The following is a 57,671-nucleotide window of genomic DNA, read 5'->3' on the forward strand; positions in this document are numbered from 1 at the left end:
CGCCCGCGCGCACGACCGCCGCGAGCGCCTCGGCGTAGCCGACGGCGTGCGGCCCGCCCGCCAGCGTGCGGAGCAGGTCGGTGGGCCCGGTGCGCCAGCGCCGCCCGGCGGAGGCGGCGGTGAAGAAGTCGGCGAGGTCGGCGCCGTCGACCTCGGCGAGCCACGCCTGCGGCGCCCCGGGCGAGGACTCGGCGACCGCGGCGGCCAGGCGCGCCCCCTCCTCGCGCGCCCGTTCGGCGGGCACGCCGGCCGCGGCGGCGGTCTCGACGAGGTCGGCCAGCGCCTCGCGCAGCGCGAGCGGAGGAGTCATGACGCCTCCGGCGGGTTGTCGAGCGTCGAGGCGCGGAACTTCTCCTCGAGGAACGCGCCGTGGGCGATGAGGGCGTTCGCGTCCTGGCGGGACACGGCGTCGGAGATCTTCGCGATCGTCGCGCCGAGCAGGTCGAGCTGGTCGACCAGCAGCATCAGCGACGTCTTGCCGTCGGCCACCACCCGCCGGTCGGCGAAGTCGCGCGGCAGCCGCAGGTAGGCGTCGACCGCCTCCGGGAGGTAGCTGGTCGCGGTCGCGACCACCGTGTGCGCCTGCCGGCTGCCGAGGCCGGGCCGGTCGAGACGCGGCACCATCTCGGCCACGGTGCGGGCGATCCGCTCGACGCGCGCCTGCACCGCGGGCGGCACACGGCCGGCGACGCGCCGGCGCACGTCCTCGACCGACGCGAGGATCTCCTCGCTCGTCGGCGAAGGCGGCAGCTCAGGCACGGGCACCGGCTCGGGCTCGCCCCGCAGCCTGCGCCCCAGCTCCGACCACCATGACACGCCGATCAGCCCGTCCGGTCGGTCAGCCCTGCGCGCCGCCGGGGCGGCCGAGGCCGAGCCCGTCGACGTCCAGCTCGCCGCCCTCGAGCTCGGCCGCCGCCGAGCGGCGCGAGCGCTCGAGGTAGTCGGCCGCCTTGGCGGTCTCGGTCTCGAGCACACCGACCGTCTGCGCCATCGAGTCCAGCGCGGCGATCTTGAAGGCCGAGATCGAGTCGAGCGTCGCGTAGATGTTGGCGAACGCGCTCTGCAGCTGCTCGATGCCGATCGTCGCGCTGGCCGCCTGCTCCTGGATCGTCGCCGAGTTGTCCGCGAGCATCTTCGACGTCGCGACGATGAGGTTCGACGTCGTGGTGTTGAGCGCGGTGATCTGGTCGAGCACGAGCTTCTGGTTGGCCAACGCCTGCGCGACGATGACGGCGGTGCGCAGCGCCGACAGCGTCGTCGTCGTCGCGCGGTCGACGCCCTTGATCAGCTCGAGGTTGTTCTTGATGATCACGTCCATCGCCAGGTAGCCCTGGATCGAGACCGCGAGCTGGGTGAGCAGGTCCTGGTGCTTCTGCCGGACGTAGAACAGCACGTCCTCGCGCAGCGCACGCGCCCGCTCGGGGTCGGTCGCGTCGAGCTCGGCGATCCTCGCCGAGAGCTGGGCGTCGATGCGCTCGGCCATGAAGATGTACTGGTTGAGGCGGCCCATGGTGTCCCACAGGTTCCGCTTCTCGAGGTTGAGCGCGGCGTTGTCCTTGCGCAGCTCGTCCTGGCCGTTGTACAGCGCCCGGATGATCGCGTCGAGCTGCTTCTGCGCGGACTCGTAGCGGCGGAAGTAGTCGGTGACCTTCTCGCCGAACGGCAGGAAGCCGAGCAGCTTCTTGCCGACGCTGGCCTCCGAGGGGTCGAGCTCCTCGACCGTGCGACGCAGCGCGAGCAGCGACTGCCCGACCGTCGAGGACTCCGACAGGCCGCCCTCCTTGATCTCCTTGACCGGTGTCGCGAGGAGCCGGTTGGAGACCTCCGCGGCGCGCCGGATGTCGGCGTCGCCCATCGTGCGGACCGAGTCGGCCTTGGCGGCGTACTCGGGCGACCTGGTGTCGGCCTCCAGCAGCGACGCGAGGTAGGAGTCGGCCTTGGCCGTCAGCGTCGGGACCATCTCCGGGTCGACCTTGGGCGCCATCGCCGGCGCTTGCGTCGTCGGGACCGCAGCCACCGGGTCCGGCGGGGTCAGCGACAGCGCGTCCTCGGCGTCCGGCGGGTCGAGGGGGGCGGCGGCCTGGTCGGTCATGGTCGTCCTCGCGGGGTCGTGCCAGCAGGTCTAGGGAAGGTCAAGCAGATGTCTACGGCCAATCTACGGCAGCCCGGCCGAGGACGGCCGGTCCGCGCCGGGCAGGTCTGCCCGTCCCGCGGTCGCGCGCGCGACGAAGTCGACGACCGCGGGGCCGTGAGGGTCGGAGTCGAGCGCCGGCCGGTGCGCGCGCGGCAGGGTGGGCGCGTCGTGCAGCGCCTGCGCCGCGGGTCCGAGCGCGCCGGCGCGCACGAGCGCGAGCAGCGCGGCGCCATCGGCCACCGGCTCGGCCGCCGTCACGGTCGCCAGCGGCCACGGCAGCGTCGCGCTCTTGAGGTCGGTCCACAGCAGCGGCAGCCGGTCGCCCGCGACGACCGTGACCTCGCCGGGCCGCGCGGTCTGCGTCGTGATCATCCAGCGCGCCTGGTAGCAGACGCCCTCGACGACGGCGCGGGCCTGCCGGTGCGGCGGCCAGCCCGCTGGCGGTGCGCCGGCGACGGCGTCCGGGTCGGGGGCCGGCGTCTGGCGGCCGCGCAGGTACGGCAGCACGGCCGCGCCCGTCGGCGCCGCGTCCTCGCCCGCCGCGCGCGCGAGGACGTCCGCCTGCTGCTCGGGGTCCAGCGTGTCGAGCCACGCGCGCAGCATGGCGCCCGCGCTCGAGGAGCCGGCGACCACGGCGTCGTGGTCGCCCGCGACCGTGCGGACGAGGCTCATGCCGTCGGCGCGGACGCGCGCCGGCTCGGCGGGCCGCTGCGGCAGCACGGTCAGGACCGCCTCGGCCGTGCCGAGGGAGTCGGCGACCTGGTGCGGTCGGCGCACGCCCGCCGCCCACGCCGCCACCTGGTGGTCGTGGCCCGCCACGACGACGGGCACGCCGGCGGGCAGACCCAGGTCCCGCGCGACGTCCGGTCCGAGGCTCCCGGCGACCTCGCGCGGGTCGGCGACCGGCGGCAGCCGGTCGGGGCGCATCCCCACGACGCCGAGGATCTCGTGGTCGAACCGCACCGGCTCCCCCGGTCCCGGCAGCCGCGCACCGCCCGTGCGCCCCGCGAGCGTGTGGTCGGTCGCCCGGCTGCCGGTCAGCGCGTGCACGAGCAGATCGGCCGCGCCGAGCCAGCACGCCGTCCGTGACCACACCTCGGGCCGGGTGCGGCGCAGCCACGCCCACGTGGCGAGCGGGGTCTTGGCCGACAGCCGCACCCCGGTCGCGACGAACAGGTCGGGCGCGAGGTCGCGCATCCTGCTCGCGTCCTCCGCGCCCAGGCCCTCGTCCCAGCGCAGCAGCGGCGTCAGCGGCCGGTTGCCGGCGTCGAGCGGCAGCCCCGTCTCGGCCATCGACGCGACCCCGACCGCCACGACGTCGCGCCCGCGGTCGCCGACGGCGTCGCGCGCCGTCCGGAGCGCGGTCGCCACGAGCTCGGGGCCGGTTCCGGGGGTCGGAGCGCTCGCGACCGCGAGCTCGCGCACCCGGTCGCCGTCGAGCAGCACCAGGGCGGCCTTGGTCGTCGAGGTCCCGACGTCGACACCGAGCGCGAGCACGCCCCTCATCCTCCCCGACGCACGCCGGCTCAGAGCGCGGGCACCGGCATCGCGTCGCGCCCGCGCCGACGCAGGTACCCGTGCCACAGCAGCCGCGCCGCGGTCGACCGGTACGGCCGCCAGCGCTCCCCGTGCACCTCCAGCTCGGCGGCGCTCGGCACCTGGGCGAGCCCCAGCGTCTCGGCGGTCGCGACCTGCAGGGCGCGGTCGCCCACCGGCCACAGGTCGGGCCGGTGCAGGCAGGCGAGGAGGTACACGTCCGCCGTCCAGCGGCCGATGCCCGGCAGCGCGGTCAGCGCCGCCCGGGCGGCGTCGTCGTCGAGAGCGGCGAGCCCGTCGAGGTCGAGCGCACCGGTCTCGACCGCGGTCGCCAGCGCCAGCAGGTAGCGCTGCTTCTGACGTGACACGCCGTCGCCGCGCATGTCGTCGTTGGCGAGCACGTGCCGCGGCGTCATGCCGCCCTGGTGGCGCAGCATGCTGCGGTAGGTGGCCGCGGCGGACGCGAGCGAGACCTGCTGCTCGAGCACGAGCAGCACCAGCGTCGCGAAGCCCGGCGGGCGGCTCCAGTAGTCGGGCCGTCCGTGCTCGGCGACGAGGCCGGCGAGCTGCGGGTCGGCACCGACGAGCGCGGCGACGGCCTCGGCGAAGGCGCGCTCCGCCGTCGAGCCCGCTGTCATCGCGGGCGGCGGCGCTTCTCCCGCACCCGCACGCTGATCTCGATCGGCGTGCCCGTGAAGGAGAACGTCTCGCGCAGCCGCCGCTCGATGAAGCGCCGGTAGCCGGGGTCGAGGAACCCGGTGGCGAACACGACGAACCGGGGCGGGCGGGTGTCGGCCTGGGTCGCGAACAGGATCCGGGGCTGCTTGCCGCCGCGCACCGGGTGCGGCTGCGCGGCGGTCAGCTCGCCGAGGAACGCGTTGAGACGTCCGGTCGGGATGCGGGTGTCCCACGACTCCAGCGACACGTCGAGCGCGCGCACGAGCCGGTCGACGTGCCAGCGGGTGCGGGCCGACAGGTTGACGCGCGGCGCCCATCGCACCTGCACGAGGTCCTGCTCGATCTCCCGCTCGAGCAGCGCGCGCCGCTCGTCGTCCATGAGGTCCCACTTGTTGTAGGCGATCACGAGCGCCCGGCCCGCGTCGATGACCTGCTGGATCACGCGCACGTCCTGCTCGGACATCGGGACGCTGGCGTCGACAAGCACGACGCCGACCTCCGCCTTCTCGATCGCGGTCTGGGTGCGCAGCGAGGCGTAGAAGTCGGCACCGCGGGTCTGGTGCACCCGGCGGCGGATGCCCGCGGTGTCGACGAACACCCATTGCCGGTCGCCGAGCGTGACCAGCTCGTCCACCGGGTCGCGCGTGGTGCCCGCGACGTCGTCGACGACGACGCGCTCGCTGCGGGTGAGCGCGTTGAGGAGCGAGGACTTGCCGACGTTGGGGCGGCCCACGAGCGCCACCCGGCGGGGCCCGCCCTCCGGCACCGCGCTGCCGACGGCCGAGGTCTCCGGCAGCAGCGCCAGCACCTCGTCGAGGAGGTCGCCCGACCCGCGGCCGTGCAGCGCCGACAGCGGGAACGGCTCGCCGAGGCCCAGGTTCCACAGCGCAGCGGCGTCGGCCTCGCCGCGCTGGTCGTCGACCTTGTTGGCGACCAGCAGCACCGGCTTCTTCGACCGCCGCAGCAGCCGCACGACCTGCTCGTCGGTGTCGGTCGCCCCCACGGTGGCGTCGACGACGAAGAGCACCGCGTCGGCCAGCTCGACCGCGGCCTCGGCCTGCTCGGCCACCCGCGCCTGCAGCCCGCGGGCGTCGTGCTCCCAGCCCCCGGTGTCGACGACGACGAAGCGCCGGCCCGCCCACTCGGCCTCGTAGGTGACGCGGTCGCGCGTCACGCCGGGGGTGTCCTGCACCACTGCCTCGCGCCTGCCCAGGATGCGGTTGACCAGCGTCGACTTGCCGACGTTCGGCCGGCCGACGACAGCCAGCACCGGCAGCGGCCCGGCGTCCGCGCCGCTCCCGTCGCCGCCGTCGCGGCCCTCGAGGACCGCGAGGTCGTCGGGGTCGAGCTCGTAGTCCTCGAGCCCGGCCCGCAGCGCCTGCGCGCGCTGGGCGTCGTCCTCGGAGTCGACGACGTGCGGGGTTCGGACGAGGTCCTGCTCGGGGGTGTCGCTCACCCTGGCATTCTTCCGTACCCGCCGCGGCCAGGCGGTCAGGTGCGGGGCGCGCTGCGCGGACGCCGTGCCCACGGCCCGCACGGCCCGCCGGCTAGTCGTCCGGGAGGTCGACGCCGGTGCGCGCGATCGCGGCCTCGACGTGGCGGCTCATCTCCGCCTGCACCCGCTCGGCGGCCGCGGCGACCGCGGCGCGGCCGGTGGCGGCGTCGTCGGGAGCGGCCTGGAACGGCTCGCCGAAGACGACGAACAGGCGGGCCCGGAACCCGGGGACGTGCCCCCGCCGCTGGCCGCGCTTGCGGGTGCCGAGGATCGCGACCGGCACGACCGGGGACCCGGAGCGGACCGCGAGCCACGCGATGCCGGCCTTCGCCGAGCTGACGTCGCCGCGGCCTCGCGTGCCCTCGGGGAACACCGCGACCAGCCGGTCCTCGTTGAGCAGGGCCAGCGCCGTCGTCAGCGCGGCGCGGCCGGTGCCGCGGTCGACCGGGATCTGCCCGGCGTTGCGCATGAGGAAGCCGATGACGCCGTAGAACGCCTCCTCCTTGATGATGAAGTGCGACCGCCGCGGGATGCAGCCGTGCAGCAGCGGGCCGTCGATGATCCCGGTGTGGTTGGCGGCGAGCAGCACGCGGCCGGTGCGCGGCACGTTCTCGGCGCCGATCACCGTCGTGCGCCACACGACCTTCGCGAGGAACCACCCGACGCGCCGCGACCACGCGGGGCCCCACCGCTTGATGTGCTCGGGCCGGATCTCCTGGCCGGGCGTGCGCGCGGGCTTCTGCGGCGTGCCGGCCTTGTCCGAGCCGCTCACGACCCGGCCGCCCGCGCGGTCTCGACGAGGCGACGTACCGCGGCGACGGTCTCCTCGAGCGTCAGGTCGGAGGAGTCGACGGTGACGACGCCCTCGGCGGCCTCGTGGAAGCTCGAGACGGTCGCGTCGTCGGCGTCGCGGCGCAGCACCTGGTCCTTCGTCGCCTCGAGCGCGGCCTCGTCGTCGGCGCCGTGCACCTCGCGCGCGCGCCGCCGCAGCCGCGCCTGCTCGTCGGCGACGAGCAGGATGCGCAGGTCGGCGTCCGGTGCGACGACGGTCGTGATGTCACGGCCCTCGGCGACCACGCCGCGGCGGGCGCGTTCCTCGTCGATGATCGCGCGCTGCCGGCGGCGCATCTCCGCGCGCACGTCGAGGTTGGTCGCGACCTTGCTCACCAGCGTCGAGATCTCGGTCGAGCGGATGACCACCGACACGTCCTCGCCGCCGACGGCGACACCCGGCACGGCCGGGTCGGTCCCCATCGTCAGCGGCAGCTCGCGCGTGGCCCGTGCCACGGCGTCGGCGTCGTCGAGGTCGATGCCCTCGCGCACGCACCACCACGTGGCGGCGCGGTACATCGCCCCGGTGTCGAGGTAGGCGAGCCCGAGCTGCTCGGCGACCAGGCGGCTGATCGTCGACTTGCCGGACCCCGAGGGCCCGTCGACCGCGACGACGACCCCGCGCTCGTTCCCGCTCACTCCACGACCACCCGCCACCCTCGTTCCTCCAGCTCGGTCACCAGCGTGCCCGCGACCCCCGGGAGCACCGACAGCGTCGCCATGCCGACCTTCTGGCGCGGCGAGTGCTCCATCTGGAAGTCCTCGATGTTGATCCCGATCTCGCCGACCTCGCTGAACAGCCGGCCGAGCTCGCCCGGCCGGTCGGGCACGAGCACCGTGACCTCGCTGTACCGGCGTCGGGTGCCGCCGTGCTTGCCGGGGATCCGGGAGGCGCCGTCGTTGCCGGCCGAGATGAGGCCCGCGATGCCCGCCAGCGCGCCGAGCGCGAGCGGGCCGTCCTCGGCGGCACGGTCGAGCGAGGACAGCAGCGCGTCGAGGTCGTCCCGGACGCCGCGCAGCGTCCGCCGGACGTGGTCGGCGTTGCCGACGAGGATCGACGCCCACAGGGTGGGGTCGCTCGCGGCGATGCGTGTGACGTCGCGCAGCCCCTGGCCCGCGAGCCCCAGCGCCCGCTCGGGTGCGGTGACCAGGCGCGCGGCGGCCAGCGACGACAGCAGCTGCGGCAGGTGCGAGACCAGCGCGACCGCCTCGTCGTGCTCGGTGGCGGTCATCTCGACGGGGCTCGCCCCGAGGTCGACCGCCAGGTCGCGCACCACCCTGATGCTCTCGGTCCGCGACACCGCGCTCGGCGTGATCACCCACGGCCGGCCGACGAACAGGTCGGAGTCGGCGGCCGCAGCACCGTGTCGCTCGCGGCCCGCCATCGGGTGCGACCCGACGTAGCGGGTGAGGTCGACGCCGAAGCCCTCGAGCTCGTGCTGGATGCGCGCCTTGACGCTCGCGACGTCGGTGACGGTCGCGTGCGGGTAGGCGTGCAGCGCCGCGCCCACGAGGCCCGCCGTCACGTCGGGCGGGGCGGCGACGACCACGAGGTGCGGCGGCTCGTCGTCGGGGCCCTCCGGCTCGCCGGCGCCGACGTCACGCGCGAGCGCCTGGGCCGACGGCGAGGCGTCGCGCAGCCGCACCGGCACCCCGTGCGCGGTCAGGGCGAGCCCGATGCTCGCCCCGATCAGGCCGGTGCCGATGAGGAGCACGGGGCCTCGGGTCGCCAGCTGGGCGGCGGGCGCGGCGGGTCCTGCCTCGGTCACGATCGGCCACTGTAGCCGGGCCCGCCGTTCGGCTGCGGCACCGGGCACACCTCGAGATCCAGCGGCAGCGGGTCGGGCGAGGGGCTGACGGCGCGGGCCGCGCTCGCGGTCATCCGGCGCATGTGGTGGCGGCGGCACAGCACCTCGTACCCGACGACGCCGCGCTCCTGGGCGTCGGTGTCCCCGACGACGACCTGCGCGCCCTCGGTGACCATGACGCCGTCGACCGTGCGCGCGTTGTGGGTGGCGCGGCGCCCGCACCAGCACAGCGCCTGCACCTGCAGCACCTCCACGCGGTCGGCCAGCTCGATGAGCCGCGCCGAGCCGGGGAACAGCCGGGTGCGGAAGTCGGTGCTGATCCCGAAGGCGAACACGTCGACGTCGAGCTCGTCGACGACGCGCGCCAGCGCCTCCACCTGCTCGGCGCTGTAGAACTGGGCCTCGTCGCAGATGAGGTAGTCGACGACGCCGCCGCGGGTGCGTCGCTGGATGACCTCCTGCCAGAAGTCGGTGGCGTCGGTGACCTCGACGGCGTCGATCCGCAGCCCGAGCCGCGACGACAGCATGCCCTCGCCCGCGCGGTCGTTGCGGGAGAAGATGACGCCCCGGCGGCCGCTCTGGGCGTGGTTGTGGTTGAGCTGCAGCGCCAGGGTGCTCTTGCCGGAGTCCATGGTGCCGGCGAAGTACGTGAGCGTCGCCATGTCAGGGGGCCAGCCGGATCAGCGGGACGGTGGTCTCGGCGTCGGTGCGCGAGCCGTGCATGCCGACCAGCACCAGCGACGCCGCGGTCTGGGTGCGGGAGTCGACGACCGCGACGTCGCCGCGCATCGCGGCGACGACGTCGCCGACGACCGGGCGGAAGCGGTCCTCGACCTCGCCGAACCAGCCGGCCGCGATCGCCTCGTCGCGGGTGCGGACGTCGGCCCGCTCCCCCAGCTCGGCTCGCCACGACGCGAGGACGGCGGCCGCGGCGCCGGGCTCGGCGTGCACGTGGCAGATGCGCGGCTCGCCGGCGACGAGCGCGACGCCGTCGGCCAGCCCTGGGCGGGCCGCCACGTCCAGGCGCGCGGGGCCGCCGAACACCTCCGAGTCGCCGCGCGGGACGTCGATCATGCCGTGGTCGGCGGTGACGAGCAGCAGCGTGCCCGGCGGCACCGACGCGGCGAGCCGCGCGAGCTGGGTGTCGAGGTGGGCGAGCTCGGTGCGCCACTCCTCGCTCCGCCAGCCGTGGTGGTGACCGGTCTTGTCGACGTCGCCCCAGTACATCGTCGTCAGCCGGACGTCGGGCTCGGCGAGCACCTCGAGCGTGCGGTCGACCCGGTCGGCGAGGCTCTCGGCGGACTCGTACTCAGCGCCGCGGAGCGCGGCGCGGGTCAGCGGCGAGCCGTCGAACTCCCACGGCCCCACGCTGACCGCGAGCTCGTCGCGCTCGGCCATGAGCTCGAAGACGGTCGGGTGCCGCTGCCAGGTCGTCGGCTCCGGCCCGCCGTGCCACGAGATGAGGTTGAGCAGCCGGCCGGTGGCGGGGTCGCGCACGGTGTAGCCGAGCAGCCCGGTGCGGCCGCCGGGGAGCCCGGTGCCGAGCGCGGCCATGTTGGTCGCGGTCGTCGAGGGGAACGCCGAGCGCAGCGCGCTGCGCGACGCCCCGGCGAGGGCTGGCGCGACCGCCGTCCCGGCGGCGAGCAGGTTGTGCAGCCCGAGCCCGTCCACCACGACGAGGCACGCGCGCCGCGCCGGCGCCAGCCCGAGCCGCTCGGCGACGACGCCCGCGCGCAGAGCCGCGCCGTCCGGGTCGACGACGACGTCGCTGCCGACCGCACCGGCCGTCCCGAGCAGGACCTCGCCCAGCCAGGCCGACGTCGCGCTCACGCGCGTGCGGTGGCGGCCGACAGGGCCGCCGCGAACGCGATGGCGGCGCGTACGGCCTCACGCCCCTCGGCGTCGGCGCTCACGCGCACGACGAGGTCGTCGGGCAGCGACGACCCGGTGAAGCCGTGGTCCGCCTCGCACGCGGGGTCGCCGCAGGTCGCCGGCTCCAGCTCGATCCGCTGCACCGCGCCCCACGAGAGCGCGAGCGTGACCTCGCTGACGTCGTCGCCGCGGCGGTACGTCAGCGGCTCGGTGACGCCGTGGGTGAGGCTGACCGTGCGCAGGTGCCGGATCGGCACCGACTCGGTGGTCGCGGCGGCCGCGGGCGGCGCGTCGGCGTCGTCGCCGTTGAGGTCGTCGACGTGGGCGACGACCAGCCGGGTGGGCGTCAGCACGAGCACGGTGACGTGCCGGCGCACCTCGGTGCGGTCGAACATCGTCTCGACGTGCACCAGGTGGGAGACGACGTCCTCCTCGGCGAGTGCGAGGTCGAGGACGTCGGCCACGATGTCCGGGTAGTAGCCCGCGCGCTGGAGGTCCGCGCGCAGGCGTCGCAGCGGGGTCGCCGACGAGGAAGGCACCCCGAGAGTATGCCGCACCTGCCGCGCCGCGGGCGCGCGGGTCACGGCAGCGTGCGGCGAGCCGCGTCGCCCCGCTCGGCCGGTGCGAGGTCGACGGTGGCGCTGAGGATCGCGAGGCCGTCCTCGCTCACGAGCACCGGGTTGAGCGCGACCGAGCGCACCTCGGGCAGCTCCTCCTTGAGCACGCTCAGGCGAGCGACGACGTCCTCGAGCGCCGCGACGTCGAGCGACGGCAGCCCGCGGTACCCGAGCAGCCGCGGCGCGGCCCGGACGGCGCGGATCATCCCGCGCACCTCGGCGTCCGACAGCGGCGGGATCCGGTAGGCGACGTCGTCGAGCAGCTCGGTGGCGTCGCCCGCGAGACCGAAGCCGACGATCGGGCCGTACAGCGGGTCCTCGAGCCCGGTGACGACGCACGCGGCGCCCTGCGGCGCCATCCGCTGGACCTCGAGCGCGACGTTGCGGCGGCCGAGCGCGCTGAGGCGCTGGCTGACGCTCGCGAACGCCTCGGTCAGCTCCTCGACGCTCGACAGGTCGAGCCGCACGCCACCGAGGTCGGCCCGGTGCCGCAGCACCTCGTCGGCCGCCTTGAGCGCGACCGGCCAGCCGATCTCGGCCGCCGCGGCGAGCGCCTCGTCCAGGGTGCCGACCCGCGTGGACGGCCAGACGGTCAGCCCGAAGAGGCCGAGCAGCTCGCGAGTCGCGTCGGCCGGCAGCCGCACCGACGAGCCCTCGGGGACGCCCAGCAGGTGCGACCGGGCCAGCGCTCGTGCCTCGCGGCGGCGCACGCCCTCGGGGTCGACGCGCGGACCGCCGCGCTCGTGGCCGCGCGCGTGCCGGCGCGCGGCCGCCAGCGCCCCGACCGCGTCGACGCCCTCGTGGTAGCCCGGCACCCGGACGGATGCGCCGTCCGCACGGGTGGTGGTCAGGTCCGGGTGCAGCCCGGTCCGCCCGAGCACGACGGCCGCGACCGGCCGCCCGGTGCGCGCCGCGAGGTCGGCCACGGCTGCGGCGACCTCGGTGGTCCGGTCGACGCCGAACGGTCCGTAGGCCACGACGGCCATGTCCCAGTCGTCGCGCTCGGCAGCCTCCGCCAGCGTGTCGGCGACCTCCTGGCCGGAGACCGTGGGGAGCCACACGAGCGGCGGCGCGGCCACCTGCAGCCCGTGCGCGCTCACGAGGTCGGACAGCACGGCGACCTGGCTGCCGGAGTTGCTCACGACGAGGACGCGGTCGCCCACGGGCAGCGGCTGCGAGGCCAGCAGCATCGCCCAGTCGAGCTGCTGGCGCACCGAGCCCGCCAGCAGCACGCCCGCCTGGCTCATCAGTTGCTCGAGCACGCGCCGCGGCGCGGTCGAGGTGCGCACGGTGTGACCGGGCAGTCGCTGCTGCCCGGTCGTGCCGGCGATCGCCACCACGACCGGCTTGGTCGCGCTCAGGTGCCGCGCGACGCGGGAGAACTTGCGCGGGTTGCCGATCGACTCCAGGTACAGGCACGCGACCGCGGTGCGGTCGTCGCCCGACCAGAACTGCATGACGTCGTTGCCGCTGATGTCCAGCCGCCGGCCCGCCGCGAGGAACGACGACAGCCCGAGGTCGCGCTCGTGCACCTGCTGCAGCAGCAGCCGCGCCGCGGCGCTCGACTGGCAGAACACCCCGACGCCTCCGGAGGCGAGGACGTGGTGCGCGAGCGTCGCGGGGTACCGGCCGCCGGCGCCGTGCCCGAGCACGCCGTAGGAGCGTGGCCCGACGAGGCGCAGCCCGTGCTCGCGCATCGCCCGCACGAGCGTGCGCTGCGACGGGCCCACGCCGTCGGGGCCGATCGAGAAGCCGTCGGACATCAGCACGACCGCGCGCACGCCGCGCGCGGCGAGGACCGGCAGCGCGGCGAGCACGTCCTCGGCGCCGGCGGCGACGACGGCGAGCGTCGGCAGCGACTCGTGGCTCTCGAGGTCGGCGACCGAGCCGGTCTCGACGAGGGTCCCCGGGTAGCCGGCCCCGCGGAGCGAGGCGAGGACGGCCTCGCCGAGCAGGCCGCCCTCCTCCCCCGCCCGGTGCACGAGCACGCCGTCGGCAGCCATGAGCGCCGTCATGCTCAGCGCCTCGGCGCGGCGCTCGCGCTCGGCGAGCACCTCCAGGGACCGGTCGGTCGGACGGATCGGCATCGACACCTCGACGACGCCGTCGGCGAACGTCTGCGACATCTCGTAGCCGGCGTCGCGGAAGACCCGGATCATGCGTGCGTTGCTGGGGAGCACCTCGGCGACGAAGCGGCGCACCCCCAGCTCGCGGCCGGCGGCCGCCAGGTGCTCGAGCAGGATCGAGCCCAGGCCCTTGCCCTGCGCGGCGTCGGAGACGTTGAACGCGACCTCGGCGACGTCGCCGTCCTCGGTCAGCCGGTCGAAGCGCCCGACGGCGACGATCCGTTCGCGGCCCTCGACGCGCTGCACGAGCACGAGCGCGACCCGCTGCTGGTGGTCGACCGTGGTGAAGCGGCGCAGGTCGGAGTCCGACAGCCGCTCCATCGGCGCGAAGAACCGGAAGTAGATCGACTGCGGCGACTGGGAGCGGTGGAACTCCTGCAGCGCGTCGGCGTCGCTCGGGCGGATCGGCCGGATGTGCATCGTCGAGCCGTCGCGGAGGACGACGTCGGCCTCCCAGTGCGCCGGGTACGGGTACCCATCCGGCGACGTCATGCCCGCGATCCTAGGTCGGGGCGTCGTCGCGTGCACGGGACCTTCGGCTCCGGCGCGTGGGTCCGGCCACGTTCCTGCACCGCTCGGTGTGGGATCGCGGCGCGAGCTGTCGCGTCGGTGACAATGGCCCGCATGGCCCGCCGCTCCACCTCCGAACCACCACCGCAGGACTCGCGGATCGTCGACATCGACGTCTCCAGCGAGATGCAGACCTCCTTCCTGGAGTACGCCTACTCGGTCATCTACACGCGTGCGCTGCCGGACGCGCGGGACGGCCTCAAGCCGGTGCAGCGGCGCATCCTCTTCCAGATGGCGGAGATGGGGCTGCGCCCCGACCGCGGGCACGTGAAGTCGGCACGCGTCGTCGGCGAGGTGATGGGCAAGCTGCACCCGCACGGCGACGCCGCGATCTACGACGCGCTGGTCCGGATGGCGCAGCCGTTCACGCTGCGGCTGCCGATGGTCGACGGGCACGGCAACTTCGGGTCGCTCGACGACGGCCCGGCCGCGCCGCGCTACACCGAGGCCCGGCTGGCGCCCGCGGCGATGGTGATGACCGCGGACCTGGACTCCGACACGGTCGACCTGGTCCCCAACTACGACAACTCGATGCGCCAGCCCGAGGTGCTGCCGGCGGCGCTGCCGAACCTGCTGGTCAACGGCGCCTCCGGGATCGCGGTCGGCATGGCGACGAACATGCCGCCCCACAACCTCGTCGAGGTCGTCGCCGCCGCGCGGCACCTCATCGAGCACCCCGACGCCGACCTCGACGCGCTCATGCGGTTCGTGCCCGGGCCGGACCTGCCCGGCGGCGGCAAGATCATCGGCCTCGAGGGGATCCGCGAGGCGTACGCGACCGGGCGCGGCTCGTTCCGCACCCGCGCGACCGCCCGCATCGAGAACATCACGCCGCGCCGCAAGGGCATCGTCGTCACCGAGCTGCCCTATCTCGTGGGTCCCGAGCGGGTGATCGACAAGATCAAGGACGCGGTGGTCGCCAAGAAGATCCAGGGCATCGCGAACGTCACCGACCTCACCGACCACCAGAACGGGCTGCGCCTGGTCATCGAGGTCAAGAACGCGTTCAACCCCGAGGCCGTGCTCTCCGAGCTCTACCGGCTCACCCCGATGGAGGAGTCGTTCGGCATCAACAACGTCGCGCTGGTCGACGGCCAGCCGCGCACCCTGGGCCTCAAGGAGCTGCTCGAGGTCTACGTCGCGCACCGGCTCGACGTCGTGAGGCGCCGCACGACGTTCCGGCTCGGCAAGCGCCGCGAGCGGCTGCACCTCGTCGAGGGCCTGCTGATCGCGATCGCCGACATCGACGAGGTCATCGCGGTCATCCGCAGCAGCGACGACGCCGAGACCGCCCGCACGCGCCTGATGACGATCTTCGACCTCAGCCACGCGCAGGCGGAGTACATCCTCGAGCTGCGGCTGCGCCGCCTCACGAAGTTCTCGCGCATCGAGCTCGAGGCCGAGCGCGACGAGCTCGCGCGCGAGATCGAGCAGCTCGAGGCGATCCTGGGCGACGAGCGGCTGCTGCGCACCGTCGTCTCCGACGAGCTCGCCGAGGTCGCCGCGACGCACGGCACCCCGCGCCGCACGGTGCTGCTGGAGTCCAGCGGCGCGGCCGCGACGGCGACCGCCGCCGACCGGCGCCGCGGGCCGATCGACCTCGAGGTCCCGGACGGCCCGTGCTGGGTGCTGCTGTCGGCCACCGGGCTGCTCGCGCGCAGCGTCGACGAGGGGCCGCCCGCGCGCGAGGGCCGCCGGTCGGCGCACGACGCGATCGTCGGCGCCGTGCCCGCGACGACCCGCGGCGAGGTCGGTGCGGTGACCTCGCGCGGCCGGGTCGTCAGGATGTCGGTCGTCGAGATCCCCGGGCTGCCGCCCACCGACGGTCCGCCCAGCCTGTCCGGCGGCGTGCCGGTGCAGGAGATGGTCATGCTCGCCCAGGGCGAGCGGGTCGTCGGTCTGGTGTCGCTGCTCGAGGAGGAGGGCACCGGCGCGCTCACGCTCGGCACCGCGCGCGGTGTGGTCAAGCGTGTCACCGCCGACCGGCCCGGCCGCGCCGAGGAGTGGGAGGTGATCTCGCTCAAGGACGGCGACGAGGTCGTCGGGGTCGCCGCCTCGCGCGACGAGGACGAGATCGTCCTCATCACGTCCGACGCCCAGCTGCTGCACTTCCCTGCCTCCGCGGTGCGCCCCCAGGGACGCAGCGCGGGCGGCATGACCGGCATCAAGCTGGCCGACGGCGCCCGGGTCGTGCACGCGGGCGTCGTGCGCGCCGAGGACGTGGACAGCGCGGTCGTCACGAGCGTCGCGGCCTCGAGCGACGCGCTGCCGGGCACCGTGCCCGGCTCGGCGAAGACGACGCCGCTGGCCGCCTACCCGCGCAAGGGCCGGGCGACGTCGGGCGTGCGGGTGCAGCGCTTCCTGCGCGGCGAGGACGCCCTCTACGCCGCCGCGGTCGCGCCCGCGCCGATGCGCGCGGTCGGCAGCGGGGGGCAGCCGATCGAGCTCCCCGCCGTCGACGAGCGCCGCGACGGCTCCGGTGTCGCACTGCCGGCCCCGGTCGCCGGGCTCGGCTGACCGGCCCGCCGCTCGGTCGAGCGGCACGCCCGCCGCTCGGTGGTCAGCCGCTCGTGCGCGCCTGCACGAGCCCGCTCTCGTAGGCGAACACGACCAGCTGGGCCCGGTCGCGCGCGTGCACCTTCGCCATCGCGCGCGAGACGTGCGTCTTGGCCGTCGTCGGGCTGACGACCAGCCGCTCGGCGATCTCGGCGTTGCTGAGCCCGTGCCCGACCAGCGCCACGACCTCGCGCTCGCGCGGCGTCAGGTGCCGCACCGCGTCGCCGTCGACCTGGTGGGCGGGCCGCGACACGAACTCGCCGATGAGCGTCCGCGTGATCGTCGGCGACAGCAGCGCCGCACCCTCGGCGACCACCCGCAGCCCCTGCACGAGCTCCGCGGGGTCGGTGTCCTTGACCAGGAACCCGGCGGCGCCCGCCCGAAGCGCGTCGAAGACGTACTCGTCGAGGCCGTAGTTGGTGAGCACGACGACGCGGGTGTCGCGCAGGTCCTCCCGCTCCGCGATCCGACGGGTGGCCTCGATGCCGTCGGTGCCTGGCATCTGCACGTCCATGAGGACGACGTCGGGGCGGTGCTGCGCGGCCAGCTCGACGCCCTCGGCGCCGTCCCCCGCCTCTCCCACCACCTCGAGGTCGTCCTCGGCGTCGAGCAGCGCCCGCAGCCCGGTGCGGATCAGCGGCTGGTCGTCGACGAGGAGGACCCTGATCACGGCCGCTCCGCCGGGACGGGCTGCAGCGGCAGGTCGGCGCGGACCGCGAAGCCGCGTCCCGGTGTGCCGTGCGCCACCAGCCGACCGCCGAGCGCGGTCGCGCGCTCGCGCATGCCGATCAGCCCGAGACCGGAACCGGACGACGGACCCTGCGGGCCCGCGCCGTCGTCGACGACCTCGATGCCGAGCCGGTCCGGCCCGTAGCGGATCCGGACCCTCGCGGTCGCTGGCCCGGCGTGGCGGGCGACGTTGGTGAGCGCCTCCTGCACGATCCGGTAGGCGGCGCGGTCGACCTCGCGCGGGAGGTCGCGCGCCTCGCCCTCGACGGCGGCGGTCACCGCCACGCCGGCCGCGCGCGTCTGCTCGAGCAGCCGGGGCAGGTCGTCGAGGCCCCGGCTGGCCCGGTCGTGGTCGCCGTCGCGGCGCAGCACGTCGAGCGTCTCGCGCAGCTCCCGCGCGGCGTCGCCGGCCGCCTCCTCGATCGCGAGCAGCGCCTCGGGCACCTGCTCGCCGCGCTTGCGCGCCAGGTGCGCGGCGACGCCGGACTGCACCTTGATGACCGAGATGCTGTGGGTGAGCGAGTCGTGGAGCTCGCGCGCGATGCGCAGCCGCTCCTCGGCCGCGACCCGCTGCACGACGGCGGCACGCCCGCGCTCCGCCTCGGCGAGGCGCTCCTCGACCGCCCGGATCCGCTGCTGCCACTGGTGCACCGCGGCCGCGCCGACCAGCGCCGACACCACCCAGCCGGTCGCGTACAGACGTCGCCAGGCACGTTCGGTCCGCATGCCCCCGAGGGTAGCCAGCGGTCGCGACCGTGTCGTCGTCCCGCGGGAGCAGGCCGGACCTGCGCCGACCGACGTAGCCCGGGCGCGCGACGTCGTCCCGGGCACGGCCCCCAGGTGTCGCCGCCGGACGGACGACGTGCGCGGTCCGCCGCGGTTGGCTCGAGGGACCACGAGACACCGGAGATCGCTGAGAGACGGAGGACCCACGATGCCGACGACCACGCTGCTCGACGACCACGCGACCGACCCCGTCGGGACGCTGCTGCGCCCCGACGACCCCGGGTACGCCGACGCCGTCACCACGATGACCGGTACCGGCACCCCCGACCTGGTGGCACGCCCGCGCACGACCGCCGAGGTCGTCGAGGCGGTGAGGACCGCCGCCCGCGCCGGGCTGCCGCTCACGGTCCGCTCCGGCGGGCACAGCATCGCCGGGCTCTCGACGCCGGCCACGGGCATGCTGCTCGACCTCCGCGGCCTCGACGGGATCGCCGTCGACCCCGCGACCCGGGTGGTGCGGGTCGGGGCCGGGGCCACGTGGGGCGCGGTCGCCCGCGCGCTCGCCCCGCACGGGCTCGGCCTCACCGCGGGCGACACCGCGAGCGTCGGCGTCGGCGGGCTGCTGCTCGGCGGCGGCATCGGCTGGATGGTGCGGCTGCACGGGCTGGCGATCGACCACCTCGTCGGCGCCGAGGTCGTCACGGCCGACGGCCGGGTGCTCGAGGTCTCCGCCGACCGCGAGCCCGACCTGTTCTGGGCGCTGCGCGGCGGGGGCGGCGGGCTCGGCGTCGTCGTCACACGCGCCGACCTGCACGCCCAGCGCGTCGGCGACGTCGTGTTCGGGGAGCTGGTGCTCGCGCTGGAGGACCCCGCGGCCGTGCTGGCGGGCTGGCGCGACGTGCAGCTGCCGGCCGACGAGCGCCTGACGACCACCCTGTCGCTCGTGCCCGCCGCACCCGACCGGCCCGCGGTCGCGATGATCGGTGCCTGCTTCGCCGGACCGGAGCCCGACGCCGTCGAGCCCCTCGCGACCCTGCGCGGCCTGGGACCCGTGCTGCAGGACACGGTCACGGTGCGCCCGTACGCCGACGTCCTGGCCGAGGCCCACCACGGTGCCGGCATGCGGCTGACGATGCGCAACGCGCTGCTGCCGCGACTGGACGACGACGTGCTCGCCGACGTCGCGGCGCTCGCCGCGCCGCCGACCGTGCTGAACGTGCGGGCGCTGGGCGGTGCGTTCTCGCGCGTCGCGGCCGACGCGACCGCGTTCGCGCACCGCGACGCCGTGGCGATGGTCTCCGCGCTACGGATGCCGACGGCGCCCGGTCAGCCGGCGCCGGCGCAGCTGCCGGGGTGGGACGCCGTCGCCCGGCACGGGACCGGGTCCTACCTCAACTTCGACTCCGGCTACGCCGACCGCCACCACCCCGACGCCACCCGTGAGCGGCTCGCGCGGGTCCGCGACGCCGTCGACCCCGACGGCCGGCTGCGGCACGGCCCGGTCGACCGGTGAGCGCCGCGGAACCTCGCCGGTCGCGCCGCGCCTGAGCCCGCCGGCGCCCCGCCGCCCCCTCAGGAGGACGGGGCGGCGGCGTCGGCGTCCGGCGCCAGCAGCGCCACGTCCTCGTCGTCCTCCTCGGCGAACTGCGTGCGGTACAGCTGCGCGTAGCGCCCACCGAGCGCGAGCAGCTCGGCGTGCCGGCCCCGCTCGACGACCCGGCCCTCCTCCAGCACGAGGATGAGGTCGGCCCGGCGCACCGTCGAGAGCCGGTGCGCGATGACGATCGCGGTGCGGTCGGTGAGCGCCTCCGCCAGCGCCGCCGTCACCGCGGCCTCGTTGGCGGAGTCCAGGTGCGCGGTCGCCTCGTCGAGGATGACCGCGCGCGGCGCCCGCAGCAGCAGCCGCGCGATCGTCAGCCGCTGCCGCTCGCCGCCCGAGAGCCGGTAGCCGCGCTCCCCCACGACGGTGTCGAGCCCGTCCGGCAGGCTCGCCACCAGCTCCGCGAGCCGGGCACGCTCGAGCGCCTGCCAGATCTCGGCGTCGGTCGCGTGCGGCGCGCCGAGCACGAGGTTGTCGCGGATCGTCGTGTGGAACAGGTGACCGTCCTGCGTCACCAGCCCGACGGCGGTGTGCAGGTCGTGCGCGGAGACGTCGCGGACGTCGACGCCACCGACGCGGATGCTGCCGGCGTCGACGTCGTAGAGCCGCACCAGCAGCTGTGCCATCGTCGACTTCCCGGCACCGCTGGAGCCGACGAGCGCCACGAGGCCGCCGGGCTCGGCGCGGAAGCTCACGTCGTCGATGACCGTCTCGCCGCCCCGCGGGTCGAGCACGGCGACGTCCTCGAGCGAGGCGAGCGAGACCTGGTCCGCCGACGGGTAGGCGAACGTCACGCCGTCGACCTCGATGCTCAGCGGGCCCTCGGGCAGCGGCACCGGGTGCTCCGGCTCCTTGACCAGCGGGTCGAGACCGAGGATCTCGAAGACGCGGTCGAACGCGACGACCGCGCTCATGACGTCGACACGCGCGCTCGCCAGCGCGGTCAGCGGGGCGTAGAGCCGGGTGATGAGCAGCGCGAGGGACACGACCGCGCCGGTGTCGAGCGAGCCGGCGACCGCGAGCGTCCCGCCCAGCCCGTACACCAGCGCCAGCGCGAGCGCGGAGACCAGCGTCAGCGCGGTGACGAACACCGTCTGCAGCATCGCGCTGCGCACGCCGATGTCGCGCACCCGCAGCACCCGGTCGGCGAACGCGCGCGACTCCTCCTCGGGGCGGCCGTAGAGCTTGACCAGCGTGGCGCCCGGGGCCGAGAAGCGCTCGGTCGCCTGGTCGTTCATCGCGGCGTTGTGGTCGGCCGCCTCGCGCCGCATCGAGGCGAGCCGGCGACCCACCCGGCGGGCGGGCAGCACGAACACCGGCAGCAGCACGAGCGCGGCGACGGTCACCTGCCACGACAGGGTGAGCATCGCGGCCAGCGTCAGCGTCAGCGTGACGACGTTGCCCACGACGCCCGACAGCGTGCTCGAGAACGCGCTCTGCGCGGCGATGACGTCGCTGTTGATGCGGCTGACGAGGGCACCGGTGCGGGTGCGGGTGAAGAACGCGATCGGCATCCGCTGCACGTGGTCGAACACCGCGGTGCGCAGGTCGGCGATGAGGTCCTCGCCGAGCCGCGCCGAGAACCAGCGCGTGAGCAGGCCGAGCCCGGCCTCCGCCACCGCGATCGCGGCGATGAGCACCGCCAGCCGGACGATGACGCCGGTCGCCTCGTTCGCGGTGATCGCGTTGATCGCGTCACCGGCCAGCAGCGGTGTCGCGACCGCCAGCGCGGCCACGACGACGCTCAGCGCGACGAACACGCCGATGCGGCCGCGGTAGGGCCGCGCGAACCGCCAGATGCGGGACAGCGACTCCTTGCTGAACGGGTGGTCGTCGATCGGGCGGTGCTGGGCGCGCCACATCGCGCTCCAGGCTGCGCTCTCCATGCTCATGGCCGCCACAACAGCGCGCGACGCCGGCTCCCTACCGCGCAGAGACGGTGTTCGCTCACAGCGAACACTCGTCGACGCCGCGGCGCGGATGCGGCCGGTCGGTACCGCGCCCCAGGGTCCGAGGTGACGCGGCTAGAGCTCGATCGTGTACATCGTCGAGCCGCGCGTGGGCTCGAAGCGGAGCTTGCTGTACAGACCGAACACCGCACCCGGCGCCTCGGTGTCGACGCCCAGCGAGGCGTACTCCATCCCCGCCTCGGCATAGGCGTGCATCGCGCGCACCACCAGCGCCGTCGCGATGCCGCGGCCGCGCCATCCGGGCCGGACGCCCAGCAGGTCGATGTAGCCCTCGCTCCAGCCCAGCGACGCCCAGTCCTGCTCGTAGCGGCTCGACAGCAGGTAGCCGACGACCTGGGCGCGGTCGGAGGTGCGGTCGAGGACGATGAAGCTCCACTCCGGCACGAAGTAGCTGCGGCCCTGCGACCAGCTCTCCGCGGTCTGCGGCTCCGAGACCCAGTGCTCGTCGAAGGCGACGTTGTGCGCGAGCCGCACCTGCTCGTCGAGCTCGGCCGACCACGGCACGAGGTCGAGCGGGCGGGCCAGCGAGACCTCGGGCAGCGGCTCGCGCAGCGAGCGACGCAGCTCGGTGTAGTACCGCCGGGGCTGGAAGCCGCGCTCGGTGAGCATGTGGACCGAGTCCGGCATGTCGTCCTCGACGTGGACGACCAGCCGTGCGGGCGCGTCCTTGTCGGACGCCGCCAGCAGCTGCCGCGCCCGGCCGAGCTCCCAGTCGAGCAGCGCCGAGCCGATGCCGCGCCGCCGGTACGCCGGGTCGACGCCGCCCTCGAGGTAGACCCGCAGCGTCTGCGAGTCCCCCGCCGGCAGCGACACCGCGCCGTACGCGACGAGCGCGCCCCCGGCGTCGTAGCCGCCCAGCACGGTGCTCGGGTCGCTGTGCCAGTCGGTGACGTAGCGCTCGTCGGTCTCCTCGAGCGTCGTCCGGTACGGGGTCCGGTCGTGCTCCTCCATCCGGTGCAGCAGCGCGTGCAGCGCGGGCACGTCGGCGTGCAGGAGCGGACGCCAGTGCAGCCCCAGGCCGGCGTCGGGCACGGCGAGGTGGGCGGGCGGCTGGACGCGCACGCGCAGAGGAGGCAGGGAGCTGGTCATCGGGTCCGGGTGTCGGGGGCGCCGCCGTCGGCGGCCGGTCTCGGATCGAGGTGCGACCCGCGAACAGTGTGCCCCATGCCGGCCGCGGATCGCGTCCCGGGCGTGACGGCGACCACCGCTCAGGCGTCGATGCGGTCCCGGTCCAGCAGGTCGGCGCCGGCGACGAGGAAATCCTTGCGCGGCGCGACGTCGTTGCCCATGAGCAGCTCGAAGGTGCGCTCGGCCTGCTCGACCGCGGCCTCGTCGGCCATCGTGATCTTGCGCAGCGTGCGCCCGGCCGGGTCCATCGTCGTCTCGGCCAGCTGGCGGGCGTCCATCTCGCCCAGACCCTTGTAGCGCTGGATCGGCTCCTTGTAGCGGCGGTTGGAGCGCTCGAGCCGCGCCAGCACCTTCTCCAGCTCGGCGTCGGAGTAGGTGTAGATGACCTCGCCCTTGCCCCGGCCCTGGGCGGGCACCTCGACACGGTGCAGCGGCGGCACGGCCGCGAACACCCGCCCCGCCTCCACGAGCGGTCGCATGTAGCGGAAGAACAGCGTGAGCAGCAGGGTGCGGATGTGGGCGCCGTCGACGTCGGCGTCGGTCATCAGCACGATCTTGCCGTAGCGGACCGCGTCGAGGTCGAAGGTGCGGCCCGATCCGGCACCGATCACCTGGATGATCGCGGCGCACTCGGCGTTCTTGAGCATGTCGGCCAGCGAGGCCTTCTGGACGTTGAGGATCTTGCCCCGGATCGGCAGCAGCGCCTGGAACTCGCTGGAACGCGCGAGCTTGGCGGTGCCGAGGGCCGAGTCGCCCTCGACGATGAACAGCTCCGAGCGCTCGACGTCGTCGGTGCGGCAGTCGGCGAGCTTGGCCGGCAGCGTCGAGGTCTCGAGCGCGTTCTTGCGGCGCGAGATCTCCTTCTGGGTGCGCGCCTGGATGCGCGCGCGCATCTCCCCGACGACCTTCTCCAGCAGCAGCGACGACTGTGTCTTGAGGTCCCGCTTGGAGGAGGTGAGGTGCGCGGTGAGCTCCTTCTCCACGACGCGGGAGACGATCTGCCGCACCGCGGCGGTGCCGAGCACCTCCTTGGTCTGACCCTCGAACTGCGGCTCCGGCACCCGCACGGTCACGACCGCGGTGAGACCGGCGAGCACGTCGTCCTTCTCGATGCGCTCCTTGTTGTCCTTGGTCGAGACCTTGAGCCGACGGGCGTTCTCCTCGACCTGCTTGCGGATCACCTTGAGCAGCGCCTGCTCGAACCCGGTGAGGTGGGTGCCGCCCTTGGGCGTGGCGATGATGTTGACGAAGCTGCGGACCTCGGTGTCGTAGCCGGTCCCCCACCGCAGCGCCACCTCCACCTCGCACGTGCGGGTGACGTCCTTCGGCCGCAGGTGACCGTTGTCGTCGAGCGTCTGCACCGTCTCGTCGAAGGTGCCGCTGCCGACGAGCCGCCAGGTGTCGGTCGCGGGCGGGTCGGAGGCGAGGTGGTCGACGAAGTCGACGATGCCGCCGTCGTGCCGGAACACCTCCTCGACCGGGCCGTCCGCGCCGGGCGTGCCGGGCAGCCGGCGCTCGTCGCGCACGACCAGCGTCAGCCCCGGCACGAGGAACGACGTCTGCCGCGCCCGCGTGATCAGCTCGTCGTAGGAGAAGGTGGCCGAGGAGGGGAAGATCTGCGGGTCGGCCCAGTAACGGATCCGGGTACCGGTCTTCTTCTTGGCGACCTTGCCGACGACGCGCAGCTCGGAGTGGTCGGTGAACGCCGTGAACGGCGCGTCCGGGGAGGGCTGGGAGCCGTCGTCGAACACACCCGGCTCGCCACGGTGGAACGACATCGCGTACGTCTTGCCGTCGCGGTCGACCTCGACGTCCAGCCGCTCCGAGAGCGCGTTGACGACCGAGGCGCCGACGCCGTGCAGACCACCGGAGGCCGCGTAGGAGCCGCCGCCGAACTTGCCGCCGGCGTGCAGCTTGGTGAAGACGACCTCGACGCCGGACAGCCCTGCGGCGGTGTTGTCGACCGGGATGCCGCGCGCGACGTCGCGGACCTCGACCGAGGAGTCGGGGTGCAGGATCACCTCGATGCGGTCGCCGTAGCCTTCGAGCGCCTCGTCGACCGCGTTGTCGATGATCTCCCACAGGCAGTGCATGAGACCGCGGGAGTCGGTCGACCCGATGTACATGCCGGGCCTCTTGCGTACCGCCTCCAGGCCCTCCAGGACGGAGAGGTGGCGTGCGGTGTACGCGGCTGGGGAGGCTGAGGTCGACGGCACCCGCTCATGGTAGGTCGACGGTGCTCGGGCGGCCGGGTGCGGCACGCGGGCAGGGCCGCGACGGTGCGCGTCGGCCGGGTGAGGTCGCGCACAGCCGGCCGTCGGGGTCGGCGGGAGGCTGTACGCGGTGAGCGGAATCGGCGCGTGCCACGGAAGCACGTGCGGTGACCGGTGGTTGTATATCGACGTGAGCACCATGACCCCAGAGCAGGCGACCCCGACCCTGACCACCCACGACAGGTGTGACGCCTGTGGTGCGCAGGCGTACGTGCGTGTCGAGCTCGCCTCGGGAGGCGAGCTGCACTTCTGCGCTCACCACGCGCGCAAGCACAACGCCGCCATCGAGCCGCTCGCGTCGCACATCCACGACGAGACCGATCGGCTGCACGCCGACGCGTCCAGCACCGCTGCCCGCTGAGGAGACCGCCTCAGCGGATCACCGCCGCTGCCACCCTGAGCCGCCGCACCTGGGCGCGCCAGGGCGGTAGCGGCGGTCGTGCGAGCGGCAGCCCCACGTGCGCCGCGACCTCCTCGACGACGGCGTCGAGCCCCAGGGCGTCGGTGTCCACCCGGTGCCCCTCGAGCGTCGCGAGCCCGCGCACGCAGCGGTCGATCTGACGCATCGCCCACGTCTCGCGGCGGCGCAGCCCCTCCAGCCGTGACCGCAGCCGGCGCCTGATCGTCTCGGGCGAGGCCGTCAGCACGACGTGCCGCAGGTCGAGCCCGGCCGCACGCAGCCCGCCGTGGACCTCCTCGACGACGTCGGGCTCCACGAGCGTCATCGGCACGACGACGGCCTGCTGACGACCGGAGCCCTCGACCCGGTGCAGCACCTCGATCACGCCGGCGCGCCACGCGCGCAGCTCCTGGAAGTCGACGCGCAGCGCCGGCGGCAGCGTGCGCTGCAGCCCGAAGCCGGCGATCTCGGGGTCGACGAGCACCGTGCCGTCGGTGCGCCGCACGAGCTCGTAGGCGGTGTGCGTCTTGCCCGCGCCGAAGGCGCCGTTGAGCCAGACGATCACGGCTCGGTGGATTGTGCGGTCTCCCCCGCGGTCGCTGCGAGACGCGCGACGTCGCGCGCCTGCAGCGCCTCGCGGACACCGTTGCGCACCGCGGCCTTGATGACGACGTAGGCCACCGCGACCAGCGCGGCCGTGAGCAGCAGCGAGACGACGAAGTCCATCGGACCAGGCTAGCGACGCCGTCCAGCAGCCCGACAGCCCGCCACCAGCAGCAGGATCAGGATCTCCTCGACGTTCATGGCCGCCCCCTCGTCGCGCCGTGGCGCCAGGATAGCCGGGCCGCACGTCGCAGACGCGGAACGGCCCGCCACCCCACGAGGGGTGACGGGCCGTCGTCGCGTCGTGGCTCGGCGCGTCAGTCCAGGTAGTCCCGGAGCACCTGCGACCGGCTCGGGTGGCGCAGCTTGCTCATCGTCTTGGACTCGATCTGGCGGATCCGCTCACGGGTCACGCCGTAGACCTTGCCGATCTCGTCGAGCGTCTTCGGCTGGCCGTCGGTGAGGCCGAACCGCATCTGCACCACGCCGGCCTCGCGCTCCGAGAGCGTGTCGAGCACCGAGTGCAGCTGCTCCTGGAGCAGCGTGAACGACACAGCGTCCGCGGGCACGATCGCCTCGGAGTCCTCGATGAGGTCGCCGAACTCGGAGTCGCCGTCCTCGCCGAGCGGGGTGTGCAGCGAGATCGGCTCGCGGCCGTACTTCTGGACCTCGACCACCTTCTCCGGGGTCATGTCCAGCTCCTTGGCCAGCTCCTCCGGGGTGGGCTCGCGACCGAGGTCCTGCAGCATCTGCCGCTGCACGCGGGCGAGCTTGTTGATGACCTCGACCATGTGGACCGGGATGCGGATCGTGCGGGCCTGGTCGGCCATCGCACGCGTGATCGCCTGCCGGATCCACCAGGTGGCGTAGGTCGAGAACTTGTAGCCCTTGGTGTAGTCGAACTTCTCGACCGCACGGATCAGACCGAGGTTGCCCTCCTGGATCAGGTCCAGGAACAGCATGCCGCGACCGGTGTAGCGCTTGGCCAGCGACACCACCAGCCGCAGGTTCGCCTCGAGCAGGTGGTTCTTCGCACGACGACCGTCCTGCGCGATCCACTCCAGCTCGCGGCGCAGCTTGCCCTCGATCTTCTGGTCGGGGTCGGCCAGCTTCTCCTCGGCGAACAGACCGGCCTCGATCCGCTTCGCGAGCTCGACCTCCTGCTCGGCGTTCAGCAGCGCGACCTTGCCGATCTGCTTGAGGTAGTCCTTGACCGGGTCGGCCGTCGCACCGGCGGTGACGACCTGCTGCGCAGGCGCGTCGTCGTCGTCGGCGTCGGAGTACACGAAGCCGGCGGCGTCCTCCTCCTCGGAGGCGGCGGCCTTCGGGTCGGCCTTGGCGTCCTCGTCGTCGGACTCGGTGTCGTCGGCGACGACGGCGTCCTCGGCGACCTCGGTGACGTCGTCGATCTCGAGGTCGACGTCGTCCTCCACGGGCTCCTCGTCGTCGTCGCGGGCCTTGGTGGCCTTGCTGGCCTTGGCCGGGCTGGCCTTCGAGCGGGCGGGCGCGGCCTTCCGGGCGCCCGACGTCGTGCCGGCGCCCTTGGCGGCGGTCTTCGAGGCGGCCGCGGCGCGGCCGGTCGACTTCGCGGCCGCGGTCGTGGCGGCCGAACGGGTACGGGTGGTCTTCTTCTTGCTGGGCGTCTCGGTCACAGTGGTGGTGTCGTCAGACATGGCGGCGGGACAACCTCTTCTTCACGGCGGGCACGACGATCACGACCCAGGAACCGATGCCGGTTCACGGAGCGGAGAGCGCGGGCGGGACGGCGGCGCGGCGACCTGCGAGTCGCGGCTTCCGACATTATAAAACCCTGACCTAGGATCGTTTGTTCCACGTTCGCGCGGCGGGTTCAGGCGAAGGCCTCCACGGGCGGGCACGCGCACACCAGGTTGCGGTCGCCGAAGGCGCCGTCGACGCGCCGCACGGGCGACCAGTACTTGCCGATCTCCATGCCCTCGAGCGGGTAGACCGCCTGCCGCCGGGTGTAGGGGTGGTCCCACTCCCCCACCAGCGACGCCGCCGTGTGCGGCGCGTTGACCAGCGGGTTGTCCGACGCCGGCCAGGTGCCGTCGATCACCGCCTGGATCTCGCCGCGGATCGCCAGCATCGCGTCGACGAACCGGTCGAGCTCGCCCAGGTCCTCGGACTCGGTCGGCTCCACCATCAGCGTCCCCGCGACCGGGAAGCTCATCGTCGGGGCGTGGAAGCCGTAGTCGATGAGCCGCTTGGCGACGTCCTCCACCGTGATGCCCGAACGCGCCGTCAGCGGGCGCAGGTCGAGGATGCACTCGTGGGCGACGAGCCCGCCCGGGCCGCGGTAGAGCACCGGGTAGGCGTCCGCGAGCCGGGTGGCCAGGTAGTTGGCGGCGAGCACCGCGTGGCCGGTGGCCGCGCGCAGCCCCGCGGTCCCCATCAGCCGGATGTAGGCCCAGCTGATCGGCAGGATCGACGGCGAGCCGAACGGCGCCGCGCTCACCGGACCCGCCGCGGAGCGGTCGTCGCCGCCGGGCGTCAGCGGGTGCGAGGGCAGGAACGGCACCAGGTGCTCGGCCACCGCGACCGGTCCCACGCCGGGTCCGCCGCCGCCGTGCGGGATGCAGAACGACTTGTGCAGGTTGAGGTGCGACACGTCGCCGCCGAAGGCGCCCGGGCCCGCGACGCCGACGAGCGCGTTGAGGTTGGCGCCGTCGATGTAGACCTGGCCGCCCGCGGCGTGCACGAGGTCGCACAGCTCGCGGATGCCGTCCTCGTAGACGCCGTGGGTCGAGGGGTAGGTCACCATGATCGCGGCGACGCGTCCCTCGTGCTCGGCGAGCACCCGGCGCAGGTCGTCGAGGTCGACGTCACCGGTCGGCGCGGTCGCGACGACGGCGACGCGCAGCCCGGCGAGGACCGCCGAGGCGGCGTTGGTGCCGTGGGCGCTGGCGGGCACGACGCACACGTCGCGCTCGCTGTCGCCGCGCGAGGCGTGGTAGCCGCGGATCGCGAGCAGCCCGGCGAGCTCGCCCTGCGAGCCGGCGTTGGGCTGCACGCTCACCGCGGCGTAGCCGGTGAGCTCCGCCAGCCAGCTCTGCAGCTGCTCGATCAGCTCGAGGTAGCCCGCGACGTCCTGCGCCGGCGCGTACGGGTGGATGCGCGCGAGCTCGGGCCAGGTGATCGCCGCCATCTCGGTGGCGGCGTTGAGCTTCATCGTGCACGAGCCGAGCGGGATCATGCCGCGGTCGAGCGCGTAGTCGGAGTCCGACAGCCGCCGCAGGTACCGCATCATCGCCGTCTCGGAGCGGTGGCTGGAGAACACCGGGTGCGTGAGGTAGTCCGTGGTGCGGGCGAGGTCGGCGGGCACGTCGGTCGCGACGTCGGGCAGCTCGACGGCGTCGCCGGACCCCGGCTCCCCCATCGCCTCGCGCGCGGCGGCGACGAGCGCGCGCACCACGTCGTCGGTGGTGAGCTCGTCGCACGCGATCGACACCGTGTCGTCCGACGCGCGCCAGAGCGTGATGTTGCGGGCCAGCGCGGCCGCGACGAACGCCTCCGCGGCGTCGGTGCGCACCGTGACGGTGTCGAAGAAGCGGTCGGAGACCACCTCGAGACCGACGTCGGCGAGCGCGGCGGCGAGCCGGCGCGCGTGCCCGTGCACGCGGGCGGCGATCGCCCGCAGGCCCTCGGGGCCGTGGTAGACCGCGTACATCGACGCCATGACGGCGAGCAGCACCTGCGCGGTGCAGATGTTCGACGTCGCCTTCTCACGGCGGATGTGCTGCTCGCGGGTCTGCAGCGCGAGCCGCAGCGCGGGCGCGCCGTCGGCGTCCTTCGAGACCCCGACGAGACGGCCCGGCAGCTGTCGCTGCAGGCCCTCGCGCACCGCCAGGTAGCCGGCGTGCGGGCCGCCGAAGCCCATCGGCACCCCGAACCGCTGGGTGGTGCCGACGACGACGTCGGCGCCCCAGGTGCCGGGCGCCTCCAGCAGCGTCAGCGCGAGCAGGTCCGCGGCGACGACCACCAGCGCGCCGGCCTCGTGCGCCGCGGCGACCCAGCGGTCGAGCTGCTCGCGCGTGCGCAGCGTGCCGCTCGCGGCCGGGTAGGACAGCAGCACGCCGAAGACGCCGTCGAGGTCGGGCGGGTCGCCGGCGACGTCGACGGTCTCCAGCTCGATACCCACCGGGACCGCGCGGGTCCGCAGCACGGCGGTCGTGGCCGCCAGGGTGTCGGCGTCGACGAGGAACCGGCCGCCGGCGCCCCGGGTGGCGCGGCGCGCGAGCAGCATCGCCTCGGCCGCCGCCGTCGCCTCGTCCAGCATCGAGGCACCCGCCACCGCGGTACCGGTGAGGTCGATGACCATCGTCTGGAAGTTGAGCAGCGCCTCCAGCCGACCCTGCGAGATCTCCGGCTGGTACGGCGTGTACGCGGTGTACCAGGCGGGGTTCTCCAGCACGTTGCGCTGGATCACCGACGGCGTGACCGTGTCGTGGTAGCCCTGCCCGATCATCGAGGTGCGCACCGTGTTGCGCGCGGCGAGCGCGCGCAGCTCGGCGAGCACCGTGGTCTCGTCGGGCGCGGCCGGCAGCTGCGGCTGCTCGGTGACGATCTCCGGCGGCATCGCCGTGGCGAGCAGCGACTCGAGGTCCGGCTGCCCGACGACGTCGAGCATCGCCGCGCGGGCGGCGTCGTCGATCCCGATGTGGCGGTGGACGAACTCCCCTGCCATCTCAGCCCTGGGTCAGCGCGGTGTACGCCTCGGCGTCCATCAGGGGCCCCTCGGCCTCGACGGTCACCGTGAACAGCCAGCCCGCGCCGTAGGGGTCGGAGTTGACGACCTCGGGCGCCTGGGTGGCGTCCTCGTTGACGCTGGAGACGGTGCCGGTGACGGGCGCGAACAGCTCGCTGACCGACTTGGTGGACTCGATCTCGCCGCAGGCCTGCCCGGCGACGACGGCGGAGCCGACCTCGGGCAGCTCGAGGTAGACGACGTCGCCGAGCGCGTCGGCCGCGTACTGGGTGACGCCGACGGTGGCCGTGCCGTCGGCGATGCGCACCCACTCGTGCTCGGCCGAGTACTGGCGGTCGGTGGGGATGTTCGTCATGGGGCTTCCTCGTGGGATCGGTCACGGGAGCGCACGTCGGGGGTGGGCGTCGTGACGCCCGCCCCGACCCGGCCTCGGCTCCCGTCCAGGATGGTCACGCCGGTCTCGTGTAGAAGGGTAGTTCGACGACGGTCATCGGCTGGCTGGTGCCCCGCACGTCGACGTCGAGCACCTCGCCGACCTCGGTCGGGGCGCTCACGCGCGCGATCGCGACCGGGTGGCCGAGCGTCGGGGACAGCACGCCGGAGGTGACGGTGCCGATCGCCTCGCCGTCGCGGAGCACGGTGCTGCCGGCACGTGCCGCGCGCCGGCCGGTGCCGGCGAGGCCGACCAGGTGGACCCCGCTCGGCTGCTCGGCCCGTGCGGCGAGCGCGTCGCGGCCCACGAAGTCGTGGTCGAGCTGCACGACCCGGCCGAGCCCGACCTCGTAGGGCGTGGTCGCGGTCGTGAGCTCGTTGCCGTACAGGGCCATGCCCGCCTCGAGACGCAGCGTGTCGCGCGCGGCCAGACCGGCGGGCACGAGGCCCGCGGGCTCCCCGGCCTCCAGCAGCTGCCGCCACACGGTCACCGCGCCGTCGGCGGGCACCGCGAGCTCGAAGCCGTCCTCGCCGGTGTAGCCGGTGCGCGCGAGCATCACCGGCACCCCCTCGACACGCCCGTGCGCGCTCGCGTAGTAGCGCAGCCCCGCGAGGTCGACGTCGACGAGCGGCTGCAGGATCTCGGCCGCGCGGGGGCCCTGCACCGCGACGAGCGCACGGTGGGGCGTGCGGTCGACGACCGACGTCTGCAGGCCCTCGCTGCGCACCGTCAGCGCGTCGAGCACGGTGATGCGGTTGGCGGCGTTGGCGACGACGAGGAAGTCGTCGGCCGCGAACCGGTAGACGATGAGGTCGTCGAGGATGCCGCCGTCCTCGTCGACGACGACGGTGTAGCGGGCGCGGCCGTCCGCCAGACGCGAGGGGGCGCTGACGAGGGCGCGGTCCAGCGCGGCTGCCGCGTCGGGTCCCGTGACCTCGATCTGACCCATGTGGGAGAGGTCGAACAGGCCGGCGGCCGTGCGCACCGCGTGGTGCTCGGCCAGGTCGCCGCCGTACCGCAGCGGCATCCGCCAGCCGGCGAAGGAGGTGAGGGTGGCGCCCGCGGCGACGTGCTCCGCGTGCAGCGGGGTGAGCAGCTCCTCGGTCATGCCGTGGACACCGGCTTGACGGCGAGCACCGGGCACGGCGCGTCGAGAAGGATGCGCTGGGCGTTGGAGCCGAGGAAGAGCTTGCCCACCGGGGACCGGCGCCGCAGGCCGATGACGATCAGCTCCGCGGACTGCTCCTGCGCGAGCTGCACGAGGTCCTCGGCCACGTCGTTGCCGCGCTGCACGTGGCGCACGTCGTGGGCGACCTCGGTGCTCTCGAGCCGCTCCCGCGCCTCGTCGACGGCGGCCTCGATCGCGGACGGCTCCGCGCCGCGCGTGGCGTGGACCATGACCACGAGCCGCGTGCGCCGCAGCGTCGCCTCCTCGATGGCCGACTCCAGCGCCGCCCTGCCCTCAGCGGTCGGTACGAACCCCGCGACGATCGGCACCACGCACCTCCATCACTGACCAACGGGCGTTGCGCCGAGGGTATCGCGGTCAACGGGGATGAGGTGCCACCACCGCCGGGGGTCGCGCCCACCCCGGGCGCACCCCGCCGTCGAGGAGCTGCCCGAGCAGGAGGCCGAGGCGGCAGCACGGGTCCTCCTCCACGCACTGCCGCTGCAGCACGTCGGCACGGGCCCCCTCGCCGCGCCACCACGCGAGCCAGCCCAGCACGGCCAGGGCGTAGCCGGCGCCGCCGGGCGGCGCGTGCCGGGCGATCTGCGCGAGCACCGCCGTCGCGGCGTCCAGGTGCTCGCGGTCGGGCAGGCGCAGCGCTCCCGCGACGACGCCCTCGAACACCTCGAGCACGTGTGGCGAGCCGGGACCGTACCGGCGGCCGCCGAGGCACCACGCGACCACGACGTCGCGCACGAGCGGGTCCGCCAGCGCCGCACCGAGACGGCCGAGCACGGCCGCGCCCGGCGGCGAGCCGCCGGCGCCCGGCACGGCCTGCGCGAGCAGGCGACCGAAGGCATCGAGCGTGCGGGTGCGCCACCGCGACCGCTGCTCGACGTCATGGGCGTCCATCGCGGCCAGCTGCCTCCGTGCGGCGCGCGCCGCGGTGCGGGCGCGCCCGGGCTCGGCGTCGCGCGGGCAGGCGAGCCCCTCGCGGCTCTCCGCGAGCGCCTCCCCCGCCAGCACCATGCCGGCGGCCACCGCGGTCTCGGCGAGCCGCTCGACCGGGTGGCCGTCGTCCGGGCAGCAGGGCTGCTCGGCGCACTCGAGGCAGCGGAACCGTGTCCGCGAGGCGACCAGCGTCAGCGTCGGGTCGCCGTAGGGGAAGCCGTCGAGCCACGCCGCGAGCACCCGGCCGCCCAGGGCCGTGCCGGCGCGGACGTCGGCGAACCCGGCGTCGGTGTAGAGCACCGTGACCGCCAGCGCGGTCGGGTCCGTCGCCATCTGCGCGACGACGCCGGCACGCGCGGCGACCAGCAGCTGCGGGTCCGCGAGGTCGGCGAGGTCGAGGCGCGCGGCGAGACCGACGGCGAGCGTGCCCGGCTCCGGCTCGAGCACGGCCAGCACCGCGAGCGACTCGGTCGGCACGTAGCCGAAGCGGTACGGGAGGTAGGCCAGCAGGTCGTGCGGGCGGTCGAGCCTGATCCTGATCGCGTCGTCCATCCAGGGAGTGCAGCGCAGCGTGCGGCACGGCCGCCGGACCGCGCCGGGGGTGCGGTGGACGACGCGGCATCAGGGCCGCCTGTGGATCGGCGCGCCTGTGGAGGACCGCGGGTCACGGTCGCACCTGGTCCGCCTGCCTCGCCCCGCTAGGGTGGCCGGGTGCGGGAGGAAGCGGTGGGCCGGCTGCGCCAGAGGGTCTCCGAGGACGTGCTCGCCACCTGGGACGGGCTGGCCCGCACGTACTCCTCGCTCGGCCCCGAGGCCGCCGCCCTGTTCGAGGTCGGCGCCGACCTCCTCGCCGGCGGCAAGCGGCTGCGCGCCGCCTTCGCCGCGGCCGGCTGGCGCAGCCACGGCGGCGAGCCGCTGGCCGCACCCGAGATCACCCTCGGCACCGGGCTCGAGCTGTTCCAGGTCGCCGCGCTCGTGCACGACGACCTCATGGACGGCTCGCTCACCCGCCGCGGCCGGCCGGCGGCACACCGCCAGCTCGCGCAGCGGCACGACGACGACGGCCTCGTCGGCGGGGCCGACCGCTTCGGCGACGCGGGCGCGATCCTGCTGGGCGACCTGCTGCTGGTCTCGGCGACGGCGTCCTTCGCCGCCGCGCTCGACGGCGTCGGAGGGCGCGAGGCAGCCCGGGCGCGGGCCGTGCTCGAGGACATGATGACCGAGGTGACGGTCGGGCAGTTCCTCGACGTCTACGCCCAGTCGGCTGCGTGGGACGACGACCCGTCCGTCGACCTCGACCGGGCCCGGCGGGTGATCCGCGCGAAGTCCGCCCGCTACAGCGTCGAGCACCCGCTGGTCGTCGGTGCGGCGCTCGCGGGCGCCGACGACGACGCGCTGGCGCGGCTGCGCGCCGTCGGTCTCCCGATCGGCGAGGCGTTCCAGCTGCGCGACGACGTGCTCGGGGTGTTCGGAGACCCCGCCACGACGGGCAAGCCCGCGGGCGACGACCTGCGCGAGGGCAAGCGCACGGTCCTCGTGGCGCTGGCGATGACGCGGGCGGACGAGACCGGCCGAGCGCTGCTGCGCGACCGGCTCGGTCGCGCCGACCTGGACGACGGCGACGTCGCCCGGCTGCGCGAGGTGCTGACCTCCTCGGGTGCGCTGGAGGCCGTCGAGGAGCTGATCGAGGAACGGTACCGGGCCGGCCTCGCGGCGCTCGACGTCAGCGGGCTGCCGCCGGCCGAGCGCGACCTCGTCGCCGCGCTCGCACGCGCGGCCATCGAGCGGGACGCCTGAGACGGGCCGGCCGCGGACGCGGCCCCGCCTTCAGAACGCCAGCGCCTGCGCTGCCCTGCGCACGGCGTGCGTGCGCAGCTCGGTGAGCGCCTGCAGCGGCGTCGCGCCCAGCTCGTCGTTCTCCCGGAAGAGCCACGCGACGATCTCGTCGTCGGAGTAGCCCGCGTCGGCGAGCTGCACGATCGTGCCGCGCAGCCCGGCGACGACGGCGGGTCGCCCGGTCCGCGGGTCGGTCACCACGAACGCCGCCGGCACCGACGGCGCACGACCGTCGCGGCGCACCGCGACGAGCGTGCGGTCGGAGACCATGCCGCGCACGTCGCGGTCACGCACGCCGAGCGCGGCCGCCACCTCGGGGATGCTCCACCACTCGATCGTGCCGTCCTGCGGGCTCTCCTCGGCTGCCGAGCTGCTCATGCCGCCGACCCTACGACCCCTCCCCATGCTCGGCGACACTCTGTTATCGTCACACCGTTCACGTAAACCCCATATGTCACAGGGGTCACGGGCGTCACCAGGACGCACCACCATGGGGGAATCGCATGCGCACTCGCACCCGCTCCAGCAAGGTCGCCGTCGGGCTGGGCGCCATCAGCGCCGCCACCGCCGTCGGGCTCGCGGGCACCACGGCACCCGCCGCGGCGCACGCCGCCGGCCACGACGCCGCACCGCGCGGACCTCAGACCGCGCAGATCCCCGTACGGACCGAGGCGCCGAGCACCTATGTCGTGCGGCCGGGCGACACCGTCTCGGCGATCGCGGCCCGCCACGGGACCACCGTCGCCGCCGTCGTGCGCGCGAACGGGCTCGACAAGCGCGCCGTCATCCGGGTGGGCCAGGTGCTGCGCCTGCCCGGGGCGAGCGTCTCGAGCACCGCGGCTGGGAGCGCGACCCCCACGCAGACCGCCGCCGCGAGCTACACGGTGCGATCGGGCGACACCCTGTCCGGCATCGCCTCGCGCCACGGCACGACGGTCATGACGATCATGCGGCTCAACGGGCTCACCAGCACGGTGATCCACCCCGGCCAGGTGCTGCGTCTGTCCGGCTCCGGCGCCAGCAGCACGCAGACGACCTCCAGCTCGAGCTCCGGCTCGGGCGGCACGAGCACGTCGAGCAGCGGCTCCTCGACGCGGTACACGGTCCGCTCGGGCGACACCGTCTCGGGCATCGCCGCCCGCTACGGCACCACCGTCGCCGCGGTCGTGGCGGCCAACAAGCTCGACAGCCGCGCCCTCATCCGCATCGGCCAGGTGCTGGTCATCCCCGGCTCGGGATCCTCCTCCGGCTCGTCCTCGTCGGGCTCGTCGGGCTCGTCCTCCACCGGGTCGGGCTCCACGAGCGGGTCGAGCTCCTCGAGCAGCAGCAGCCGCACCAGCTACACCGTGCGCAGCGGTGACACGCTGTCCGGCATCGCGTTCGCGCACCGCACCACGGTCAGCGCGCTGATGTCGGCCAACAGCCTGCGCTCGACGGTCATCCACCCAGGCCAGCGGCTCACGATCCCCGGCTCGGGCAGCTCCTCGAGCTCGAGCAGCAGCTCGTCGAGCAGCAGCTCGGGCGGCACGAGCTCGGGCAGCACGAGCTCCTCCGCCGGCGGCACCACCTCCTACACCGTGCGCTCGGGCGACACGCTGTCGTCGATCGCGGCGGCGCACGGCACCACGGTCGCCGCCATCACCAGCCAGAACTCGCTGACGACGACCGTGATCCACCCCGGCCAGGTGCTGCGGGTGCCCAAGCAGCTCGTGCCGAGCACGTTCCTGGGCTACACCTACGCCCCGTCGGTCGTCGCGGCCGCGAACCAGAACAAGCAGACGCTGCTGTCGAGGAACCTGCCCTCGCGCGCCGAGATGCAGGACCTGATCCGGAGCACGGCGGTGCGGATGGGCGTCGACCCGGCGCTCGCGCTCGCCGTCGCCCACCAGGAGTCCGGCTTCGACCCCGCCGCGGTCTCCCCGGCCAACGCCATCGGCGTCATGCAGGTGATCCCGAGCTCGGGCGAGTGGGCCTCCGGGATGGTCGGCGAGGACCTCGACCTGCTCGACCCGCGCGACAACGTCGTCGCGGGTGTGGCGATCCTGCGCTGGCTCGTCCGGACCGCGCCGGACCTGCGGACGGCGATCGCCGGGTACTACCAGGGGCTGGCGTCGGTCACCAGCAAGGGCATGTACGACGACACCAGGCGCTATGTCGCCAACGTGCAGACCCTCATGACACGCTACGCCTGAACCGCTGGTCCGGGCACCCGCCGACCTAGACTTCGCTCGTGGCCGCGACCGTGACCGACCCCGTGATCGGCACGGTCGTCGACGGCCGTTACGAGGTCCTGTCGCGGATCGCACGGGGCGGGATGGCGACGGTCTACCTGGCCCAGGACCGCCGTCTGGACCGCCGCGTGGCGCTCAAGCTCATGCACCCGCACCTCGCGGACGGCAACGACGTCGTGGCCCGCTTCCGGCGCGAGGCGCGTGCCGCGGCGCGGCTGTCGCACCCCGGCGTCGTCGCCGTGTTCGACCAGGGCACCGAGGGCGAGTCGTCGTACCTCACGATGGAGTACGTCGACGGCGTGACGCTGCGTCGCCGCCTCCTCTCGCAGGGCGCGCTGGCGCTCGGCGAGGCGCTCGACGTGCTGGAGGCGGTGCTCGACGCGCTCGGGGCGGCGCACCGCGCCGGGCTCGTGCACCGCGACGTCAAGCCCGAGAACGTGCTCATCGCGCACGACGGCACGATCAAGGTCGCCGACTTCGGCCTCGCGCGCGCCGTGACCGAGGCCACGATGTCCTCCACCGGGGCGCTGCTGGGCACGGTCGCCTACCTCTCCCCCGAGATCGTCACCTCCGGCGCCGCGGACGCCCGGGCCGACGTCTACGCGGCGGGCGTCATGCTCTACGAGATGCTGACCGGGCGGCAGCCCTTCGAGGGCGAGACGCCGATCCAGGTCGCGTACATGCACGTGCACGGCACGGTGCCGCCGCCGTCGGACGCCGTCGCGTGGCTGCCCCTGGAGGTCGACGAGTACGTCGCGCTGCTGACCGCCCGCGACCCCGAGGACCGGCCGCGCTCGGCCGACGCCGCGCTCGCCGCGCTGCGCGCGATGCGCGCCGACTTCGACGACCGGGTGCTCGCGCTGCGGGCCGACGTCGAGCCCGACGAGGTGGCCGAGATCGCGGGCGAGGCGACCGCCGACGTCGAGCGCGAGGGCGGTGCGACCGCGACCCTGGCGCCGCGGGTGGGCAGCACGGTCGTGCTGCCGATCGGCGCGGTCGAGGCCGAGACCGAGCAGGAGGCGGGCACCGCGCGCCGTCGCACGCGGCGCCGTCGGCGCGTCGCGGCGCTGCTGGCGGTGCTGCTGGTGCTGATGACGCTGGGCGGCGGGGTGTGGTGGTACCTCGCCGTCGGGCCGGGCGCCTACACGTCGATGCCCGACGTCGTGGGGCGCGCCGAGGCGACCGCGCTCGCGACGCTGTCCGAGGCGGGGCTGGACCCGACGACGCGGGAGGTGCACTCCGACGACGTCCCGGTGGGTCACGTCGTCACGACCGACCCGGAGCCCGGTGCACGCGTCGAGCGCGGCGGCGCGGTCGAGGTGGTGATCTCGCAGGGCGTGCTGCGGCTGCGGGTGCCCGACGTCGCCGGCCAGTCCCCCGACGCCGCGCAGGACCTGCTCACCGACACCGGTCTCGACGGCGACACCCTGCTCGATCAGGTCTGGGACCAGGAGGTCCCCGAGGGCCAGGTCGTGCGGAGCGAGCCGAGCGCGGGCAGCCTCGTCGACCACGACACGACCATCACGCTCATGGTCTCCCAGGGCCGCGAGCCGATCGCCGTCCCCGACGTCTCCGGCCGGCCGCTGGAGGAGGCGGAGGAGCTGATCCTCGACGCCGGCGCCGAGCCCCAGGTCGGCGACGAGGCGTACTCCGACGACGTCCCGCAGGGTCACGTCGTCAGCCAGGACGTCACCGGGGACGCGCTGCGCGGCGACCCGATCACCCTCGTGATCTCCAAGGGTCCCGAGCTGTTCGAGGTGCCGAACCTCTTCGGCATGCAGTACTCCGAGGCCGCCGCCATCCTCGAGGACATCGGGTTCGTGCCCGAGCGGGAGAACGTGCTCGGCGGGGTCTTCGGCACCGTGCACAGCCAGTCGGTCGAGGCCGGCTCGTGGCACCCGCGCGGCACCGTCGTCGTGCTGACGGTCGTCTAGCGCCGGCCGCGGTCGTCGCGCGGCGGAGGTGTCAGCCTTGGTGGGCGTAGCGCTCCTCGCGCCACGCGTCACCGCGCGGGTGGTAGCCGCGCTCCTCCCAGAAGCCCCGGTCCGGGTCCTCGGGCAGCAGGTAGTTCCACCCGCGCAGCCACTTCGGGCCCTTCCACGTGTACAGGTGCGGGATCACCAGCCGCAGCGGGGCGCCGCGCTCGGGCGCGAGCGGCTCGCCGTCCATGTGGGTGGCGAGCAGCGCGGTCGCGGTGAGCAGGTCCTGCAGCGGCACGTTGGCCGCGTACCCGAACTCGGCGAACACGAGCGCCGTCGTGACGCCCGGCGCGGGCGGCGCGAGCGCGGCGACGTCGACGGCGCGCACACCGGTCCACGTGATGCCCTGCGCCGTCCAGCGGGTCGCGCAGTGCATGTCGCCGACCTCGGTGACCGTCGGCAGCCGCAGCACCTCCTGGATCGGGAAGACGTGCTCGGCCCCGGTGGCCGTCGCACCGCCGATCGTGACGGTCCACGCCTCCGGGTCGCGCTCCGGCACCCTGCCGTAGTGCATGACGACGGGCGTGTCGACGAGGTGCTGCCCCGGCGGGAGCTCACCCGGCGCGGCGGCTGCGGAGCGTGGCGCGCGACCTGTCTCGCTCACGTCATCGTTCCCGGAGCATCTCCGCCACGAGGAAGGCCATCTCCAGCGACTGCTGGTGGTTGAGCCGCGGGTCGACGAGCGTCGTGTACCGGCGCGTGAGCGCGGAGTCGTCGATCTCCTCGCTGCCGCCGAGCACCTCGGTGACGTCGTCACCGGTCAGCTCGACGTGCAGACCGCCCGGCACCGTGCCGAGGCCCTGGTGGACCTCGAAGAACCCGCGGACCTCGTCGATGACATCGCTGAAGCGCCGGGTCTTGTAGCCGTTGGCGGAGGTGATGCCGTTGCCGTGCATCGGGTCGCACACCCAGGTGACCGGGCGGCCGTCGGCCGTGACCGCCTCGACCAGCGGCGGCAGCAGGTCGCGGACCTTGCCCGCCCCCATCCGGGTGATGAAGGTCAGCCGGCCCGGCTCGCCCTCGGGGTTGAGCCGGTCCATGAGGCGCAGCGCGTCGTCGCCGGTCGCCGTCGGGCCGAGCTTGACGCCCAGCGGGTTGCGGACCTGCGAGAAGAACTCGACGTGCGCGCCGTCGAGCTGGCGCGTGCGCTCACCGATCCACAGGAAGTGCGCCGAGCAGTCGTACGGCAGCCCGGTGCGGGAGTCGATGCGGGTGAGCGGCCTCTCGTAGTCGAGCAGCAGCCCCTCGTGCGAGGAGTAGAAGTCGACCGTGCGCAGCGCCTCGAAGTCGGCGCCGGCGGCCTGCATGAACTTGATCGCGCGGTCGATCTCGCTCGCGAACGCGTCGTAGGCCGCGTAGGCCGGGTTGTCGAGGAAGCCCCGGTTCCACTCGTGCACGCGCCGCAGGTCGGCGAAGCCGCCCTGGGTGAACGCGCGGATGAGGTTGAGCGAGGACGCCGACGCCCGGTAGGCCGCGAGCAGCCGCTGCGGGTCCGGCCGCCGCGCCTCGGCGGTGAACTCGAACGAGTTGATGATGTCCCCGCGGTAGGCCGGCAGGGTCACGCCGTCGCGGGTCTCGACGTCGGAGCTGCGCGGCTTGGCGAACTGCCCCGCCATCCGGCCCATCTTGATGATCGGCATCGAGGCGCCGTAGGTGAGCACGACCGCCATCTGCAGGATCGTCTTGATCTTGTCGCGGATGTTGTCGGCCGTGAGTTCGGCGAAGCTCTCCGCGCAGTCGCCGCCCTGCAGCAGGAACGCCTCGCCGCGCGACGCAGCCGCGAGCCGCTCGCGCAGGTTGTCGGCCTCGCCGGCGAACACCAGCGGCGGCTGGGCGGACAGCTCCGCCGTCACCGCGGCGAGCTCGTCGGGGTCCGGCCACGCCGGCTGCTGGAGCGCGGGCAGGCTGCGCCACCGGTCGAGCTCGGGGGTGGCCGAGCCGACGTCGACCGGGCTGTCCGCCTGGGTGTGCACGCTCACCCGGTCAGGATAGGACGACGGCGGGACCGCTCCGGACCCTGCCCGCACGCTGGACCCGGAGCGCGGTCCCGCGACCGTCAGTGCTGGCCGCCCTCGGCGCGCACGAGCGGCTGGCCGATGTCGGCGAGCAGCTCGCCGAACCACGGCACGTCGACGTCGAAGGCCTTCCCGCCGCCGATGCGCGGGAACTCGACCGCGCGCAGCTCGTCGCCGCGCTCCTCGTCGTGGCCGATGACGCCGGAGCGGCCCTCCCGCGCGGTCTCGACCGCGAGGTCGACCATCTCCTGGATCAGCGCGAGGTCGGCGTCGTTGGCGCGGGCGGAGCGGGAGAAGTAGCCGCTCTTCTGCACCATCGTCTTCTCGGCGCCGATCAGCGAGGCGAACTGCTTGGCGAACCAGGCGCCCGGGTTGATCGTGTCGAGCTTGACGTGCCCGAACGGGTCCCGCTGCACCTCCTCGCCGGCGGCCTCCAGCTCGGCGATGATCTCCGGCACGCCGGCACCCTCCGACAGGAAGATGTTGACGTTGCCGATCTCGTCCATGATGCCGCGCAGCCGCTGCGCCTCGGCCTGCATGTCGATGTGCAGCTCGGGCAGGAACACCGCGTGCACGTCCCACCGCTCGCGGGAGAGCCCGAACGCGGGGTTCCACTCCTGGGTGTCCAGCCAGGCGCGGTAGTCGCGCGCCGCGGCGGCGGTCAGCCAGCCGCAGTGGCGGCCCATGACCTCGTGGACGATGAGCATGCGCGGGTTGGAGCGGTGCTCGCCGATGATGTTCTGCGCGAACCTCGACGCCTGCTCGGCGGCGGTCATCGCACCGAGCGACTGCCGGATCGGCACGATGTCGTTGTCGATCGTCTTCGGCAGGCCGACGACGGTGAGGTGGTAGCCGTTGTCCTCGAGGTAGGCCGCGAGATCGGCGGCGGTCGTGTTGGTGTCGTCGCCGCCGATCGTGTGGAGCACGTCGACGCCGTCGGCGCGCAGCTGCTCGGCCGCCACCTGGAGCGGGTCCTGGCCCTCGGCGACGAGACCGCGCTCGACCAGGTTCTTGGCGTTGGTCAGCTTGACGCGGCTGTTGCCGATCGGGCTGCCGCCGAACCGGTCGAGCACCTCGACGGCGGCGCGCGCCTCGGGCCCGATGACGGTCGAGGTGCCGGTCAGCAGGCCGTGGTAGCCGTACTGGTAGGCGATGATCTCGGCGTCCGGCACGACCTCGGAGTACCGCTTCACCAGCTTGCCGACGGCGGCGGACAGGCAGGGCGCGAAGCCTCCCGCGGTGAGGAGGGCGACCTTGCGGATCGGGGATGCCTCGGACATCGGTGCTGCTCTCTTCTCGTTCTCGGGTGCAGGTACCGCCGGCCGGGGGCCGGCTCCAGGTCCCAACCTAGGGGGTCGCGGTGGCCGCATCGCGCGCCGGTGTCCTCCGACGCGGTTAGTGTGAGGCCATGTCGCGGCAGCCGGACGAACCGCGGGAGGGGTCGGCGGGTCAGGAGCCCACCGACGAAGAGGTCGACCGCCGTTTCGCCGAGCTCACGGCGGGGCTGGCGGACGCCGTCGGCATCGAGGTGCCGAGCGACGAGGCGCCCTCCCCCGGCGACGTCGGCAGCGCCGGCCTCACCGCGCCCGACGAGGAGCGAGCGGGCCCGGGCGACGGCCTCGGCGGGCCGCGCGACTACAGCCTCGCCGAGGAGCCCGACGAGGGCTTCGAGCCGCCCGAGCCGGAGCCGCTCGGCTCAGCCGAGCCGGTCATGGTGCTCGCGTGGCTCGGCGCCGCCGGCGGCCCGCTGGTCTTCCTGCTGCTGGTGCTGCTGTGGCCGTCCGCGCCCAGCGCCGCCTGGTGGGCGACGCTCGTGGCGACGCTCGCGGGCTGGGGCGTCGTCGTCTGGCGGCTGCCGCGCCACCGCGACGGCGACGACGACGGCGCCGTCGTCTGACCCTCGCGCGGCAGCGCGGGCTCCCCCGCTCCCGGCGCGCGGGCGCCCGGGCGTGCCCGAGCCCCGCCCGATCACGGATAGTCTGTCTCGCACCCTGCCGACTGTCACCGGAGCCAGCCATGGAGTCCTTCGCCACCCCGCCTCTCGTCAGCACGCCCGACGAGATGTCCATCGGCGACCTGCTCGCCGACCACGCCAACCGCACCCCCGACCGGGTCCTGGTCGAGCGCCTCGTCGACGGCAGCTGGCGCCCGGTCACGGCCGCCGAGATGCACGCGACCGCGACCGCGATCGCGAAGGGGCTCATCGCCTCCGGCGTCGGGCCCGGCGACCGGGTCGCGATCATGGCGCGCACCCGCGCCGAGTGGACCTTCCTCGACTTCGGCATCTGGTACGCCGGTGCGGTCACCGTGCCGGTCTACGAGACCTCCTCGCCGTCGCAGACCGCGTGGATCCTCTCCGACTCCGGCGCGGTCGCGATCGTCGGCGAGAACGCCGGTCACATCGAGGTGATCACCAAGGCCCGCAAGAAGGCTCCGGACGTCGCGCACGTGTGGCAGATCGAGGACGGCGCGCTCGAGCAGCTCGCCGCCGCCGGCGTCGACGTCAGCGACGACGAGGTGCGGCAGCGCCGCGACGCCGTCCGGCTGGGCGACCTCGCGACGATCATCTACACCTCGGGCACGACCGGGAACCCGAAGGGTGCCGAGCTGACGCACGGCAACTTCGTCGAGCTCACCCGCAACGCGATCGGCGCGCTCGGCAGCGAGATCCTGCACGAGACCTCGCGCACCCTGCTGTTCATGCCGCTCGCGCACGTGTTCGCGCGGTTCGTCGAGGTGCTGTGCATCGCGGCGGGCGTCCCGCAGGGCCACACGCCCGACACGAAGACGCTGATGGCGGACATCGCCACCTTCCGGCCGACGTTCATCCTGTCGGTGCCGCGCGTGTTCGAGAAGGTCTACAACTCCTCCGAGGCCAAGGCGGCCGCGGGCGGCAAGGTCAAGATCTTCCACTGGGCCGCACGCGCCGCGATCGAGTACTCGCGCTCGCTCGACCAGGGCGGCCCGTCGCTCGGGCTGCGGCTGCAGCACCGGCTCGCCGACAAGCTCGTGCTGCACAAGATCCGCGACGCACTCGGCGGCCAGGCAACGTTCGCCATCTCCGGCGGCGCGCCGCTCGGCGAGCGGCTCGGCCACTTCTTCCGAGGCGTTGGTCTCACCGTGCTCGAGGGCTACGGCCTCACCGAGACGACCGCGCCGCTGACGGTCAACGTGCCCGCCAAGTCGAAGATCGGCACGGTGGGCCCGCCGCTGCCCGGCACCTCGCTCAAGATCGACGCCGACGGCGAGATCCTCGCCCAGGGCGTCGGCGTGTTCGCGGCCTACCGCGGCAACGCCGAGGCCACCGCGGCCGCGATCGTCGACGGGTGGTTCCACACCGGTGACATCGGCGAGCTCGACGACGAGGGCTACCTGCGCATCACCGGCCGCAAGAAGGAGCTCATCGTCACGGCGGGCGGCAAGAACGTGGTGCCGTCGCAGCTCGAGGACCGGCTGCGCTCGCACCCGCTTATCAGCCAGTGCGTCGTCGTCGGCGACCAGCGGCCGTTCGTCGCGGCGCTCATCACGCTCGACGCCGAGATGCTGCCTGCGTGGCTGTCGAACCACGGCCTGCCCGAGATGGGTGTCGAGGAGGCCGCGAAGCACCCCGAGGTGCTCGCGGCGCTGCAGCGCGCGGTCGACCGCACCAACAAGAAGTTCTCGCGCGCGGAGTCGATCCGGAAGTTCGAGGTGCTCACCGACGACTTCACGATCGACAACGACTACCTGACGCCCTCGCTCAAGGTGAAGCGCTCGAAGGTGCTGGCCGACTACGCCGCCACGGTCGAGGAGCTGTACTCCCGCGCCGCGGCCGACCGCAACGCGGAGAGCCCCGCCGTCTGAGCACCACGACCGGGCCGGCTGAGATCGGCTGACGTCGGCCGGGCCGACCGAGATCGGCCGGGCCTGCCGGCGTCTGCCCGGACGGCCCGGTCGGGTCGACCCTGCGGCTCGCCGCGGCGGTCCGCCGCGCTGTCGGACATCCGTACTAACGTCCGGCAGCGATGCGCGTTGACCTGCACCCGGCCCGACCCGGTGCCCGGCTCCGGCTCGGCGACGAGCCCGACACCGCCGGGCCGGGCGCGCGGCCGGTGCAGCTGGCTCTCGACGAGCTGGGCGTCCCGCTGCACGAGGTGACGTTCGTCGTCGTCGACCTCGAGACGACGGGCGGCTCCCCGGCGACCAGCGAGATCACCGAGATCGGCGCCGTGAAGGTGCGCGGCGGCGAGGTGCTGGGCGAGTTCGCGACGCTCGTCAACCCGGGCGTCCCGGTGCCGCCGGCGATCACCGTGCTCACCGGCATCACGACCGCGATGGTGCTGCAGGCGCCCCGGATCACCGAGGTGCTGCCGGCGTTCCTGGAGTTCGCGCGCGGCTGCGTGCTCGTCGCGCACAACGCCGGCTTCGACATCGGGTTCCTCAAGGCCAACGCCGCGCGCATGGAGCTGGCGTGGCCGCGCCCCGCCGTCGTCGACACCGTGCGGCTCGCCCGCCGCGTCGTCACGCGCGACGAGGCGCCGAACCACCGGCTGTCGAGCCTGGCCGCGCTGTTCGGCTCCGCGACGACCCCGAACCACCGCGCGCTGCAGGACGCCCGCGCCACCGTCGACGTGCTGCACGGGCTGCTCGGCCGGATGGCCTCGCTCGGGGTCTCCCACCTCGAGGACCTCGCGACCGCCTCCGACCCGGTGCCGCCCGCGCGACGGCGGCGCGCCACGCTCGCCGACCACCTCCCCCGCTGCCCGGGCGTGTACCAGTTCGTCGGGCCCCGCGGGGAGATCCTCTACGTGGGCACCGCGACCGACCTGCGGCGGCGGGTGCGGCAGTACTTCACCGCCTCCGAGAAGCGGCGGCGCATCGGCGAGATGGTCGACCTCGCGGTCGAGGTGCGCGGCATCGGGTGCAGCACGCGGCTCGAGGCGCAGGTGCGCGAGCTGCGCCTGATCGCTGAGCACGACCCGCCCTACAACCGACGCTCGCGGCGGCCCGAGCGGCTGCCGTGGGTGCGGCTGACCGACGAGCCGCACCCTCGGCTGTCGATCGTGCGGGAGGTGCCTGCGGGTGCCGTCGCGCTCGGCCCGTTCGGCAGCCACGCAGCCGCGCAGCTGGCGGTCGAGGCCGTCCAGCAGGCGGTGCCGGTGCGGCAGTGCACGCGGCGGCTCCCGCTCGTGCCACGACCGGGTGCGGCCGACTGCGTGCTCGGGCAGATCGGCCGCTGCTCGGCGCCGTGCGTGGACCCCGCGGCCGCGCAGCGCTACCACGAGGTCGCCGCACGCGTGCGGGCCGCGCTCACCGGCGCGACCGACGAGGTCGTGACCGCGGCGGCGCACGAGATCGAGCGGCTGGCCGCGCTCGAGCGGTTCGAGGAGGCGGCGGCGCGGCGCGACCGCGCCGAGACCTTCGGCCGGGCGCTGGGCCGCGGCCTGCGGCTCGCGGCGCTGCAGCGCGCGTCGGAGGTCGTCGCCGCCCGCGCGGCCGACGGCGGCTGGGAGATCGTGCTCGTGCGGCACGGGCGGCTGGCGGGCACCGCCGTCAGCCCGCGCGGCGTCGACCCGATGGCGGTCGTGGCCGAGCTGCGGGCGACCGGTGAGGCGGTCGCGGCGCCCGAGCGCGACGGCGGCGCGGCCAGCGTGGAGGAGACCGAGCTGCTCGCGGGCTGGCTGGGGCGCGAGGGGACGCGCCTGATCGCGTTCGACCACCCCGAAGCCGACGGCTGGGCCGTACCGGTGGCGGCCGCGCCGGTCGACCTGCGCGGCTGGGTCACGGTGCGCCGGCAGGAGCGCGAGGCGCTCGGCCCGCGCGCCGGCGCCGACGAGCCGGACGGCGAGGACGTCGACGCGGGCGTCCCGCCGCGCGACGACGCGAGGGAGACGGCATGATGGGAGGACACCGAGGTACCAGGAGGAGACACCTGTGATCACCGCGATCGTGCTCATCGACGCCGAGGCGTCGCGCATCCCCGAGGTCGCCCAGGAGGCGGCCGAGATCGACGGCGTGAGCGAGGTGTACTCGGTGACCGGCGACGTCGACCTCGTCGCGATGGTCCGCGTGCCCGAGCACGAGCAGCTAGCCGGGGTCATCTCCGACCGACTCTCGAAGGTGCAGGGCGTCGTGCGCACCCGCACCTACCTGGCCTTCCAGTCCTACTCCCAGCACGACCTCGAGGCAGCCTTCGCGCTCGGCCTGGGCGACTGATGACGAGCACGGCGACGACCTGGATCGACCTCGACGGCGTCGTCAACATGCGCGATGTCGGCGGCATCCCGACGACCGACGGCGGCGCGATCCGCCGCGGTGCCCTGCTGCGCTCGGACAACCTGCAGGACCTCACGCCGCGCGACGTCGCCGCGCTGCGCGAGCGCGGCCTCACCGACGTCGTCGACCTGCGCAGCGACACCGAGGTCGCCGCCACCGGACCGGGACCGCTCACGCGCGAGCCGTGGGTGCGCATCCACCACCACTCGTTCTTCGACGAGCGCGACCTCGACCGCGACGGCGTGCCCGAGACGTCGGCCCCCGGACCCGGACCCGAGCCGGCGCCGACCGAGCCCGACCCCGCCGCGGCGCAGGTGCCGGCCGAGGCGCTGCCGTGGGTCGGTCTGCAGCCGTCGACCGAGCACGACAACCCGGCCACCGCGCACTACCTGTCGTACCTGAGCGACCGGCCGGACTCGGTCGTCGCGGGTCTGCGCGTGGTCGCCGAGGCCGAGGGCGCCGTCCTCGTCCACTGCGCGGCCGGCAAGGACCGCACCGGCACGCTGGTCGCCCTCGCGCTGCTGCTCGCGGGCGCCGAGCCGGCAGCCGTGGTGGCGGACTACGCCGCGTCGTCCGAGCGGGTCGAGCAGATCCTCGACCGGCTGGTCAGCACACCCACGTACGCGGCCGTGCTCGGCGGGCAGCCCGCGTCGTGGCACATGACGCACCCGGAGACGATGGCGTCCTTCATCGAGCACGTGCAGCCGGGCGGCGACCAGTCGCGGCTGCGGGCACTGCTCGCGCGCTACGGGTGGACCGACGCGGACACCGAGCGACTGCGGGCACGGCTGCGCGGCTGACCCCTCAGGCTCCGTGCGCACGGTTCTGTGCGCACGGGTCGGCACCCCGGCCACCGGGTACCCCCGGGGCGTCAGGACCTGGAGGCCTCCACCCAGCGGCGCAGCACGTCGGCGGCGGCGCCGGAGTCGATCGCGTGGGCGGCGTGCCGCAGGCCGGCGCGCAGCCGCTCGGTGAGCGTTCCCGAGGCCACCCCGGCGTGGGTGCCGTCGGCGACGAGCGCGGCCGCCGCGTTGAGCAGCACGGTCTCGCGGATCGCGCCCTGCGCGCCGTCGAGCACCTCCCGCAGCACGACTGCGTTCGCCTGCGGGTCGCCGCCGCGCAGGTCCTCCAGGCGCGCGGGGGCCAGACCCAGGTCGGCGACGGCGTCGAGGCGGTGCTCGACGACGCTGCCGCCGCTGGCGTCGGTGACCTCCCAGACACGCCCCGGCGCGGTCGGCGCGAGCTCGTCGAGACCGTCGGAGTTGCGGAACACCAGCGTGCTGCGGTCACGGTCGGCGAAGACACCCGCGACGAGCGGCGCCATGCGGAGGTTGCCGACGCCGATCGCGCCCGCGCGCGGCCGGGCAGGGTTCGTCAGCGGGCCGAGGACGTTGAACGCCGTCGGGACCTTGAGCTCGGAGCGGACCGGGCCGGCGTGACGCATCGCCGGGTGGTAGCGGGCGGCGAACAGGAAGGCGATCCCGACCTCGTGCGCGAGCTCCGCCGACCGCTCGGGCGGCAGGTCGAGCCGCACGCCGACGGCCTCGAGGACGTCGGCGGAGCCGCTGGCCGACGACGCGGCACGGTTGCCGTGCTTGACGACCGTGAGCCCGCAGCCGGCGACGACGATCGCCGCCATCGTCGAGATGTTGACGGTGCGGTGCCGGTCGCCGCCGGTGCCGACGACGTCGACGGTGTTGCCGGGCACCTGGATCGGCACCGCGTGCTCGAGCATCGCGTCCGCGAGTCCGCGCAGCTCCGAGACGGTCTCGCCCTTGGTGGCCAGCGCCATGAGGAAGCCGGCGAGGACGGCGGGGCTCGTCCCGCCCGACATCACCTGGTCCATCGCCCAGGCGGTGTCCTCGCGAGTGAGGTCCTCGCGCGCGGTCAGGCGTGCCAGCAGGTCCGGCCAGACGGGGGCGTGCGGGTCTGTCGAGGTCACGGCGCTGTCGGTCCCCTCGGGTCGGGTCAGCTCTCGCCGCGGAGCTGGGCCGCCACGGTCTCCTGCAGGTCGATCGGGTCGAAGGGCGCGGCGACGACCGCGTCCGCCTCCGACCACGAGGCCAGCCACGCGTCCTGCTGGCGGGCGATCAGCACCATCACCGGCGGGCACTCGTAGACCGAGGTCTTGAGCGTGCGGCACAGCCCGATCCCGCCGACCTTGGCCGTCTCGCCGTCGAGGATCAGCAGGTCGAAGCGGTTCTTCTTGACCAGCTCCAGCACCATCGCGTCGGTCGCGACCTCGACCCACTCGATGAGCGGCGTGTCGATCGAGGCGCGGCGCCCGACGAGCGTGCGGATCTCCGCACGGGTCGCCCGGTCGTCGCTGTAGAGCAGGACGGTGGCGCGGCGCGCCGCCGCCTCGGTCGAACCCGCCTCGACGACGTCCTGTGCTGCAGCCATCTGATCCCTCGTTGCCGTTCGGTCGTGGGACGCCCCGTCCGCGCGTGGCGTCGTCCTCATGCTAGTGCGCCGCGGCACCCGCTCGACCCCTCGCGGCCACGCGACCGCACGCGTGCCGACGACGGGGTCGAAGGCGGCCCGACGGCCCGCCGGAACCCTCAACGACGTGACGCTCTCGGGGGTTGCGTCACCTCGTCGCGCGATCAGTGCGACGCGCCACAGCCGAGTCGCGCCAGGTGACCCGCGCGGGTCTCGGACCGGCCATAATGGCGGGGTGTCGTCGACCTCTACAGCGCTGCGTCCGCATGTGACGGTGCACCGCCCCGACCTGACCAAGGTGGGCGTCATCGTCTGGTTGTCCAGCGAGCTGATGTTCTTCGCGGGGCTCTTCGCGATCTACTTCACCCACCGGTCCGTCGCCGGGCCCGAGGTGTGGTCGGAGAGCTCGGGGCTGCTGAACATCCCGTTCTCGCTCGTCAACACCCTCATCCTCGTCTCGTCCTCGGTGACGTGCCAGATGGGAGTGTGGGCGGCCGAGCGCTTCCAGCCCAGCCGCACCGGCTCGCTGCTGCACCTGCGCGGCTGGGGCATGCAGGAGTGGTTCGCGCTCACGTACGTGCTGGGGGCGATCTTCGTCGCCGGCCAGATCTTCGAGTACGCCGAGCTCGCTCACGAGGGGCTGACCTTCCAGAATTCGACCTACGGCTCGGTGTTCTACCTCGCGACCGGCTTCCACGGCCTGCACGTGCTCGGCGGTCTCATCGCCTTCCTGTTCGTGCTCGCCCGGTCGTTCTCGACGCACCGCTTCGGGCACCGCGAGGCGACGCACGCCGTCGTCGTGTCCTTCTACTGGCACTTCGTCGACGCCGTCTGGATCCTGCTGTTCGGCGTCATCTACTTCCTCAGGTGACGCGATGAGCAGACCACGCCGTCAGACCCGGAACCGGACTTCGAGAGGAACCCCCCACGTGAGCGCACTGGCCCGGAGCAGGCGGCACCGGTTCGCGCCGATGCTGCTGCTGGCGTTCGCGCTGCTGGTCGTCGGCGGCGCGTACACCGCCCTGGCACCCAGCTCCGCGCAGGCCGACGCCCTCGACAACGCCGACGCCGGCAAGGGCGAGGCGCTGTTCATCGCCAACTGCGCGACCTGTCACGGTCCGGGTGCGGTCGGCACCGACCTGGCGCCGTCGTTGGTCGGCGTCGGTCCGGCGGCCGTCCACTTCCAGGTGACGACCGGCCGCATGCCCATGCAGGCGAGCGGTCCGCAGGCCGAGGCCAAGCCGCCGCAGTTCAGCGAGGACGAGGCGCTCGACATGGCCGCCTACATCGCCACGCTCGGCCCGGGCCCGTCGATCCCGACGGAGGAGCAGGTCGACCCGGCTCTGGGCAGCGCCCCCAACGGCATGCTGCTGTTCCGCGTCAACTGCGCGATGTGCCACAACGCCGTCGGCGCCGGTGGCGCGCTGACCGAGGGCAAGTACGCGCCCTCCCTCATGAACTCGTCCCCGACGATCATCTACGAGGCGATGCTGACCGGGCCGCAGTCGATGCCCGGCTTCAACGACGCCACCCTCACCCCCGACGAGAAGCGCGACATCATCGCGTTCCTCATGGAGCAGCGCGGCACCAACCCCGGCGGCCTGTCGCTCGGCTCGCTCGGCCCGGTGTCCGAGGGCGTCTGGGTGTTCGTGGTGGGACTGGGCGCGCTGATCGGCTGCGCCGTCTGGATCGGATCGAGGTCTTCGTGAGCATCGAGAAGTCTTCGCACTCGGGCGAGCACCGCGAGCTCGGCGGCAGCGCCGGGCTCCCGGAGCGTTTCGAGAACCCCGGCCTGGAGCCGCACCGGCACCGCCTGGCCGACTCCGACCCGAAGCGCGCCAAGCGCTCGGAGCGGCAGATCGCGCTCATCTTCACGATCTCGATCCTCGCCAGCATCGCCGGCGTCGTCGGCTACGCGGTGTTCCCGGTCGACATCGACCGCGCCTCGGTGCTCAACGTGCGCTGGTCGACGCTCGTCGTCGGCCTGGGCCTGGGCATCGGCATGCTCGGCATCGGCGTCGCGGCCGTGCAGTGGGCGCGCGCGCTCATGGACGACGGCGAGAAGATCGAGGACCGGCACCCGATGTCCGCCGGTCCCGCGGCGCACCAGCAGTCGCTGGAGATCCTGCGGCAGGGCGCGGACGAGGCCAACATCGCCCGCCGCCCGGTCCTCAAGGGCGCGATCGCCGGTGCGCTCGCGCTCGCGCCGCTGCCGTTCCTGGTGCCGCTGATCGGCAACCTGGGCGCCGACTGGGACATCTCGAAGTTCAAGCGCACCGCGTGGGCGCCCAGGGAGGACGGCTCCGGCGACCCGGAGCGCTTCTTCGAGGGCACCTACCGCTACCTCGCGCGGGACCCGCAGGACACCAAGATCCGCGCGGCGGACGTCACGAACGGCAACATCGTGCACGTCATCCCGCACGGTCTGCCCGAGGAGGAGCACTACCTCGAGGAGAAGGCCAAGGCCGTCGTGCTGCTGGTCCGCGTGGACCCCAGCATCCTCAAGGAGGCGCCGGAGCGAGCGGACTGGTCCTACGACGGGATCGTCGCCTACTCCAAGATCTGCACCCACGTGGGCTGCCCGGTCGCTCTGTACGAGCAGCAGACGCACCACGTGCTGTGCCCTTGCCACCAGTCCACCTTCGACATCACCGACGCCGCGAAGGTCGTGTTCGGTCCTGCGAAGCGGGCGCTCCCCCAGCTCCCGATCAAGGTGGACCCGGAGGGTTACCTGTACGCAGCCGCCGACTTCGACGAGCCGGTCGGTCCGAGCTATTGGCAGCGTGAGCGATGACTTCCACGACAACCTCCGCAGCGACCACCGAGCAGGCGGTGCCGGCCCCGGTCGCCGCCACGGTCGACTACCTGGACCGGCGGGTCGGTCTGGGGTTCGCGATCCGCGGCCTCGCCCGCAAGCTGTTCCCCGACCACTGGTCGTTCCTGCTCGGCGAGATCGCGCTGTACAGCTTCATCGTGCTGATCCTGTCCGGGATCTTCCTCACGATGTTCTTCGTGCCGTCGATGGCCGAGGTGCACTACCCCGAGAACGCGCTGCCGGTGACGATGCAGGGCGTGGAGATGTCGGAGGCGTTCGCCTCCACGCTCAACCTGTCGTTCCACGTGCGCGGCGGGCTGCTGATGCGGCAGATCCACCACTGGGCCGCGCTGATGTTCGTGGGCTCGATGGTCGTGCACATGCTGCGCGTCTTCTTCACGGGTGCGTTCCGCAAGCCGCGTGAGCTCAACTGGGTCGTCGGCTTCACGATGCTGGTGCTCAGCCTGCTCGCGGGTCTGACCGGTTACTCGCTCCCGGACGACGTGCTCTCCGGCAACGGTCTGCGCATCACCGACGGCGTGGTCCGGTCGATCCCGATCATCGGCGCCTACATGTCGTACATGGTCTTCGGCGGCGAGTTCCCGGGCACCGAGGTCATCCCGCGGATGTTCACGCTGCACATCCTGCTGATCCCCGGTCTGATCCTCGCGCTGCTGGCGCTGCACCTGTTCCTGGTGTTCTGGCAGAAGCACACCCAGTACCCAGGGCCGGGGCGCACCGACAAGAACGTCGTCGGGTACCCGCTGCTGCCGGTCTACACCGCGAAGGCGGGCGGCTTCTTCTTCATCGTGTTCGGCGTGCTCGCCCTGATGGGCGCGACGATGAGCATCAACTCGGTGTGGAACTACGGGCCGTTCGACCCCGCACTGGTCTCCGCGGGCGCCCAGCCGGACTGGTACATGCTGTTCCTCGAGGGCTCGTTGCGCCTCATGCCGGGCCAGACGGAGTTCGTCATCCTCGGCTGGACGCTCTCGCTCAACGTGCTGATCCCCGCCGTCGTGGTGCCGGGTCTGCTGTTCACGTTCCTCGGGGCGTACCCGTTCGTCGAGAACGCGATCACCAAGGACGTCGGCGAGCACCACGTGCTCGACCGGCCGCGCAACGCCGCGACCCGCACGGCCCTGGGCACGGCCTTCCTGAGCGTGTTCTTCGTGCTCCTGGTGACGGGCGCCAACGACCTGGTGGCGACCCACTTCGGGCTTTCGCTCAACGCGATCACGCTCGTGCTGCGGGTGCTGATCTTCGTGCTCCCGGTCGTCGTGTTCATCGTGACCAAGCGGGTCTGCCTGTCCCTGCAGCGCAAGGACCGCGAGGTCGTGCTGCACGGCCACGAGACCGGCATCGTGCGCCGTACCGCCGACGGTCGCTTCTACGAGGTCCACAAGCCGCTCGACGAGTACGAGCGCTGGGTGCGCGTCGGCCATCACGTGTACCGGCCGCTGGAGCTGCCGCCGCGGGAGGACGCCCGTGGCGTCCGCCGCCCCGGCGGCCGCGCGGACGGCATCCGGACGCGGCTGTCGCGGTTCTTCTTCGAGGACCGTGTCGAGCCGGTCACGCCCGCCGAGCTGGCCGCCGCGCAGAGCCACGGCGAGCACGACGAGCTGCCCGCGGCCCCGGAGGGATCGTCGGCTGCCGAGCTCGCGGGCACCCGCGGAACATCGCACTGACCCACCCGGTTAGGGTGATCGAGAGGCGTGCCGGAGACGCCGGCCCGCCGGCCTGACGTGGAGGAACGTATGCCGCAGTACACCCTGCCCGACCTGCCCTACGACTACGCAGCGCTGGAGCCGCACATCAGCGGCAAGATCATGGAGCTGCACCACGACAAGCACCACAAGACCTACGTGGACGGCGCCAACACCGCGCTGGAGAAGCTCGAGGCGGCCCGTGAGTCCGGCGACAACGCCGCGATCAACCTCCTCGAGAAGAACCTGGCGTTCAACCTCGGCGGCCACACCAACCACACGGTCTTCTGGAACAACCTCTCCCCCGACGGTGGCGGCGAGCCGGAGGGCGAGCTGGCTGCGGCGATCGCGGAGTTCTTCGGCGACTTCGCGAAGTTCCAGGCCCAGTTCACCGCCAACGCCACGTCGATCCAGGGGTCGGGCTGGTCGGTGCTCGGCTGGGACAGCGTGGGGCAGCGTCTCAACCTCTTCCAGCTCTACGACCAGCAGGGCAACGTGCCGGTGGGCATCACCCCGGTCCTGATGCTCGACATGTGGGAGCACGCCTTCTACCTCGACTACCTCAACGTCAAGGCGGACTACGTCAAGGCGTTCTGGAACATCGCCAACTGGCAGGACGTCGCGGCCCGCCTCGAGCGCGCCCGCACCCAGACCCAGGGTCTGATCTGACCTGACGTCGACCAGCCGACCAGGGCCCCTCACCGCAGCCGGTGAGGGGCCTTCGTCGTTCGTCCCCGGCCGTGGTCCCTCCCCCCCCCCTCCCGCACGCCTCCACCGACAGCTCCGAGCGACGGCACAGGCGGAGCGACGCCGTCCGGCGGAACCGGCAGAAGGTGCGGTGTACCCGTCCTCCGGTTTCACCGCACTTTGCAACACCCCGCACTTTCACCGCACTTTGCACCACCCCGCCTGGTGTCATCACGCTCCCGGTCCTCCGAGCACGCCTCGACTCACCAGGGTCTCACCGCACGTCCTGCCGCGCTCAGAGGCGGTCTGGCTGGGTCGTGTTCCACAGTCCGGTGAAAGTGCGGCGTGTTCCACAGTGCGGTGAAAGCGTCGGCTGTTCCACAGTGCGGTGAAACGGCACGGGTGCGGGACGTGCGATCCCGCCGGAACCACGTCGTCGGGCCTCGGAGGTCACCTCGTTCGCGACGTGCTGCGAGCCGCGCGGGGGTGTCTCACGGGTTCCCAGGCCTCCCAGAAGGCATCGACGGCGCTCCTGGCCCCTGCGGGCCCCTGGGGGCGTGCCGTACCGCGCTGCGATGCCCGCAGCGCCTCTGCACACCGCGGCTCTGACCGCCCCCGGACCGCGAGCGGGCCTCCTGCTCCGGGAACGACGACGGCCCGGGAGCCGCGCGGTGCGCGGCTGCCGGGCCGGGTCGTTCGGGCTCAGTGAGCGTGCTGGCGGCGGTTGAACTCCAGCACGTGGCCGGCGACGCCGATGACGCCCAGGGCGGCGCCGATGCCCAGCAGCCACCAGGCGTGCAGCGCCGGGCCGAGGAAGATCAGGGCCACCGCGAGGCCGCAGACCAGCGGCCACCAGCTCCACGGGGCGAAGTGACCGTACTCCCCCGCCGCCTCGTGCTGCTCGGCGTACGGGTCGTCCTCAGGACGCGTCTCGATCTCGCGGCTCAGCTTGAGCAGGTAGCCGCCCGAGAGGGCGAAGAGGCCGACCAGGAGCGTGAGCGCCACGGTCCCGATGGGCTCGACGGCCTCGTACTCCAGCCACGTCCAGAAGGCGTAGCCCGCGGCCGCGAGGGCGAAGAACGCCCCCAGCAGGATGAGGAAGAACCACTCGGTGAAGAGCGGCTTCGTCGGCTTGCGCGTGCCGTGGTTCGACATCAGCCCTCGCTCGTCTTCTCGTCACGGGCGCCGACGGCGACACCGATCGTCGTGTTCTCGGGCTCCTCGCCGTCGAGCGCAGCGACCTCCGGGTGGTGCAGGTCGAACGCGGGACGCTCGGAGCGGATGCGCGGCAGCCGGTCGAAGTTGTGGCGCGGCGGCGGCGAGGAGGTCGCCCACTCCAGGGAGTTGCCGAAGCCCCACGGGTCGTCGAGCTTGACCAGCGCACCGTGGCGCCACGTCTTGTAGACGTTCCACAGGAACGGCAGCGTCGAGGCGGCCAGCACGAACGACGAGATCGTCGAGATCTGGTTGAGGATCACGAAGTCGGGCTCCGGCAGGTACACCGGGATCCGCCGCTGCATGCCCATGACGCCCAGCCAGTGCTGCACGAGGAACGTGCCGTGGAAGCCGAAGAACAGCAGCCAGAAGTGGACCTTGCCCAGCTTGTCGTCGAGCATGCGGCCGGTGAACTTCGGCCACCAGTAGTAGAAGCCGGCGAACATCGCGAACACCACGGTGCCGAACACCACGTAGTGGAAGTGCGCCACCACGAAGTAGCTGTCGTGCACGTGGAAGTCCAGCGGCGGGCTCGCGAGGATGATGCCGGTCAGACCACCGAAGAGGAAGGTCGCGAGGAACCCGATCGACCACAGCATCGGGCTCTCGAACGTCACCTTCCCTCGCCACATCGTGCCGATCCAGTTGAAGAACTTCACACCGGTCGGCACCGAGATCAGCATCGTCATGACGGCGAAGAACGGCAGCAGCACAGCGCCGGTCGCGTACATGTGGTGCGCCCACACCGTCACCGACAGACCGGCGATCGCGATCGTCGCGAACACCAGGCCCTTGTAGCCGAAGATCGGCTTGCGCGAGAAGACCGGGATGACCTCGCTGATGATGCCGAAGAACGGCAGCGCGATGATGTAGACCTCGGGGTGCCCGAAGAACCAGAACAGGTGCTGCCACAGCATGGCGCCGCCGTTCTCGGGCGCGAGGATCTGCGTGTCGAGGATGCGGTCGGACGCCATCGCGAACAGCGCGGAGGCGAGCACCGGGAACGCCACCAGCGCGAGGACCGAGGTGATCAGCACGTTCCAGGTGAAGATCGGCATCCGGAACATCGTCATGCCCGGGGCGCGCATGCACACGATCGTCGTGATGAAGTTGACCGACCCGAAGATCGTGCCGAAACCGGTCATCGCCAGGCCCATCACCCACAGGTTGCCGCCGAGGCCGGGGCTGTAGGTGGCGTCCGCCAGCGGGAAGTACGCCGTCCAGCCGAAGCTCGCCGCGCCCTTCGGGGTGAGGAAGCCCGCGCACGCGATGATGCCGCCGAACAGGAACAGCCAGTAGGCGAACATGTTCATGCGCGGGAACGCCACGTCGGGCGCACCGATCTGCAAGGGCACGATGACGTTGCCGAACCCGACGAACAGCGGCGTCGCGAACAGCAGCAGCATGATCGTGCCGTGCATCGTGAAGAACTGGTTGTACTGCTCGGCGCTGCGGACGATCTGGATCGCCGGGTCGAACAGCTCGGCGCGGATCGCCAGCGCCAGCAGGCCACCGATGCCGAAGAACACGAACGACGTGATCAGGTACAGGTACCCGATC

General features: G+C 73.6%; 49 protein-coding genes and 1 pseudogene (1 of these 50 running past the window's edge). 16 read left to right on the forward strand and 34 right to left on the reverse strand.

Going from position 1 to position 57,671, the window contains the following annotated elements:
* From GPA02_RS14980 to GPA02_RS15040, 13 genes and pseudogenes are all read right to left on the reverse strand, one after another.
* Positions 1 to 310, reverse strand: a pseudogene (locus GPA02_RS14980) (AAA family ATPase); the annotation flags it as partial.
* Positions 307 to 816, reverse strand: a complete 510-nt coding sequence (locus GPA02_RS14985) for a hypothetical protein (protein ID WP_240134076.1) — start codon at positions 814 to 816, stop codon at positions 307 to 309. The pseudogene GPA02_RS14980 and the gene GPA02_RS14985, both read right to left, overlap by 4 nt.
* A gap of 22 nt (positions 817 to 838) precedes the next feature.
* Positions 839 to 2,092, reverse strand: coding sequence for a toxic anion resistance protein (locus GPA02_RS14990; RefSeq protein ID WP_156201111.1), 1,254 nt, complete (start codon positions 2,090 to 2,092; stop codon positions 839 to 841).
* A gap of 63 nt (positions 2,093 to 2,155) precedes the next feature.
* A complete protein-coding gene (locus GPA02_RS14995; RefSeq protein ID WP_162457796.1) occupies positions 2,156 to 3,631 on the reverse strand; it encodes an FGGY-family carbohydrate kinase in 1,476 nt (491 codons plus the stop codon).
* A 29-nt stretch (positions 3,632 to 3,660) separates the two neighbouring features.
* Positions 3,661 to 4,308: a DNA-3-methyladenine glycosylase family protein gene (locus tag GPA02_RS15000; protein ID WP_156201116.1), complete on the reverse strand. Its 648-nt coding sequence runs from the start codon at positions 4,306 to 4,308 to the stop codon at positions 3,661 to 3,663.
* Complete coding sequence (gene der / locus GPA02_RS15005; protein ID WP_156201118.1) at positions 4,305 to 5,804, reverse strand: ribosome biogenesis GTPase Der; 1,500 nt, start codon at positions 5,802 to 5,804, stop codon at positions 4,305 to 4,307. Before der ends, GPA02_RS15000 begins: the two co-directional genes overlap by 4 nt.
* A gap of 91 nt (positions 5,805 to 5,895) precedes the next feature.
* Positions 5,896 to 6,615, reverse strand: coding sequence for a lysophospholipid acyltransferase family protein (locus tag GPA02_RS15010; protein WP_156201121.1), 720 nt, complete (start codon positions 6,613 to 6,615; stop codon positions 5,896 to 5,898).
* Positions 6,612 to 7,313, reverse strand: coding sequence for a (d)CMP kinase (cmk, locus tag GPA02_RS15015; RefSeq protein ID WP_156201123.1), 702 nt, complete (start codon positions 7,311 to 7,313; stop codon positions 6,612 to 6,614). Before cmk ends, GPA02_RS15010 begins: the two co-directional genes overlap by 4 nt.
* A complete protein-coding gene (locus GPA02_RS15020; protein ID WP_240134077.1) occupies positions 7,310 to 8,443 on the reverse strand; it encodes a prephenate dehydrogenase in 1,134 nt (377 codons plus the stop codon). The genes cmk and GPA02_RS15020 overlap by 4 nt, the downstream gene beginning before the upstream one ends.
* Positions 8,440 to 9,144, reverse strand: coding sequence for a thymidine kinase (locus GPA02_RS15025; protein WP_156201125.1), 705 nt, complete (start codon positions 9,142 to 9,144; stop codon positions 8,440 to 8,442). The genes GPA02_RS15020 and GPA02_RS15025 overlap by 4 nt, the downstream gene beginning before the upstream one ends.
* A 1-nt stretch (position 9,145) precedes the next feature.
* Complete coding sequence (locus GPA02_RS15030; protein ID WP_156201127.1) at positions 9,146 to 10,312, reverse strand: alkaline phosphatase family protein; 1,167 nt, start codon at positions 10,310 to 10,312, stop codon at positions 9,146 to 9,148.
* On the reverse strand, positions 10,309 to 10,893 hold the full coding sequence (locus tag GPA02_RS15035; RefSeq protein ID WP_156201129.1) for a DUF5998 family protein: 585 nt from the start codon (positions 10,891 to 10,893) through the stop codon (positions 10,309 to 10,311). The genes GPA02_RS15030 and GPA02_RS15035 overlap by 4 nt, the downstream gene beginning before the upstream one ends.
* 41 nt (positions 10,894 to 10,934) lie before the next feature.
* On the reverse strand, positions 10,935 to 13,589 hold the full coding sequence (locus tag GPA02_RS15040; RefSeq protein WP_156201131.1) for a GNAT family N-acetyltransferase: 2,655 nt from the start codon (positions 13,587 to 13,589) through the stop codon (positions 10,935 to 10,937).
* Positions 13,590 to 13,721: 132 nt separating this feature from the next.
* Here GPA02_RS15040 and GPA02_RS15045 point away from each other — a divergent pair, with 132 nt between their 5' ends.
* On the forward strand, positions 13,722 to 16,184 hold the full coding sequence (locus GPA02_RS15045; protein ID WP_156201133.1) for a DNA gyrase/topoisomerase IV subunit A: 2,463 nt from the start codon (positions 13,722 to 13,724) through the stop codon (positions 16,182 to 16,184).
* A 43-nt stretch (positions 16,185 to 16,227) separates the two neighbouring features.
* Here the strand turns inward: GPA02_RS15045 and GPA02_RS15050 are convergent, their stop codons facing one another.
* Together GPA02_RS15050 and GPA02_RS15055 are read right to left on the reverse strand one after the other, a co-directional pair.
* Positions 16,228 to 16,893, reverse strand: a complete 666-nt coding sequence (locus GPA02_RS15050; protein ID WP_156201135.1) for a response regulator — start codon at positions 16,891 to 16,893, stop codon at positions 16,228 to 16,230.
* The gene (locus tag GPA02_RS15055; RefSeq protein WP_156201137.1) at positions 16,890 to 17,678 is read right to left on the reverse strand and encodes a sensor histidine kinase; all 789 of its coding nucleotides are present in this window, start codon (positions 17,676 to 17,678) and stop codon (positions 16,890 to 16,892) included. Before GPA02_RS15055 ends, GPA02_RS15050 begins: the two co-directional genes overlap by 4 nt.
* A 208-nt stretch (positions 17,679 to 17,886) precedes the next feature.
* On the opposite strand from GPA02_RS15055, the gene GPA02_RS15060 reads away from it, so the two are divergent.
* Complete coding sequence (locus GPA02_RS15060; RefSeq protein ID WP_162457797.1) at positions 17,887 to 19,191, forward strand: FAD-binding oxidoreductase; 1,305 nt, start codon at positions 17,887 to 17,889, stop codon at positions 19,189 to 19,191.
* Between the two features lie 59 nt (positions 19,192 to 19,250).
* On the opposite strand, the gene GPA02_RS15065 is transcribed toward GPA02_RS15060, so the two are convergent.
* From GPA02_RS15065 to GPA02_RS15075, 3 genes are all read right to left on the reverse strand, one after another.
* Positions 19,251 to 21,170: an ABC transporter ATP-binding protein gene (locus GPA02_RS15065; RefSeq protein WP_156201141.1), complete on the reverse strand. Its 1,920-nt coding sequence runs from the start codon at positions 21,168 to 21,170 to the stop codon at positions 19,251 to 19,253.
* Between the two features lie 132 nt (positions 21,171 to 21,302).
* Entirely contained in the window at positions 21,303 to 22,337 is a 1,035-nt protein-coding gene (locus GPA02_RS15070; RefSeq protein WP_156201143.1) for a GNAT family N-acetyltransferase, read from the reverse strand.
* 119 nt (positions 22,338 to 22,456) lie between these two features.
* Positions 22,457 to 24,592 (reverse strand): DNA gyrase/topoisomerase IV subunit B, encoded by a 2,136-nt coding sequence (locus GPA02_RS15075; protein WP_240134078.1) that lies wholly within the window; start codon positions 24,590 to 24,592, stop codon positions 22,457 to 22,459.
* Positions 24,593 to 24,788: 196 nt separating this feature from the next.
* Between GPA02_RS15075 and GPA02_RS15080 the strand changes: the two genes are divergently transcribed.
* Entirely contained in the window at positions 24,789 to 25,010 is a 222-nt protein-coding gene (locus tag GPA02_RS15080; RefSeq protein WP_156201201.1) for a DUF7455 domain-containing protein, read from the forward strand.
* Positions 25,011 to 25,020: 10 nt separating this feature from the next.
* Here GPA02_RS15080 and GPA02_RS15085 read toward each other — a convergent pair whose 3' ends face one another.
* From GPA02_RS15085 to GPA02_RS15120, 8 genes are all read right to left on the reverse strand, one after another.
* Positions 25,021 to 25,614, reverse strand: coding sequence for an AAA family ATPase (locus GPA02_RS15085; protein ID WP_156201147.1), 594 nt, complete (start codon positions 25,612 to 25,614; stop codon positions 25,021 to 25,023).
* Positions 25,611 to 25,775 (reverse strand): hypothetical protein, encoded by a 165-nt coding sequence (locus tag GPA02_RS15090; protein WP_156201149.1) that lies wholly within the window; start codon positions 25,773 to 25,775, stop codon positions 25,611 to 25,613. Before GPA02_RS15090 ends, GPA02_RS15085 begins: the two co-directional genes overlap by 4 nt.
* Before the next feature lie 194 nt (positions 25,776 to 25,969).
* Entirely contained in the window at positions 25,970 to 27,325 is a 1,356-nt protein-coding gene (locus GPA02_RS15095; RefSeq protein ID WP_204986640.1) for an RNA polymerase sigma factor, read from the reverse strand.
* Positions 27,326 to 27,501: 176 nt separating this feature from the next.
* Entirely contained in the window at positions 27,502 to 30,357 is a 2,856-nt protein-coding gene (gcvP, locus tag GPA02_RS15100) for an aminomethyl-transferring glycine dehydrogenase (protein ID WP_156201151.1), read from the reverse strand.
* A gap of 1 nt (position 30,358) precedes the next feature.
* Entirely contained in the window at positions 30,359 to 30,733 is a 375-nt protein-coding gene (gene gcvH, locus GPA02_RS15105) for a glycine cleavage system protein GcvH (protein WP_156201152.1), read from the reverse strand.
* 94 nt (positions 30,734 to 30,827) lie between these two features.
* Positions 30,828 to 31,919, reverse strand: coding sequence for a glycine cleavage system aminomethyltransferase GcvT (gene gcvT, locus GPA02_RS15110; protein ID WP_156201154.1), 1,092 nt, complete (start codon positions 31,917 to 31,919; stop codon positions 30,828 to 30,830).
* Entirely contained in the window at positions 31,916 to 32,308 is a 393-nt protein-coding gene (locus tag GPA02_RS15115) for a universal stress protein (RefSeq protein ID WP_170296856.1), read from the reverse strand. The genes gcvT and GPA02_RS15115 overlap by 4 nt, the downstream gene beginning before the upstream one ends.
* A 49-nt stretch (positions 32,309 to 32,357) precedes the next feature.
* Entirely contained in the window at positions 32,358 to 33,482 is a 1,125-nt protein-coding gene (locus tag GPA02_RS15120; protein ID WP_156201158.1) for a DUF4192 domain-containing protein, read from the reverse strand.
* A 159-nt stretch (positions 33,483 to 33,641) separates the two neighbouring features.
* Between GPA02_RS15120 and GPA02_RS15125 the strand changes: the two genes are divergently transcribed.
* Positions 33,642 to 34,727, forward strand: coding sequence for a polyprenyl synthetase family protein (locus GPA02_RS15125; RefSeq protein WP_156201160.1), 1,086 nt, complete (start codon positions 33,642 to 33,644; stop codon positions 34,725 to 34,727).
* Positions 34,728 to 34,757: 30 nt separating this feature from the next.
* Here GPA02_RS15125 and GPA02_RS15130 read toward each other — a convergent pair whose 3' ends face one another.
* Positions 34,758 to 35,144 carry an Rv2175c family DNA-binding protein gene (locus GPA02_RS15130; protein ID WP_193567876.1) on the reverse strand — a complete coding sequence of 129 codons (387 nt, stop codon included), beginning with the start codon at positions 35,142 to 35,144 and terminating at the stop codon, positions 34,758 to 34,760.
* Between the two features lie 125 nt (positions 35,145 to 35,269).
* On the opposite strand from GPA02_RS15130, the gene GPA02_RS15135 reads away from it, so the two are divergent.
* Positions 35,270 to 36,958 (forward strand): LysM peptidoglycan-binding domain-containing protein, encoded by a 1,689-nt coding sequence (locus GPA02_RS15135; protein ID WP_156201162.1) that lies wholly within the window; start codon positions 35,270 to 35,272, stop codon positions 36,956 to 36,958.
* A gap of 38 nt (positions 36,959 to 36,996) precedes the next feature.
* Positions 36,997 to 38,931: a Stk1 family PASTA domain-containing Ser/Thr kinase gene (pknB, locus tag GPA02_RS15140; protein ID WP_156201164.1), complete on the forward strand. Its 1,935-nt coding sequence runs from the start codon at positions 36,997 to 36,999 to the stop codon at positions 38,929 to 38,931.
* Positions 38,932 to 38,962: 31 nt separating this feature from the next.
* Here the strand turns inward: pknB and GPA02_RS15145 are convergent, their stop codons facing one another.
* From GPA02_RS15145 to GPA02_RS15155, 3 genes are all read right to left on the reverse strand, one after another.
* Positions 38,963 to 39,580, reverse strand: a complete 618-nt coding sequence (locus tag GPA02_RS15145) for a molybdopterin-dependent oxidoreductase (protein WP_240134079.1) — start codon at positions 39,578 to 39,580, stop codon at positions 38,963 to 38,965.
* 1 nt (position 39,581) lies between these two features.
* Positions 39,582 to 40,949, reverse strand: coding sequence for a class II 3-deoxy-7-phosphoheptulonate synthase (locus GPA02_RS15150; protein ID WP_156201207.1), 1,368 nt, complete (start codon positions 40,947 to 40,949; stop codon positions 39,582 to 39,584).
* Positions 40,950 to 41,032: 83 nt separating this feature from the next.
* Positions 41,033 to 42,271, reverse strand: a complete 1,239-nt coding sequence (locus GPA02_RS15155; RefSeq protein ID WP_156201166.1) for a pyrophosphate--fructose-6-phosphate 1-phosphotransferase — start codon at positions 42,269 to 42,271, stop codon at positions 41,033 to 41,035.
* Positions 42,272 to 42,399: 128 nt separating this feature from the next.
* On the opposite strand from GPA02_RS15155, the gene GPA02_RS15160 reads away from it, so the two are divergent.
* The 5 genes from GPA02_RS15160 (at position 42,400) to GPA02_RS15180 (ending at position 48,046) form a co-directional block, all read left to right on the forward strand.
* The gene (locus GPA02_RS15160; protein ID WP_156201168.1) at positions 42,400 to 42,888 is read left to right on the forward strand and encodes a hypothetical protein; all 489 of its coding nucleotides are present in this window, start codon (positions 42,400 to 42,402) and stop codon (positions 42,886 to 42,888) included.
* 119 nt (positions 42,889 to 43,007) lie between these two features.
* Positions 43,008 to 44,834 (forward strand): AMP-dependent synthetase/ligase, encoded by a 1,827-nt coding sequence (locus tag GPA02_RS15165; protein ID WP_156201170.1) that lies wholly within the window; start codon positions 43,008 to 43,010, stop codon positions 44,832 to 44,834.
* Between the two features lie 161 nt (positions 44,835 to 44,995).
* Entirely contained in the window at positions 44,996 to 46,870 is a 1,875-nt protein-coding gene (locus tag GPA02_RS15170) for a DEDD exonuclease domain-containing protein (protein WP_156201172.1), read from the forward strand.
* A gap of 34 nt (positions 46,871 to 46,904) precedes the next feature.
* The gene (locus tag GPA02_RS15175; protein ID WP_156201174.1) at positions 46,905 to 47,186 is read left to right on the forward strand and encodes an Lrp/AsnC family transcriptional regulator; all 282 of its coding nucleotides are present in this window, start codon (positions 46,905 to 46,907) and stop codon (positions 47,184 to 47,186) included.
* Positions 47,186 to 48,046, forward strand: coding sequence for a tyrosine-protein phosphatase (locus GPA02_RS15180; protein ID WP_156201176.1), 861 nt, complete (start codon positions 47,186 to 47,188; stop codon positions 48,044 to 48,046). The genes GPA02_RS15175 and GPA02_RS15180 overlap by 1 nt, the downstream gene beginning before the upstream one ends.
* Before the next feature lie 71 nt (positions 48,047 to 48,117).
* On the opposite strand, the gene trpD is transcribed toward GPA02_RS15180, so the two are convergent.
* Positions 48,118 to 49,188 (reverse strand): anthranilate phosphoribosyltransferase, encoded by a 1,071-nt coding sequence (gene trpD, locus GPA02_RS15185; protein ID WP_240134080.1) that lies wholly within the window; start codon positions 49,186 to 49,188, stop codon positions 48,118 to 48,120.
* A gap of 26 nt (positions 49,189 to 49,214) precedes the next feature.
* Entirely contained in the window at positions 49,215 to 49,649 is a 435-nt protein-coding gene (locus GPA02_RS15190; protein ID WP_156201178.1) for a response regulator transcription factor, read from the reverse strand.
* A gap of 307 nt (positions 49,650 to 49,956) precedes the next feature.
* Here GPA02_RS15190 and ctaE point away from each other — a divergent pair, with 307 nt between their 5' ends.
* The 5 genes from ctaE to GPA02_RS15215 all read left to right on the forward strand — a co-directional run bounded on the left by ctaE (position 49,957) and on the right by GPA02_RS15215 (position 54,878).
* Positions 49,957 to 50,559, forward strand: coding sequence for an aa3-type cytochrome oxidase subunit III (ctaE, locus tag GPA02_RS15195; RefSeq protein ID WP_240134081.1), 603 nt, complete (start codon positions 49,957 to 49,959; stop codon positions 50,557 to 50,559).
* Between the two features lie 58 nt (positions 50,560 to 50,617).
* Positions 50,618 to 51,397, forward strand: a complete 780-nt coding sequence (gene qcrC / locus GPA02_RS15200) for a cytochrome bc1 complex diheme cytochrome c subunit (protein WP_156201182.1) — start codon at positions 50,618 to 50,620, stop codon at positions 51,395 to 51,397.
* Complete coding sequence (gene qcrA / locus GPA02_RS15205) at positions 51,394 to 52,482, forward strand: cytochrome bc1 complex Rieske iron-sulfur subunit (RefSeq protein WP_324226835.1); 1,089 nt, start codon at positions 51,394 to 51,396, stop codon at positions 52,480 to 52,482. Before qcrC ends, qcrA begins: the two co-directional genes overlap by 4 nt.
* Positions 52,479 to 54,191, forward strand: coding sequence for a cytochrome bc1 complex cytochrome b subunit (gene qcrB, locus GPA02_RS15210; RefSeq protein ID WP_156201184.1), 1,713 nt, complete (start codon positions 52,479 to 52,481; stop codon positions 54,189 to 54,191). The genes qcrA and qcrB overlap by 4 nt, the downstream gene beginning before the upstream one ends.
* Before the next feature lie 69 nt (positions 54,192 to 54,260).
* Positions 54,261 to 54,878 carry a superoxide dismutase gene (locus GPA02_RS15215; RefSeq protein WP_156201185.1) on the forward strand — a complete coding sequence of 206 codons (618 nt, stop codon included), beginning with the start codon at positions 54,261 to 54,263 and terminating at the stop codon, positions 54,876 to 54,878.
* 720 nt (positions 54,879 to 55,598) lie between these two features.
* Here the strand turns inward: GPA02_RS15215 and ctaF are convergent.
* On the reverse strand, positions 55,599 to 56,051 hold the full coding sequence (gene ctaF, locus GPA02_RS15220; RefSeq protein WP_156201189.1) for an aa3-type cytochrome oxidase subunit IV: 453 nt from the start codon (positions 56,049 to 56,051) through the stop codon (positions 55,599 to 55,601).
* On the reverse strand, positions 56,051 to 57,671 hold the 3' portion of the coding sequence (ctaD, locus tag GPA02_RS15225; protein ID WP_156201191.1) for an aa3-type cytochrome oxidase subunit I. Its footprint extends 125 nt past the window's final position; only the last 1,621 of its 1,746 coding nucleotides appear in the window; its start codon lies off the right edge, out of view; the stop codon is at positions 56,051 to 56,053. Before ctaD ends, ctaF begins: the two co-directional genes overlap by 1 nt.

Source organism: Actinotalea caeni, assembly GCF_009733795.1.
GTDB lineage: Bacteria > Actinomycetota > Actinomycetes > Actinomycetales > Beutenbergiaceae > Pseudactinotalea > Pseudactinotalea caeni.

Excerpts from the sequence above, each read along its gene's own strand:
- GPA02_RS15120 (WP_156201158.1), bottom strand. The coding sequence starts at position 33,482 with ATGGACGACGCGATCAGGATCAGGCTCGACCGCCCGCACGACCTGCTG.
- GPA02_RS15135 (WP_156201162.1), top strand. The coding sequence starts at position 35,270 with ATGCGCACTCGCACCCGCTCCAGCAAGGTCGCCGTCGGGCTGGGCGCC.
- GPA02_RS15025 (WP_156201125.1), bottom strand. The coding sequence starts at position 9,144 with ATGGCGACGCTCACGTACTTCGCCGGCACCATGGACTCCGGCAAGAGC.
- GPA02_RS15040 (WP_156201131.1), bottom strand. The coding sequence starts at position 13,589 with ATGACGTCGCCGGATGGGTACCCGTACCCGGCGCACTGGGAGGCCGAC.
- GPA02_RS15155 (WP_156201166.1), bottom strand. The coding sequence starts at position 42,271 with ATGTCCGAGGCATCCCCGATCCGCAAGGTCGCCCTCCTCACCGCGGGA.
- GPA02_RS15055 (WP_156201137.1), bottom strand. The coding sequence starts at position 17,678 with ATGCGGACCGAACGTGCCTGGCGACGTCTGTACGCGACCGGCTGGGTG.
- ctaF (WP_156201189.1), bottom strand. The coding sequence starts at position 56,051 with ATGTCGAACCACGGCACGCGCAAGCCGACGAAGCCGCTCTTCACCGAG.
- GPA02_RS15170 (WP_156201172.1), top strand. The coding sequence starts at position 44,996 with ATGCGCGTTGACCTGCACCCGGCCCGACCCGGTGCCCGGCTCCGGCTC.
- GPA02_RS15000 (WP_156201116.1), bottom strand. The coding sequence starts at position 4,308 with ATGACAGCGGGCTCGACGGCGGAGCGCGCCTTCGCCGAGGCCGTCGCC.
- GPA02_RS15070 (WP_156201143.1), bottom strand. The coding sequence starts at position 22,337 with ATGACCAGCTCCCTGCCTCCTCTGCGCGTGCGCGTCCAGCCGCCCGCC.
- GPA02_RS15060 (WP_162457797.1), top strand. The coding sequence starts at position 17,887 with ATGCCGACGACCACGCTGCTCGACGACCACGCGACCGACCCCGTCGGG.
- qcrB (WP_156201184.1), top strand. The coding sequence starts at position 52,479 with ATGACTTCCACGACAACCTCCGCAGCGACCACCGAGCAGGCGGTGCCG.
- GPA02_RS14990 (WP_156201111.1), bottom strand. The coding sequence starts at position 2,092 with ATGACCGACCAGGCCGCCGCCCCCCTCGACCCGCCGGACGCCGAGGAC.
- GPA02_RS15080 (WP_156201201.1), top strand. The coding sequence starts at position 24,789 with ATGACCCCAGAGCAGGCGACCCCGACCCTGACCACCCACGACAGGTGT.
- gcvH (WP_156201152.1), bottom strand. The coding sequence starts at position 30,733 with ATGACGAACATCCCCACCGACCGCCAGTACTCGGCCGAGCACGAGTGG.
- GPA02_RS15065 (WP_156201141.1), bottom strand. The coding sequence starts at position 21,170 with ATGAGCATGGAGAGCGCAGCCTGGAGCGCGATGTGGCGCGCCCAGCAC.
- GPA02_RS15215 (WP_156201185.1), top strand. The coding sequence starts at position 54,261 with ATGCCGCAGTACACCCTGCCCGACCTGCCCTACGACTACGCAGCGCTG.
- GPA02_RS15190 (WP_156201178.1), bottom strand. The coding sequence starts at position 49,649 with ATGGCTGCAGCACAGGACGTCGTCGAGGCGGGTTCGACCGAGGCGGCG.
- GPA02_RS15090 (WP_156201149.1), bottom strand. The coding sequence starts at position 25,775 with ATGGACTTCGTCGTCTCGCTGCTGCTCACGGCCGCGCTGGTCGCGGTG.
- GPA02_RS15130 (WP_193567876.1), bottom strand. The coding sequence starts at position 35,144 with ATGAGCAGCTCGGCAGCCGAGGAGAGCCCGCAGGACGGCACGATCGAG.
- GPA02_RS15165 (WP_156201170.1), top strand. The coding sequence starts at position 43,008 with ATGGAGTCCTTCGCCACCCCGCCTCTCGTCAGCACGCCCGACGAGATG.
- gcvT (WP_156201154.1), bottom strand. The coding sequence starts at position 31,919 with ATGACCGAGGAGCTGCTCACCCCGCTGCACGCGGAGCACGTCGCCGCG.
- gcvP (WP_156201151.1), bottom strand. The coding sequence starts at position 30,357 with ATGGCAGGGGAGTTCGTCCACCGCCACATCGGGATCGACGACGCCGCC.
- GPA02_RS15095 (WP_204986640.1), bottom strand. The coding sequence starts at position 27,325 with ATGTCTGACGACACCACCACTGTGACCGAGACGCCCAGCAAGAAGAAG.
- GPA02_RS15045 (WP_156201133.1), top strand. The coding sequence starts at position 13,722 with ATGGCCCGCCGCTCCACCTCCGAACCACCACCGCAGGACTCGCGGATC.
- GPA02_RS15160 (WP_156201168.1), top strand. The coding sequence starts at position 42,400 with ATGTCGCGGCAGCCGGACGAACCGCGGGAGGGGTCGGCGGGTCAGGAG.
- GPA02_RS15180 (WP_156201176.1), top strand. The coding sequence starts at position 47,186 with ATGACGAGCACGGCGACGACCTGGATCGACCTCGACGGCGTCGTCAAC.